Origin of the sequence: Streptomyces rubellomurinus (assembly GCF_000961885.1) — a bacterium.
Taxonomy (GTDB): domain Bacteria; phylum Actinomycetota; class Actinomycetes; order Streptomycetales; family Streptomycetaceae; genus Kitasatospora; species Kitasatospora rubellomurina.
In genome coordinates this window covers 1-53,454 of sequence record NZ_JZKH01000053.1, presented here as the reverse complement: position 1 = coordinate 53,454, position 53,454 = coordinate 1, and the positions used below count along the sequence as shown (strand labels likewise).

The window sequence follows — 53,454 nt, the reverse complement described above, 5'->3', positions numbered from 1 at the left end:
CCGGAGTTTCATTCATCGGATTCGCTTTCCGCCTTGTCGCCCCGGTCTCCCGCGGCGACTCCGGAACTGTACGGGGACGGGCACGCCACATGCAAATCGTCCCGCCCTGCTGGCGCAGGGCGGGACGATCCGTTGTTCCGGCGCCGTCAGGCGCGGCCCATCTCCTCGACGATCGCCGCCGCGAAGGCGTCGATGTCGGCCTCCGTGGTGTCGAAGGAACACACCCAGCGGACCTCACCGGTGTGCTCGTTCCAGAAGTAGAAGCGGTAGCGCTTCTGCAGTCGCTCGCTCACCTCGCGCGGGAGGATCGCGAACACCGCGTTCGCCTGGACCGGGCGGATCACCTCGACGCCGTCGATGTCGCGGACGGCCGCCTCCAGCCGGCTGGCCATGGCGTTGGCGTGGCCGGCGTTGCGCAGGTAGAGGTCACCGGTGAGCAGCGCCTCGAACTGGACGGAGAGGAAGCGCATCTTCGAGGCGAGCTGCATCGAGGTCTTGCGCAGGTACTTGATGTTGCGCACCCGCTCGGGGTTGAGCACCACCACGACCTCGCCGAACAGCAGGCCGTTCTTCGTCCCGCCGAAGGAGAGCACGTCGACGCCCACGTCCGTGGTGAAGGCGCGCATCGGCAGGCCGAGCGAGGCGGCCGCGTTGGCCAGCCGGGCGCCGTCCATGTGGACGAGCATCCCGAGCTGGTGGGCGTGCTCGGTGAGCGCGCGGATCTCCTCGACGGTGTAGAGGGTGCCGAGCTCCGTGCTCTGGGTGATCGAGACGGCGAGCGGCTGGGCGCGGTGTTCGTCGCCGAAGCCCCACGCCTGCTGGTCGAGCAGCTCCGGGGTGAGCTTGCCGTCCGGGGTGGGGACGGTGTGGAGCTTGATGCCGCCCATCTTCTCCGGCGCGCCGCCCTCGTCCACGTGGATGTGGGCGGACTCGGCGCAGACCACGGCGCCCCAGCGCGGGAGCAGGGCCTGCAGCGAGACCACGTTGGCGCCGGTGCCGTTGAAGACCGGGTAGGCCTCCGCCTTCTCGCCGAAGTGGCGGCGGAAGACGTCCTGCAGGTGGTTCGTGTAGTCGTCCTCGCCGTACGCGACCTGGTGCCCGTCGTTGGCGAGGGCGATCGCGGCGAGGATCTCCGGGTGCACGCCGGAGTAGTTGTCGCTCGCGAAGCCGCGGACGGCGGTGTCGTGCCGCCGTATCGCGTCCGTGCGGGCGGGGTCGATCATCGGGCTGTCAGCCACAGGTGCTGTCCGTTCAGTTCTGCTGCGGGGCGGTCCCAGAGGGCCGCGAGGTGTTCGGCGAGGTCGGCGGTCTCGGTGTACCCGGTGAACTTCGCCTCGGGCTTCTCGGCCCGCATCTCGGGGCTGAGCAGCGCCTTGATGACCAGGATCGTAGCCGCCGCGGTGGGCTCGCCGTCCGGGGACGTCGTCTCCTTCTTGAAGGAGTCGGCCATGGAGAGGGTCCAGGCCTCGGTGGCGGCCTTGGCGGCCGCGTAGGCGGCGCCGCCGGCGGTGGGCTTGTGCGCGCTCGACGCGGAGACGATCGCGTACCGGCCGGCCTGGCTGCGGACCAGGGCGGGCTGGAAGGCGAGCGAGGTGTGCTGGAGGGTGCGCACCACGGTGTCGTGCAGGAAGTCCCAGTCGTCGAGCCGGGTGTCGAAGAAGGTCTTGCTGCCGCGCCAGCCGCCGACCAGGTGGAAGACGCCGTCGACGTGGCCGTGCTCGGACTCCAGGTGGTCGGCCCAGTCGTGCACCTCCTGCGGGTCGAGCAGGTCGATCACCTGGCCGCTCACCTTGGCGCCGCGGACCGCGACCCGGGTCGCGTCGAGGGCGGACTCCAGGCGCTGGGCGTCGATGTCGGCACCGATCACGGTGGCGCCACCGGCGGCGAGGCGGCGCAGCACGGCGCGGCCGGCGGGGCCACTGGCTCCGGCGACGGCGACGACCTTGCCGGCCAGCGTGGTGTCGGGGGTGGTGGTCACGCAGCAACTCCCTGGATTCCGGCGCCGGTGATTCCGGCGGTGGCGGCGATGACGCCGCGCAGCTTCTTGGCGAGGGCCTCGTAGAACATGCTCAGCGGGAACTCGTCCGGGAGCACGGCGTCGCACAGCGCCTTGTTGAGGGCCTTGCCGTCGGTGAGGTCGAGCGGAAGCGCCTCCGGGCCCTTGGCCCAGGTGGAGGCCGGGTGCGGGGTGAGGTAGCGCGAGACCAGCTGGTAGGCGGCGATCCAGTGGGCCGGCTTGGGCCGGTCGATGCCGTCGCGGTACAGGGTCTCGATCTCGGCGCAGAGCGCGTTGGTGACCTGCGGGGCGCGCTCCCAGTCGATGCTGAGGCGGTTGTCGCGCCACTGCAGGGCGCCGTTCTTGTGCAGGTAGGCGAAGAGCAGCTGGCCGCCCATGCCGTCGTAGTTGCGCACGCGATCGCCGCTGACCGGGAAGCGGAACAGCCGGTCGAAGAGGATCGCGTACTGGACGTCGCGGGCGTGCTTGTTGCCCTCGGCCTCCAGTTTCACCGCCTCCTTGAAGGTGGTGAGGTCGCAGCGCAGCTCCTCCAGGCCGTACATCCAGAACGGGCTGCGCTGCTTGATCATGAAGGGGTCGAACGGCAGGTCGCCGTGGCTGTGGGTGCGGTCGTGCACGAGGTCCCACAGGACGAAGGTCTCCTGCGCGCGCTGCTGGTCCTGGAGCAGGCCCTCGGCGTCGGCGGGGATCTCCAGGCCGAGCTGCTCGACGGCGCTGGTGGAGACGGCGCGGAAGCGGGCGGCCTCGCGGTCGCAGAAGATGCCGCCCCAGGTGAAACGTTCCGGCGCCTTGCGCACGGCGACCGTCTCGGGGAAGAGGACGGCGGAGTTGGTGTCGTAGCCGGCCGTGAAGTCCGTGAAGGTGATCGGCACGAACATCGGGTTGTCGAAGCGGGTGCGCTCCAGCTCGGCCAGCCAGTCGGGCCACACGACGCGCAGCAGGACGGCTTCCAGGTTGCGGTCCGGGTTGCCGTTCTGGGTGTACATCGGGAAGACGACCAGGTGCTCCAGGCCGTCCTCGCGCTGGTCGGCGGGCTGGAAGGCAAGCAGCGAGTCGAGGAAGTCGGGCTCCCGGTAGCCGGTGTCGGCCCACTTGGCGAGGTCCGCGTCGACGGCGGCCAGGTAGGCGGCGTCGTGCGGGAAGTTCGGGGCCAGCTCCTGGACGGCGGCGCGGACGGTGTCCACCAGCGGGTCGACGGTGTGCCGCTGGACCGTGGACAGGTCGATGGAGCCGTCCTTGGACTGCAGCGGTCTGAGCGTCTCGACGGCCTCCTTCAGGCGCTGCCAGGCCGGGTGCGCGGCGAGGGGGGAGAGCGGAGCGTCGGCCGCCACAGCGAGCCTTGGCGAAAGATTCTGCATCGTGGACTCACTTCGACAGGAGTTATTTCGACGTGGACACCATAAGTACGAAAGGTTCTCTCGTTCAAGAGGGGCCCGGCCGACAAAGTTCCGGCCGGGTGCCGGTCGGGCCGTGAATCGTCCGGCGGGAGGCCCGTTCGTCCAACCGGGGGACGGCGGGTCGGGGCGGCGGGGCGGGACGCCGGGGAGCCGCGCGGCCGCCGTCGCCGGTCCGGCGCCGGGGCGCCGCGGACGCGGGCCCGTACGCCGACCATGCCGCGTGCGTCAGGCCGCCGCCACCGGGGCGGCGGACCGTGACCGGCGACACCGCCGACACCGACGACCCGCGCGCCGGCCCCCGGGCGCGCGCCGGCCGGGGCCTTCACCACGGCGGGCACCACCGTGCGCCCCCGTACGCGCCCTGGCACCGCCCGGGCCAGGGCGGTGATCGTGGACGGGACGACCGTCGCCCGGGAGGCCGCCGTTGCACGAACCCACCCTGGTCAACTGGCTCCTCGCCCTCCTCACCGCCACCTCGGGCGCCTACTGCCTCGCCCGGCTCCGGCACACCTCCGGTGCCACCTCCCCTTCCTGCACCGCTGCCGCCGCGCCCCCGCGCACCGCCCGCGCCTGCGCCGCACCCGGTGCGGCCACGCCCGGTTCCGGCGCCGCCGCCGGACTGCTCGCGCGGGAGTCCGACGCGGCCGACGCGCTGATGGGCCTCGGCATGGCCGCGATGGCCGTCGCCGGCGCCGCCGTCCCGGCCGCCGTCTGGGCCTGGCTGTTCGGCGTGCCCGCGGCCGCCTTCCTGCTCGCCGCCGTGCACGCCCCGGCCGGGCGGGCGCACCGGCTGCACCACGCGGTCGGCGCACTGGCCATGACGTACACGGCGCTCGCCATGACCGCGCCGTCCGCCGGGCACCACCACCACGCCGCCGCCCTCGGCGCGCCGCTGCTCACCGGCGCCCTGCTCCTCTACTTCGGCGGGTACACGCTGTGGGTAGGCTCCCGGCTGCTGCGCACGCCCGCCGGCACCCTCGCGCTCGGCACCGCCGGCCTGCCGCAGGCCTGCCGGCTCACCATGGGGATCGGCATGTTCGCCATGCTCCTGACCATGTGAGGACCGGACCGGCTCCGGACCGCCCCCGGCCCGGCCCGCGCCGCCCGGACGGCGTCGCCCGCACAATCCCCGCTCCAGCGCGTGGCGTTGGTCACTGGCCGGTTGAAAGCCGTTCCACCGGGCGTCGGCAGCGCATAGGTTGACGGGGAGCGCGTTGTCGCGTTCCGTGCGTACTCGGGGAGCCCCTGCGATGACTGCCCTGATCGGCCTGCTGCTGCTCGGACTGCTGCTCTCGACCGTCGCGCCCCGGCTGCTGGCCCGGGCCCGCTGGGCGGAGCGCGAACCGGTGCTGGCGCTGCTGGTGTGGCAGTGCCTCGTGGTGGCGGTGCTGCTGTGCTGCGCACTGGCCCTGGTCCTGGCCGCCTCGGCCGCCCTGCCCGAGCTGCGCGCCCTGGTGTTCACCGGCGCCCCGCACGGCGTGGAGGCCGCGTACGGTCTGCAGAACGCCGAGGGCTGGGGCCGGCTGTGTGCCGCGGTGCTGGCGGCCGGCGGGGTGCGGACGGTGTTCGCGCTCACCCGCGAGATCCGTGCGGCGAAGGCGCTGCGCGACCGCAGGCACGCGGAACTGTCCAGCTGGGCACCGGAGTTGCCGGAGTCGATCGCGACCGCCCGGAGCCGCAGGGAACGCCTGGTGGTGCTGGAGAACGTCCGGCCCGAGGCGTGGTCGCTGCCGGGCCCGGACTCCCGGCTGGTGGTCACCACCGGCGCCCTCCAGCAGCTGACCGACCGGGAGTTGGCCGCCGTGCTGAGCCACGAGCGCGGGCACGTCCGGGCGCGGCACCACTGGTTGAAGCAGTTCGCGCAGGCGCTCGCCTCGGGCTTCCCGGGGATCGGCGTGTTCCGCGCCTTCCTGGGCCAGGTGGAGGAACTGGTCGAGCTGGCGGCCGACGACCGCGCCGCGCGCCGCCACGGCCGGCACACCACCGCCCTCGCGCTGGCCGAACTCAACCTGGACCGCGGGGTGTTCGGCGCCTGCCCGCCCGGCCTGGCGCAGTCCCCGAAGCGGGTGGACCGGCTGCTCGCGGGCCGGCCGCGGCTGACCGTGGCGCACCGGCTGCGGCTGACCGCCCTCGCCCTCGCCGCACCGGCGGCGGTCGTCCTGCTGGCCTTCGCGCCGGGGCTCAACTCGCTGCACTGAGCCGGCGCACGGCGCCAACCGGCCGACGCGAGAGGGATGCTGACGACAGGTCAGCCCGTGCAGGCCCCGCCGACCGGACCGGCCGAGCCGACCGCGCCCTCCGAACCGCCGAGGTGACGCCCGAGGACGTCACGGTGCAGCGGCCTGGCCTGCTCGTACCGCTCGCGCCCGGCCTCGGTCAGGGCGATCACGACGCCCCGCCGGTCGAGCTCGCACATGGAGCGGGTGACCAGTCCGGCCTTCTCCAGCCGGGCGATCAGCCGGGAGAGGGCACTCTGGCTCAGGTGGACGGTGGGGGCGAGGTCGCTCACCCGCAAGGCCGGCCGGCCCTCCGAGACGCAGCCCTCCACCAGGTGTTCCAGCACCTCGAACTCGCTCATGCCGAGTCCGTGCCGCTCACCGAGCTCGCGGTCGAGCGCGCAGGCGGTGGTAGCGCGGAGGGCCAGCAGCTCGCGCCACTGCGCGACGAGGTCGGCCTGGGCCGGGGAGTCGAGTTCAGCCACGGCGCCACCCTAGCAGATGCACGTGAACCTAATGCGTTCACATCTAATTCATTTGCATTGAATGCACGTGCATGTAGTGTCCTCCCCATGACCACCGCGACCGCCACGTCATCCGACGCATCGTCAACCAGCGGGCTGAACTGGACTCCCCGCCTCTGGGGCACCCTGATCGTGCTCTGCGCCGCCATGTTCCTGGACGCCCTGGACGTCTCCATGGTCGGTGTCGCCCTGCCCTCCATCGGCTCCGAACTGCACCTGTCCACCTCCACCCTCCAGTGGGTGGTCTCCGGCTACGTGCTCGGCTACGGCGGCCTGCTCCTGCTCGGCGGCCGCGCGGCCGACCTGCTCGGCCGCCGCCGCGTCTTCCTCGTCGCCCTCGGCGTCTTCGCCGCCGCCTCGCTGGTCGGCGGCCTGGTCGACGACGGCGCCCTGCTGATCGGCGCCCGCTTCCTCAAGGGCGTCAGCGCCGCGTTCACCGCCCCGGCCGGCCTGTCGATCATCACCACGACCTTCGCCGAGGGCCCCGCCCGCAACCGCGCGCTGTCCATCTACACCACCTGCGGCGCCAGCGGCTTCTCGCTCGGCCTGGTGCTCAGCGGCCTGCTCACCTCGGTCGGCTGGCGCTGGACCTTCCTGATGCCCGTCCCGGTCGCGCTGCTGGCCCTGCTGGTCGCCGTCCGCCTGCTCCCCCGACCCGTCGAGGAGCGCGCCCAGGGCGGCTACGACGTGCTCGGTGCGATCACCGGCACCGCCACCGTGCTGCTGCTGGTGTTCACCGTGACCGAGGCGCAGGGCGCCGGCTGGCTGAGCCCGCGCACGCTCGGCTCGCTCGGTGTGGTCGCCGTCCTGGCCGCGGCCTTCCTGGCCATCGAGAGCCGCGCCGCGCACCCGCTCGTCCGGCTCGGCATCTTCCGCAACGGCTCGGTCGCCCGGGCCAACCTCGTCGCCTTCGCGATGGCCGGCGCGTACGGCGGGTTCCAGTTCGTCGTGACGCTCTTCCTGCAGCACCTGCTCGGCTGGTCCGCCCTGAAGATGGCGCTCGGGCTGCTCCCCGCCGGTGCGATGATCGCGCTCTCCGCCCCGTTCATGGGCAAGGTGGTGGACCGCTTCGGCACCGGACGGCTGCTGCCCCTCGGCCTGCTCTCGCTGACCGCCGCCTTCGCGCTCTTCCTGCGGCTGGACGAGCACAGCTCCTACCCGGTGCTGGTGCTGCCCTCGATGGCGCTGCTCGGCATCGGCTTCATGCTGGCCTTCCCCTCGGTGAACATCGCCGCCACCTCCGGCGTCGCCGACGAGGAGCAGGGTCTCGCCTCCGGACTGGTCAACACCGCGATCCAGGTCGGCACCGCCGTCGTACTGGCCGGCGCGACCGCGATGATCACCGCCGGCAGCGCGGGCGGCGACAGCCCGCAGGCCCAACTGGACGGCTACCGCCCGGCGTTGCTGTTCGTCACGGCGGTCTCGCTGGTCGGCCTGCTGATCGCCGCGACCGGCGCCCTGCTGGACCGTCGCCGCGGGTCCGCCGCCGTGCCGGTGCTCGACGCCCCGCCGGCCGGCTCCGACCGGCCGTCCGCCGACGAGGTCCGAACCGCCCCGGCCCCGGAGCACGTCCGGGACGCGGTCCTGACCAGGAGCTGAGTCACGGCCTGTGCCCGGGAACCGACCCCCGGCCTCCGGGCGAATGGCGCCGGCTCCACCAAACCCCCGTGTTGGTGGAGCCGGCCGTCTTCGTGGCGGCCGACCGCGCGGCGCCCCGAGAGGGCGCGGTCCACGGTGCGGCTGCCGGCTCGGCCAGTATATTGGCTCGGAGCCAACGAACGTTCGGAGCAGTCACGATGGCACCTCGCGGGGATTCGGTCAATGAGGAGATGCGGCAGCGCTCCCGCCGACGCATCATGCGGGCCACCGTCGAACTCGTTGACCAGCGCGGTTACGCGGGCACCACGCTCACCGACATCGCCGAACGCGCCGGGCTCGCACGGGGGTTGCTCTCCTACTACTTCGACGGCAAACGGCTCCTGATGCAGGCCGCCACGCACCGGCTGATGCACCAGGCGCTCACCGGCGCGCTCGCCGACCTGGCGCCGGACGCCTCCCCGCAGGCCCGGCTCGCCACCGCGATCGACGCCGTCCTCGCCCTGGCCCTGGACCACCCCCGGGTGATGCGCTCGCACCTGGCGCTGATCCTCGACCCGGACACCGGGGCCTTCGTCCAGGACCCGGAGCAGCAGCGGCTCAGCGCGATCCTGCAGGACCTGCTGCACGACTGGGGCGCACCGGACCCGGCCGCCGCGCACGCGGTGCTGCGCAGCGCGCTGATGGGCGGCTGCATCGGGGTGCTGCTGCCGGGCGCCGAGCTGTCGCTCGCGCCGATCCGGGCCGACCTGTTCGGCCGCTACGACCTGCCCTGGGAGCTGGGCCGCCCGCCGCAGCCGCTGCCGCCGGAACGCGAACGGCCGCCGGCCCGCGGTTGACGGCGGTCGGGCGGCCGCGGGGGCGGTGCCGCGAAGGCTCTGTCGCGAAGGGCGGTGTCACGAAGGGCGGTGCCGCGAAGGGCGGTGCCGCGAAGGGCGGTGCCGCGAAGGCACTGTGTCGCGAGGGAGGTCCGGCGACCCTCCGGCTCCACGGCCCTCCGGCTCCACGGCCCTCCGGCTCCACGGCCCTCCGGCTCGACGGCCCTTCGGTTCAGCGCTCCTTCAGTATCGAGGCGAGCAGGTCTATGGTCCGCTCCGGCGTGAGGCTGTCCACGCAGAGCCGTTCCATCACCTGGACGTAGGCGTCGACGTCGTCCCGCTTGTCCAGGTAGAGCGCGCTGGTCAGCTGCTCCAGGTAGACGACGTCGGCGAGGTCCTGTTCGGGGAAGCGCAGGATGCTGAACGCCCCGGACTCGCCCGCGTGCGCGCCGAACCGGAACGGCATGACCTGGATGACCACGTTGGCCTGCTCGGCGACGTCGATCAGGTACTGCACCTGACTGCGCATCACCTTCGGCCCGCCGACCGGGCGGCGCAGCGCCGCCTCGTCGATCACGGCCCACAGCCGCGGGCTGGCGCCCTCGGTCAGCAGCTTCTGGCGGCGCATCCGGAGGCTGACCCGCCGCTCGATCTCGTCGTCGCACAGGGCCGGCCGACTCTGGCCGAAAACCGCCCGCGCGTACTCCTCGCACTGCAGCAGCCCGGGGATGAACTGCACCTCGTAGGTGCGGATCAGCTGGGCGGCCTCCTCCAGACCGACGTAGGTCTGGAACCAGCCCGGCAGCACGTCGTTGAAGCTGTGCCACCAGCCGGACTTGTTGGCCTCGCGGACGAGGCCGAGCAGGGCCTCCCGCTCGCCGCCGTCGTCCACGCCGTAGAGGCTGAGCAGGTCGGCGACGTCGCGCTCCTTGAAGCTGACGCGGCCGAGTTCCATCCGGCTGATCTTGGACTCGGACGCGCGGATCGCGTAGCCCGCGTCCTCGCGGGTGATGCCGCGATTCTCGCGCAGCCTGCGCAACTGCGAGCCGAGGAGGATTCGGCGGACCATCGAGCCGCCGCCCGGCTGAACTGTGGTCATGCGGTCGAAACCTCCACCTAGGGCAAACAGCGCACAGTCTGCCATCAGTTGAGCGCTCACGGTGCCGATACTGACGGATGTTCCTATCAGTTCTGCACTCCGCACACCAGGATGCACGTGCATCCGGCGCTTGCATATGCCAATAGTGCGACTGCACGTGAATCGACTCTTGCATCTGCAGTGAGCGCACACCACCATGGTGCACGTGCACCTGCACATCCCTGGCAATCCCGCGGGCTCCGCGTCGACCCCACGCGCGACTCCGTGCACCCACCCGTCGGCGTCCCCCACGCAGGCGGGTGTCCGGGTGCGCGCGCGCCTGGTCGAGGGGCGGCCGTGCGGCCGAGCGAGTCGGAGGTGACCGGCATGACCCCGGCGGGTCCAGCCGTGTCCGCCCCCTTATGGGAGGAGCTCTTCATGAGCACCGGTACGGCTTTGGCGGTTGACCCCCATGTGGTCACCTGTACGCTCGCTCCTCGCTTCGAATCCGTCAGAACCGCACGCGACTTCGTCCGCACCGCGCTCGAGCGCTGGGACCTGACCGAGCTGTTCGACGACGTCGCGCTGGTCGCCTCGGAGCTGGTCACCAACGCGCTCCGGCATGCGATCGGCGCACGGCCCGACCCGGCGGGCGGCGCCCAGGGCGAGTACGACTTTCCCACACAGCCGACCCCGGAGGGCCGGCTGCCGATCCGAATAAGCCTCGTGCACCGCGCCCCGCAGGTGGTGTGCGCGGTCAGCGATCCGAGCTGTCTGGGGCCGGTGGCCCGGGAGGCCGACTTCGTCGCGGAGTCCGGCCGCGGGCTGCACCTGGTGGAGTCGTTCAGCCGCTCCTGGGGCTGGCACCCGCTGGGCAGCGGCAAGGTGGTCTGGGCGATGTTCGAAGCGGAGCCCGCGGTCGGCTCCGAAGCCGGCGGACGGCACCGACGCTCCGCCTAGTGCCGGGCGCCGCGCCGACGGCGTCGAGCGAGGCCCCGGGAGGACCACACCCCGGGAGCCGGCGGGCCCCTGCGCCCGGACGGCCGGCGGGAGCGCCCGCGCGGGGCGGTGCGGCACACCGGCCGGGCCCCTCCCACGCCCCGGCCGTGTTACCGGACCCCGCAGGACCCGCCCCCGGACGAGGGGGCGCCGGAGCACCGGCTCCGGACAAGACAAAGGCCGTCGTGGTGTCAGCACCCACGACGGCCCCCCGATGGCGAAGCGGCCCCCCGTCAGACCGCCAGGTGGTCGAACTCCCCGTCCTTGGCCCCCAGCAGCAGGGCGGCGATCTCGGCCCGGGTGTAGATGAGCGCCGGGCCGTCCGGGAAGCGCGAGTTGCGCATCGCCACGTCGCCGCCCGGCAGGGCCGCGAACTCGACGCAGTTGCCCTGGGAGTTGCTGTGCCGGCTCTTCTGCCAGACGACCCCCGTGAGGTCGGTGGCGGCGATCCCGTTGAAGGGACGGCACGAGCCGTGCGTGTGCTGCGAGTCCTGCGAGTCGTGCATAGAAATCTCCCGAAGAGATCCGGAGTTGTCGTCCGGCGCGGCACCCCCGGCACCCACCGAACGATCGGACCGGCCCCGTACCGGCCCGGTACAACGCCTCACTTGACGTGATGATAGCTGTAGTGCACGTGCATCAGCACGGGACGTTGCAGGTGCAGGACGCTTTCATCCGATGCCCCGAACTCTTCACGGACCCTTCTCCTGACGGTATGTAAACGGACAAACTCCACTGAATCGACAGCGCCCCGATGACCGGCCGTGAGCGGCCCTCCGCTGAATGTTGATCTTCGAATGCCGGGAGTCGCACCCCCGTGACCCTCCGTCAAACCCGTCCGGGCCTGTGAGACATCTCACTCGCCACGGCTGCAACGCCGGGCCCCTCGCGCCGCGTCATCACCCTCCGGCCGGCTACGACCCGGGGCCGGGGCGCTGGGGACGGTTTCGTCCGGATTGCCAGGAAAACTCCCGAACCCGCCGGGGGTGGCGCACGAGCTCGGCACCGGGCGCACGCGAAACCCGTCCGGCAGCCGACTGCAGGCCTGACGGGGCGATGTCCTACGATCTCCGGCATGAGCACCGCAGCCATTCCGGGCGCGCCACTGCCCGTCCGCACTCCAGGCTCCCGTGCGCGGGGGCGCCATCGCCGTCCCGAGCGCCCCGAGATTCCGACCGGAGCCCCGGCGCTGGTGCTGGCCGTGCCCGCGACCGCCGGGCCCGAGTCCCGCTCGGTCGTCGAGGAACTGCTGTCGATCGTCCGCAGCGAGCAGAACGGCGTCCAGGCCGCGGCCGGCTACCTCGCCGGTGACGGCGCCGAGGGCGAGGGCGGCGAGGACCGCACCCTCGCCGAACTCCTGGCCGCGACCGCCGAGGCCGGCCTGCCGGCGCCCGTCGTGGTGCCGCTGGTCTCCGGTCCGCACGACTTCCTGACCGGGCTTCACGCCCTCGCCGCCGAGTACGGCGCGACCGTCACGGACGCGCTCGGCCCGCACCCGCTGCTCGCCGAGGGCGTGCACGTGCGGCTGTCCGAGGCTGGACTGGCCCGCGCCGACCGCGCCCGGCTGTTCGCCATCGCCACCGCCGCGGACGGCGTCGTCCTCACCACCGCGGGCGGCGAGGACGCGGCCGCCGCGGCCGGCATCACCGGCGTGCTGCTCGCCGCCCGGCTGGCCGTCCCGGTCGTCGCCGCCGCGCTCGACGTGCCCGGCTCGGTGGCCGCGGCCGTCGACCACCTCAAGGAGACCGGCTCGCTGCGCCCGGCGCTGGCCCCGCTGGTGATCGGCCCCGAGGCCGACTCCGAGCTGCTCGCCACGGCCGCCGAGGAGACCGGCTGCCCGTCCGCGGCGCCGCTCGGCGCGTACCCGGCGGTGGCGCAGCTGATCGCGTCCACCTACCTGGCCGCGCTGCCCGCGCCGTCGCCGGAGGAGCTCGCCCGGGCCGAGGCCGCTGCCGCCGCCGAGGCCGGGGAGGGCTCCCGCGGCGCCCACGCGGCCGCCCAGGGGCCCGTGGAGGCCTGACGGGCCCCGCCCGTCCGCACCTGCCCGCACTGCCGGTAGAACCCGCACGACCGTCGTGCCCCGAGGGCCCGGAACGTTCGCGTTCCGGGCCCTTTCGGCTTCCCGCCGGCTTCCCGTGGGCTTCCCGTGGGCTTCCTGCCGGCTTCGTGCGGGCTTCCTTCGGCTTCCCGCGCGGGCGGCGAGTCATTCGGGCAATGAAGTGTTATGTCCGTTCTGAGCGCTTTATGGATGAATGCCTCGGCGCCCGGTTTTCGACCGCTCCCCCACGGCTTCCGCCGCACATCCGCGCGCGCCGGCGCATTCCGACGCCCCGTCACGCGCTTTCTGAGGCAGTGCCAATTATCGAAACCCGAGGCCGAATTGCCGGAGAACGATCATTTCGGATCTTGAATTACCGGCCATTCGGCGGTTTTCGCTAAACCGTGATGCGCATCACACTGTTTGCGGATTTCCCTTAATTCTGCTTAACGTGCTCCCCGTTCGTGACCACACGGACCCAGTTCATCCGCAACGCCGAGTCCTGCCGTCGGATGTCCTGGCAGCGCGAAAACGCACCACGGCAGGAGCGGGGGACCCACAGGTAAGTCGCCCCGGACCGTTCCCCGGAACGGTTCTGGGCTAGGGGTGAAGCCGCGCTCACCGCGCGGCCGGGCAACTCCAGCCCGAATCCGACAGCTCACCTCGCAGGCGTGGGAGAGGACCGCGTCTTCATGCTGCCCACCAACGGCACCCGCCTGTCCAGCCGCACCCGTCGCGTGATCGCCGCCCTCGGCGTCGCCGGCATCGGCCTCACCATCCCCTGCCTCACCACCGGCACCGCCTCCGCCGCGTCCGTCGCCACCTGGGACAAGGTCGCCCAGTGCGAGAGCAGCGGCGACTGGAGCATCAACACCGGCAACGGCTTCTACGGCGGCCTGCAGTTCACCTCCAGCACCTGGGCCGCCTTCGGCGGCACCGCCTACGCCCCGCAGGCCAACCAGGCCACCAAGGACCAGCAGATCGCCGTCGCCGAGAAGGTCCTCGCCTCGCAGGGCCCCGGCGCCTGGCCCGTCTGCTCCGTCCAGGCCGGCCTGACCAAGGGCGGCACCCCGGCCGCCGTCGACACCTCGGCCGGCACCGCCGCCAAGCCGGCTGCCAAGCCCGCCCCGGCCGCCCCGGCCGCCAAGCCGGCCGCGGCCGCGCAGGACCAGGCCGCCGCCGACTCCGCCAAGACCGGCTCCGCCAAGAGCGACTGGGCCAAGGGCGACTGGGCGCAGAAGGGCCAGACCCAGGCCCACGGCAGCGACTACACCGTCGTCGACGGCGACTGGCTGTCCTCGATCGCCGCCAAGCACAACGTCCAGGGCGGCTGGCAGCACCTGTACGACCTGAACCGCGCCACCCTGACCGCGGGCCCGGACACCATCTACCCGGGCCAGCACCTGACCTTCGGCGACGAGGCCGCCGCCCCGGCGGGCCAGTCCTCCACCGACAAGTCCGGCTCGGACTTCAGCTGGTTCAACCGCTCGCAGCAGTCCGGCCAGGCCGCCAACGGCGGTGCCGTGAACGCCAAGCCGACCGCTCAGGAGCAGACCGCGCCCAAGCAGACCGCCCAGGCCGCCAAGCCCGCCGCCCCGGCGCAGACCCAGGCCCCGGCCGCCACCGGCAGCATGGCCGCCGCGATCTCCTTCGCCAAGGCGCAGGTCGGCCAGGCCTACGTCTACGGCGGCACCGGCAACGGCGGCTGGGACTGCTCCGGCCTGACCCAGGCCGCGCTGCGCGCCGCGGGCATCTCCGTCCCGCGCGTCGCCGCCGACCAGGCCGCCGCCAGCACCCACGTCTCGCTGGACAGCCTGCAGCCGGGCGACCTGCTGTTCTGGTCCAACAACGGCCAGGACTCGGGCGTCTACCACGTCGCGATCTACATCGGCGGCGGCCAGTACGTCGAGGCCGCCAACCCGAGCGTGGGGGTGCGCCTGCAGACCGTCGCCAACTGGGCGCCGGACTTCGCCGGCCGCGTCTGAGGCTGACGGCCGACTGCCGACTGCCGACTGCCGACTGCCGACTGCCGACTGCCGGTCAGCTGACGACCGACCACCGACGGCGAACAGATAACAGATAACAGCTTTCAACTTTCATCATCTGTCAGCTGTTCGCCGCCACGGCCCCCGGGGAGAGCCTGCCCGCTCCTCCCCGGGGGTCGTGGCGCGTTCCGGTGCCGCGGTGATCACCGCTGTGGTGGATCGGAGCCCCAACGGGCATGCTGCTGCTCTGCACCCGAGGAGGAGGCACCATGGCCCAGGTCACCGTCACCATCGACGCGAACCTCGCGATCGACGTGATGATGCTCGCCGGAACGAAGAACCCGCAGGACGCCGTCGAGCTGGTCCTGCGCGACTACCTGGCCCGCGGCCGGCGCACCGAGTTGCGCACCGGCGACGCCGCGGACGGCCACCGGCTCACCATGGACCGTCCGCCCGCACAGGAGGGCTGAGCCGGGAGCGCTGAGCCGGCAGGGCTGGACCGGGAGGGCGCGAGCCGCCGCGCACGACGACGGGCCCCGGAGAGCAACCGCTCTCCGGGGCCCGTCAGTTGGACCTCGTCGCCGCCGTCAGCGTGTCCGGGCCCCGGTGGACCCGCGCATCACCAGCTCCGGCTGGAACATGAACTCCCCGCGCTGGCCCGTGTTCGAGCCGACCTCCTCCAGCAGAGCGTCCACCGCCGCCGTGGCCATCGCCTCGACCGGCTGGCGGATCGTGGTCAACGGCGGCTCGGTGAAGGCGATCAGCGGCGAGTCGTCGAAGCCGACCACCGACACGTCGTGCGGCACCGACAGCCCGCGCTGGCGCACCGCCCGGATCGCCCCGAGCGCCATCATGTCGCTGCCGCAGACGATCGCCGTGCAGCCCTTGTCGAGCAGCGCGCCGGCCGCCGCGTGCCCGCCCTCCACGCTGAACAGCGTGTGGTGGACGAGCCCTTCGGCCTCCTCCGGGGCGAGCCCCAGCACCTCGCGCAGCGCGGCCGTGAAGCCCTCGATCTTGCGCAGCACCGGCACGTACCGCTTCTGCCCGACCGCCAACCCGATCCGCTCGTGGCCGAGTTCGGCCAGGTGCTGGACGGCCATCCACATCGCGGCCCGGTCGTCCGGCGAGATGAACGGCGCGTCGATCCGCTCGCTGTAGCCGTTGATCAGCACGAACGGCACCCCGCGCCCGGCGAGGCGGGCGTAGCGGTCGTGGTCGGCGGTGGTGTCGGCGTGCAGTCCGGAGACGAACACGATGCCCGCCACGCCCCGGTCGACCAGCATCTCGACCAGTTCGTCCTCGGTGGAGCCGCCCGGCGTCTGGGTGCAGAGCACCGGCGTGTAGCCGTGCCGGCTCAGCACCTGCTCGATCACCTGCGCCAGCGCCGGGAAGATCGGGTTGCTGAGCTCCGGCGTGATCAGCCCGATCAGCCCGGCGCTGCGCTGGCGCAGCCGGGTCGGCCGCTCGTAGCCGAGCACGTCGAGCGCCGCCAGCACGGTCTGCCGGGTGGCGGCGGAGACGTTCGCCTTGCCGTTGAGCACGCGGGAGACGGTGGCTTCGCTGACCCCCGCCTGCGCCGCGATGTCTGAGAGTCGCGCCGTAGTCACGGGCCCAGAGCCTATTGCACCCACGTCAGACCGCCCACCAGCCGGTGCTGTCCGGGGCGAGCACCGTCTCGCCGCCGTCCACCACGAGGTCGGCCGAGCCGAGCAGCAGTCGGCCGGGGGCCGGTATCCGCACCGGCTGGCCGGTGGTGTTGACCGTGCAGACGAAGGATCCGCGGCGGAAGGCGAGGGTGCCCTCGGGGGCGTCGAGCCACTCGACGTCGGTGCCGGCGCCGAGGTCGGGCTGCGCGCGGCGCACGGCCAGCGCGCTGCGGTAGAGCTCCAGGGTGGAGGTCGGGTCGCCGGTCTGCGCCTCGACGCTGAGCTCGGCCCACTCGGCCGGCTGCGGCAGCCAGGACGGCCCGCCCGCGACCGGTCCGAAGCCGTACGGGGCCTCGGTGCCGGACCACGGGATCGGGACGCGGCAGCCGTCGCGGTAGCCGTCCTGCCCGGCCTGGCGGAAGAACGACGGGTCCTGGCGGACCTCGTCCGGCAGGTCGGTGACGTCCGGCAGGCCGAGCTCCTCGCCCTGGTAGACGTACGCGGAGCCGGGCAGCGCGAGCATCAGCAGGGTGGCGGCGCGCGCCCTGCGCAGACCCAGCGAACGGTCGCCGGGGGTGCGGATCTGGGTGCCGAGGCCGGGCTCGTTGGCGAAGCGGGTGGCGTGCCGGGTGACGTCGTGGTTGGACAGCACCCAGGTGGTGGGGGCGTCGACCGGGCGCATCGAGTCGAGCGACAGGTCGATCACCTCGCGCAGCGCGGCGGCGTCCCAGTCGGTGCCCAGGTACTGGAAGTTGAAGGCCTGGTGCAGTTCGTCGGGGCGGACGTAGTTGGCGGTGCGCTGGACGGTCGGGGTCCAGGCCTCGGCGACGCCGATCCGCTGGCCCGGGTACTCGTCGAGGATCGCGCGCCAGCTGCGGTAGATCTCGTGCACGCCGTCCTGGTCGAAGAAGGGCATGACGTCGTTGCCGAGCAGCTTGAGCTGGTCGGCGCCGCCGATGTCGGGCAGGCCGGGGGCCTTGACGAGGCCGTGGGCGACGTCGATGCGGAAGCCGTCCACGCCCATGTCGAGCCAGAACCGCAGGATCGAGCGGAACTCGTCGGCGACGGCCGGGCTGTCCCAGTTGAAGTCGGGCTGCTCGGGGGCGAACAGGTGCAGGTACCAGTCGCCGGGGGTGCCGTCCGGGTTCTCGGTGCGGGTCCAGGCCGGGCCGCCGAAGATGGACTCCCAGTCGTTGGGCGGGAGTTCACCGCTCACCCCCTTGCCGGGGCGGAAGTGGTAGCGCTCGCGCAGCGGGGAGTCGGGGCCCTCGCGCAGGGCGCGCTGGAACCACTCGTGCCGGTCGGAGGAGTGGTTGGGGACGAGGTCGACGATGACCCGCAGGCCGAGCCGGTGGGCGTCCCGGATGAGCGCGTCGGCGTCGGTCAGGTCGCCGAACATCGGGTCCACGGCGCGGTAGTCGGCGACGTCGTAGCCGGCGTCCGCCTGCGGCGAGGCGTAGAACGGCGAGAGCCAGACGGCGTCCACGCCGAGGTCGCGCAGGTAGGGCAGGCGGCTGCGGATGCCGGGCAGGTCGCCCATGCCGTCGCCGTTGGAGTCGGCGAAGCTGCGCGGGTACACCTGGTAGATGACCGCGTCCCGCCACCAGCCTCTGGACGCGCTGACGGTCGCCTCGTGAGCGGTGGCGTCGGCGGCGGGCCGGGAGGTGTCGGCCAGGTTCTGGGTCATGGACGGTATCCCTTGGGGACTAGTGGGGAGCGCTGGAAGTACGGCGGGAGCGTCAGGACTTGGAGGCACCGGCGGTCAGGCCGGTGACCAGGTGGCGCTGCACCAGGTAGAAGAAGGCCGCGGACGGGATGGCGATCAGCACGGCCGTGGCGGCCATCAGGTTCCACTGGGCGTCGTGCTCGCTGACGAAGGTCTGCAGGCCGACGGCCAGCGTGTACTTGTCGGAGCTGAGCATGAAGGTGGAGGCGAACGGCACCTCGGCCCAGTAGGTGAGGAAGGAGTAGAACGCGGCGACCGCCAGGCCCGGACGGGCGAGCGGCAGCACCAGCCGCCAGAAGGTGCCGAACGGGCTGAGCCCGTCGACCCGGCCGGCCTCGTCGATCTCCACCGGGATGGTGTCGAAGTAGCCCTTCAGCAGCCAGGCGCAGTACGGCACGGTGGTGGTCGAGTAGACCAGGATCAGGCCGGTGTAGCTGTCCAGCAGGTTGAGCTCGGAGAGCATGGTGTACATCGGCACGATGAGCACCGCGATCGGGAACATCTGGGTGACCAGCAGCGACCACATCAGCGGCTTGTGCCCGGGGAACTTCATCCGGGAGACGGCGTACCCGGTGGTGGCGGCGAGCAGCACGCCGAACACGGTGGTGATGCCGGAGACCAGCAGGGCGTTGCCGAACCAGGTGAAGAAGTCGGTGTCGCCGAGCACGTGCTGGTAGTTCGACAGCGTGAGCTTGTCGAGGATCTGGCCGGGGTGGAGGTAATCCGTCTTGTCCGGGCCGAGCGAGACGAAGAGGATCCACCCGATCGGGAACAGCGCGATCAGGCTGGCCAGGATCAGGACGCCGTGGGACAGCGCCTTCGACAGCGGGCTGCTCTCGCCGCGCGGGCGGAACTTGGCGGGCCGGGCGGCCGGCGCCGCGGCCGCCGCGGGGGCGGGGCGTTCGGTGGTGGTGGTCATCGGGGGTTACCTGCCTTCGGGGGTCGACTGGGTCCGGGGGCTGGGCCGTCGGCGCGTGGCCGAGGGCCTGCTAGCCGTTGGCCTGCTCGTTGCGGGCGAGCCAGCGCCGGTAGAAGGCGGTGAAGACGATCAGGATGGACAGCAGGATGACGCCGTACGCGGCGGACTGCGCGTAGTCCGCGGGGATCTGGCCGAAGCCGAGGCGGTAGGCCCAGGTGACCAGCAGCTGCGCGTCGGGGGCGCCCTTGCCGAACAGCAGGTAGATGACGTTGAACTGGTTGAACGTCCAGATCACGCCGAGCAGCACGACGGTCGAGGAGACGCTGCGCAGCCCGGGCAGGGTGATGTGGCGGAACTGCTGCCAGCGGGTGGCGCCGTCCATCTCGGCGGCCTCGTAGAGCTCGGCCGGGATCGACTGCAGGCCGCCGAGCAGCGAGATCATCATGAACGGCACGCCGGCCCAGGTGTTGACCAGGATCGCGGCCGCCTTCTGGGCCCACGGGTGGGTGAGCCAGCCGGGCTCGGGCAGGTGGAGGGCGCCGAGCGCGCTGTTGATCACGCCGCCGTCGGAGAGCATCAGGCGCCAGGAGAAGACGGTGACGAAGGTCGGGACGGCCCACGGGAGGATGAGCAGCATCCGGTAGCCGGCCCGCCCGCGCAGCTTCTTGTTGAGCAGGACGGCGAGGCCGAGGCCGAGGGTGTAGTGCAGGGCGACGCAGGTGCCCGTCCAGGCGATGGTCCACACGAAGTGGGACCAGAAGCGGTCGTACGAGCCGGGGCCCCAGAGGATGTCGGCGTAGTTGTGGAAGCCGATGTACTGGTAGCTGGCCGGGATCTCGTTGACGCCGATCTTGCGCGCGATGTTGAGGCTGTTGGCGTCGGTGAGGGTCAGCCAGATGCCCTCGGCGAGCGGGTAGAGCACCAGCACGCCGAGCACGAGCACGACCGGGGCGATCATCGCGTAGGCGTACCAGTGCTTGGCGTAGGAGCGCTTGAGGCGTTCCCACGGGCCCGGACGCTGGTCGCGCTCCCGGCTGCCCTTGCCGGTGGCGCCCTGCACGGCGACTGACATCGTTTGCACCTTCTCGGGGATTCTTGGGGAAGCAGGCGGCCTCGGGTGTGCCGACGGCCCGGCCCGCCGTTCGTCGGCGGGCCGGGCGCGGGGGACTACTTGGCGAAGCCCGGCAGGAGCTTGGCGTAGTCGGTGGAGACGGTGTTCAGCGCGTCCTGGGTGCTGGTGCCCTGGAGGGACTTGCCGAGGTTCTCGCCGAGCGAGGCGAACAGCGAGCTGTACTCGGGCAGTTCGGGGCGCGGCTTGGCGCTGGGGAGGATGGCCTGGAAGCCGGCGATGCCCGGGTCGGCCTTGACATCCGCGGTGTAGGCGTCGGAGCGGGTCGGCAGGGTGGAGTTCTTCTGCGCGATGAAGGCCTGGCTCTCGGCCGAGGTCATGAAGGCGGCGAACTTCTCGGCGGCGGCCTTGTGGGCCTTGTCGGAGCCGGCGTAGACGGAGATGTTGTGGCCGCCGGTGGGGGCGCCGGACTTGCCGGCGGAGCCGCCGGGGACGGCGGCGATGCCGAGGTTCTTCTTGTCGGCGAAGGCGGAGCCCTTGTAGACGTTGGTGATCTCCCAGGGGCCCTGGATGATCGCCGCGACCTTGCCGCTGTTGAAGGCGTCCATCATGTGCGCGTAGGCGTCGGTGGTGACGTCGGCCTTGGCGGTGCCGGGCGAGGTGAACATCGACTTGTACGTCTCGACGGCCTTGACGGCCTCCGGCGAGGTGACGGTGATCTTCTTGTTGGCGGCGTCGACGGTGTCGGTGCCCTCGCCGAACAGGAACGGCATCGCGTAGTAGCCGTCCGCGGCCTTCAGCCAGAAGCCGTCCACGCCGGCCTTGTCCTTGATGGCGGCGGCGTCGGTCTTGAGCTCGTCCCAGGTCTTCGGCGCCGCGGTGATGCCGGCCTTGGCGAAGAGCTCCTTGTTGTACATCAGGCCGAGGGTGTCGGTGACCAGCGGCACGCCGTACAGCTTGCCCGCGTACTGGGCCTGCTGGATCAGGCTGGGCTGGAAGGCGGAGGTGTCGGCGGCGGCCGGGGTGCCGTCCAGCGGCTCCAGGAAGCCGGCCTTGGCGAAGGCGGCGGTCCAGCCGACCTCGGAGCGGAACACGTCCGGAGCGCCCTTGGCCCCCATGGCGGTCTGGAGCTTGTTCTGCGCCTGGTCGAAGGGGACGTTGACGAAGTCCACCTTGATGTTCGGGTTGGCGGCCTCGAACTTCTTGACCAGTTCCTGGTAGTTCGGCGCCTCGTTGGTGGCGTTCGAGGTGTCCCAGTACGTGAGGGTGACCGGCCCGTCGGCCTTGCCGTCGGAGCTGGAGCCGCTGCTGCCACAGGCAGCCATCGAGACCGCGAGGGCCACAACGAGGGCAGAGGCCGCGATGCCACGCCGCATGAGAACTCCTTGGAGGGTGGGGGTGCCCGAGATGTAAGAAGACAGGCGCATAATGGCTGCCTCGTCCGACCGCACCGTTGCTGCCGTCGGGCTCGGGAAGGAAGTTAACAGCGGTGAAAGATCGACGGAAAGTCCTTGCAGCAAGTTTCTGCAAGAAACGGCGATCGTTACAGCCGCGTGTCCTGGACGTAGCCGCACGGTAGTTGACCGTCGCGCCGAACATCCCGATTCGTCCGATTCGCCCCGATCGCCCGTGGCCGACGGGACCACCGTGCGTGGCCGGAAGCCGCCTGCAGCAGACTGGACGCATGCGCATCAGAGCCGTCACCCGAGGCGAACTCCCCCTGCTGACCGCACTGGAACGGGCCGCCGGAGCGCCCTTCGCCGCCATCGGCATGCAGGAGATCGCCGACGACGAACCGCCCGCCCCGGACGAACTCGCCCACTACCTGGACCACGGCACCGCCCTGGCCGCCGAGGTGGACGGCACCGTCGCCGGCTACCTGCTCGCCGAGCCGGTGGACGGCGCGCTGCACGTCGAGCAGGTGTCCGTGCACCCCGCGTACGCCCGGCGGGGCATCGGCCGGGCACTGATCGAGCACCTCGCCGCGACCACCGACGCCCCGGCGCTCACCCTGACCACCTTCGCCGACGTCCCCTGGAACGCCCCCTACTACGCCCGGCTCGGCTTCCGCCCGCTGGCCGACCACGAGCTCACCCCCGGCCTGCGCGAGATCCGCCGGCAGGAGGCCGCGCACGGCCTGGACCGGTGGCCCCGGATCTGCATGCGCCGGGACCTGCCCGCTAGCTGATCCCGAACCGCAGCACCGTGGTCGAGCGGAACTCCTCGCCCGGCCGCAGCACGGTGCTCGGGAAGGAGGGGTGGTGCGGGGAGTCCGGGAAGTGCTGGGTCTCCAGCGCGATCCCGGCGAACGGCCCGTACGGGACGCCGCTCGCGCCGGTGACCGCGCCCTGGAACTTGTTCGCCGTGTAGACCTGGATGCCCGGCTCGGTGGTCAGCACCTCGAGGGTGCGGCCGCTGACCGGGTCCTCCAGCAGCGCCGCCCGCGCCGGGGCGCCGTCCGCCGGCCGGGGCCGCAGCACCCAGTTGTGGTCGTAGCCGCCCGGCCCGGCCAGCTGCGGGTGGTCGTCGTGCACCGACTTGCCGATCGGGGTGGCCGTGGTGAAGTCGAACGGCGTGCCGGCCACCGGCTCGATCCGCCCGTACGGGACCTGTCGCTCGTCGGCCGGGGTGTAGCCGTCCGCGTCCAGGGTGAGCAGGTGGCCGAGGACGTCGCCCGAACCCTCACCCGAGAGGTTGACGTAGGCGTGGTTGGTCAGGTTGACGACGGTCGGCCGGCTGGTCGCGGCGCGGTAGGCGATCACCAGTTCGCCGTCCGCGTCCAGGGTGTAGGTGACGGTGACGTCCAGCGCGCCCGGGAAGCCCTGGTCGCCGTCCGGGCTGTGCAGCCGCAGCCGCACCCCGCCCTCGACCTCCTCGGCCGTCCAGATCCGGCTCGCGAAGCCGTCCGGGCCGCCGTGGATGGTGAGCCCGCCGCCGGTGGGCGCCAGCGGGTGCTCCTCGCCGTCGATGGTGACGGTGGAGCCGTCGATCCGGTTGGCGTACCGGCCGACCACCGTGCCGTAGTGCCGGGCCGGGCCGAGGATCTGGGCCAACTCGTCCGTCGCCAGCAGCACTTGGGCGCTGCGGCCGGCCCGGTCCGGCGCCTCCAGGGTGTGCAGGGTGGCGCCGAGGGTGAGCACGCCGGCCCGGTACCGGCCGGCGGTGAGCGTCCAGCGCCCGATCGCCGCGCCCGCGCCGGAGGGGGCGAGCGGTTCGTGCCGCACGCTGGTGGCCATGGCCTGCTCCTCACTGCGGCCGCGGCGCGGCCACCCGATTCCGGTCCGGCCGGGGGCGCAGCGGCCGCCCGGCCCCGTCAGCCTAGCGACGGCGGGGGTGCCGGGGGCGCTTGTGCGCCCGTGCGCGCCGCCCGGTCACCACCGGCCGCCCCGCCGCCCCGCCCGTCCGCCCCCGCCCGTCCGTCAGTGCTCCGCGTCCGCGTCCGCGCCCTCGCCCGCGCCCGGACCCGGCTCCTGCGGCCGCGTCGGCAGCCCGAGCGCGGTGGCCAGCCCGTCCGGCCCGCTGCCGGCCTTGCGGTAGACCGCCGCCAGCCGCCGGTTGACCAGGCTCAGCTGCAGCCCCAGCTCCTCGGCGATCCGCTGCGGCGGCACGCCCCGCGCCGCCCGCCGGGCGACCTCCCACTCGGGCCCGCTGAGCGTGTCCAGGGTGTCGCGGAAGTCGCGCAGCCCCAGCCGGTTGGGCCGCAGGCCGTAGTTGGCCAGCTCCTGCCGGGCGCGCTCGACCAGCCGCTCCGCCGAGCAGTGCTGGGCCAGTTCGATGCCCTGGTACAGGTACTCCTGGGCGTCCTCCAGCCGTCCGACCCGGCGCAGCGCGGCGCCGAGGTCGACCAGGGCGACGGCGTGCTCGTACCCGGCCGGGGACTGCCCCAGGTGCTCCACGGCCTGCTCCAGCAGCTCGACGGCCTGCTGGCCGTCCTCGATCCGCGCCTGCAGCCGCAGCGCGCTGCCGATCGCCGAGGCGGTGCCGAAGGTGCGGGCGTCCTCGACGGCCTTCTGGGCGTACTCGCGGGAGCGCTCGGGCTCGTCGGCGGCGATCGCGATGGCGAGGTGGCCGGCCCAGGGCGCCCAGACGGTGTTGTGCCAGCCGCGGATCTCCAGCTGGGCGCCGGCCTCGGTGAGCGCGGCGGCCGCGCCGGCGTAGCGCTTCTTGGCGATGAGCAGCTTGCCGTACAGCGAGGCGGCGTCCGGCAGCACCATGGCGGTGGCGTGGTACGGCGGGTGGAAGCCGAACTCGTCGGCCAGCTCCAGGCCTCGTCGACCCGGCCGCGGGCCAGCAGGGTGTCCACCAGCACGCCGACCGCGTCCCAGGCGAGCGGCAGCCGGGGCCCGATCCGCTCGGAGATCCGGTACGCGCGGCGCAGGAAGTCCTCGGCCTCGGCGAGCAGGCCGCGGCGGAACCGGGCCAGGCCCATCAGGAAGTAGGCGAAGCCCCGGTGGGCGCCGCTCCAGCCGGCCACCTCGAACTGGATGATGGCGTCCGCGAACAGCCGCTCGGCCTGCGCGATGCGGTCGTTGTAGATGTAGGTGAGGCCGAGCATCGAGGGCAGTTCGAAGCCCCACATGGTGTCGGTCCAGCCGAGGCCCTTGGGCAGCCGCCCGCCGTCCAGGACCTCGTCGGCGAGCGCGAGGGCGTCGGCGGAGGGCTTGCCGCGCAGGGTCAGGTCCCAGGCGCGCATGGCGAGCACCGCCCGGTCGGCGGCCTCGCGGCCGGCCAGGCCGGCGGACATCTCCTCCAGCCGGGCGGAGCGGCCGGGGCCGTCCTCCTCGGACTTGCGGAAGGCGTGCCACATGAAGGAGGCGGCCTGCAGCCGCTGCCGCCCGGCCGGGTCGGCGGTGCGCCGTGCCTCCTCCTGGCAGACCAGGGCGGCCTGGCCGAGTTCGCCGCTGTGCGCGAGCACTTCGGAGAGCCGGAAGGTCGCGTCGACGCGCAGTTCGGGGCGCAGCGGTCCCTCGTCCGGGTCGAGGGCGAGCCTCAGCTGGTTGACGGTGGCGACGGGGTCGGTGAGCAGCGCGGAGCAGCCGAGTTCGTACAGCACCTCGGTGCGGATGTCGTCGGCGGGCGGCTCGTCGAGCGCGCGGTGCAGGCAGCGCTGGGCGGCCTCGGGGGCGCCGATCAGCTGGTGTTCGACGGCGGCGCGGCGCAGCTTCTTGACGATCCGGTCGTCGCCCTCGCCGGCGTGGGTCTCGACCAGGTGGCGGGAGGCGGCGAGCAGGCCGAGCCCGGCGTTCTCGATCTCGACGGCGGCGATGCCGTGCATGCCGAGCCGGGTGGCGTCCGGCATGGTGTTGTAGATGGAGCTGCCGATCAGCGGGTGGACGAACTCCAGGTTCCCGTTGGGGGCCTGGGTGAGCACGCGCTGCTTGCGCAGCTGCTTGATGGACTCGCGGGCGCCCTCGGCGCTCTGGGTGGAGATCCGGGTGGCGAGGTCGATCCGGATGTCGGTGCCCAGCATGGCGCAGGCCCAGGCGAAGCGCAGGGTGGTGGCGCCGAGCCGGTCGAGCCAGCTCTTGAGGGTCATCCCGGTGGCGTCGACGGCGAGTTCGCGCAGCTGCCGGGAGTTCTCCTCGACGGGTTCGAGCTCCTGGTCGCGGACCTGGTCGAGGAGGGCGACGACCTCGAAGGGGTTGCCGTTGACGACGTTCCAGAACTCGTAGCAGAAGGCGTCCTCGGCGCGGTCGCCGAGTTCGGCCCGGATCATGTCGGTGACGGACGTCAGGTTGAGCCGGTTGAGTTCGTGCTTGCGGCCCTTGAGGCCGAGGACGCTGCGGCGGAACTCCTGGCCCTCGGGCCAGTCGCTCTCGTCCTCGCGGTAGGCGAACACGAGCAGGACGGGCAGTTCGCCGGAGCGGACGGCGAACTTGGTGAGCCAGGCGAGGGACTCGGCGTCCGCCCAGTGCAGGTCGTCGACGATCATCACCATCGGGGCGCGGCGGGGCGCGAGCTGGGTGAGGACGTAGTCGAGGCCGTCGCGCACGCCCTGGGGGTCGAGGCGGCGGGCGCCGGGCTTGGGCTGCTTGAGGCCGATGGCCGGTCCGACGACCTCCTCCCAGGTGCCCATGACCTGGCGGAACTCGTCGGGCCTGAGGTCGCTGAGCACGGGCTGGAGGAGCTGGCGGAGCACGTGGTACGGCTCCTTGAGCTGGCGTTCGCCGCCGCGGGCGAACAGCACGGTGGCGCCCTCGCGGAGCTTGGCGATCCGGCGGACCTCGTGCAGCAGGCTGGTCTTGCCGATGCCGGGGCGGCCGGAGAAGGCGAGCAGGTCGCCGATCTCGGTGCCGCCGGCGGCGAATTCGCGGCAGAGCCGGTCGACGGCCGCTTCCACGGAGCGCAGTTCGGAGTCGCGGTCGCGCAGCCTGATCCGTGGGGCGTCGCCGCCCTGGCCGGTGCCCGTCCGAAGTTCGTTGCCCTGCTCGGTCACCGTCGCGCCTCCGCCTCGCCGATCCCGTCACTGCCCGATCACTGCTCGTGCAGCCGAGGTTAGCGCCGCGTCGGGTCCGCCGTGTGACATTCGCGCAGGCTGGGGCGGGCGGTGAGGGTTCGGACGGCTTGCCGGGGGCAATTGCCCTATATCCCTAACGTCCGATCATTCCATCAGATACCCTACGGCCCTCAAGACGCAGATGATCTTGCGTCACCACCCTCACCCCCGGGGCCCCGCCGCGTCAACCCCCCGACGATCTCCCACGATCCCCCACGATCATTACCAGAACCAAAAGCGCCCCCACCATCCGCCGCACCGGGAGTCCGATGTCTGACGACACCTCACTTCAGATCCCGTTCCCGCACCGCCGCAGTCCGCACGGCCCGTACGCCAGGGCGCTGCACCGCGACTGGCTGGTCCGCCACCCGCTGCTGCCCGACGCCGACCACCCGGGATACGCGCACTGGGACGTGGCCGACCTGGCGGCCCTCGGGTACCCGGACGCCGAACCGGACGAGATCGCGCTGGCCGCCGACCTGATGGGCTTCTACTTCCTCTTCGACGACCAGTTCGACGGCCCGCTCGGCCGCCGCCCCACCGAAGTCGCCCCGATCTGCGAGCGACTGATCGCCGTCCTGCACGGCACCGCCCCGAACACCCGGTCGGCCGTCGAGACCGCTTTCGCCGATCTCTGGGAGCGCAGCGTGCGCGGCATGTCCGCCCGCTGGCAGGCCCGGGCCGCCTACAACTGGGAGTGGTACCTGGCCAGCCACCCGGCCGAGGCGGCCGGCCGGATCTCCAGCCGCCCGCCCGACCGGGACGGCTACCTGGTGCTGCGGCGCGGCACCGCCGCGATGGAGACCGTCTTCGACATGATCGAGCGCCTCGGCCAGTTCGAGGTCCCGGCCGCCGTGCTGCACCACCCCGTCCTCCGGCAGCTGCGCCAACTGGCCGCCGACATACCGTCGTTGAGCAACGACGTGCGCTCCTTCCCGCTGGAGGCCCCGCGCGGCGACGTCTACAACCTGGTGATGATCGTCCAGCGCGAGCGCCGCTGCTCGGCCGAGGAGGCCTGCGCGGTGGTCCTGGACGAGGCCCGGCTGATGATCGAGCGCTGCCAGGAGCTGAGCGACCGACTCCCGGACGTCTACCGCGAGTTGGGCCTGTCCCGGATCGAGCGGACGATCGCCCAGCGGTACGCGGACGGGCTGCTCACCTGGCTGGCCGGCTACCTCAGCTGGGAGGCCCGCACCGGCCGGTACCACGTGGTCTGACGCGACCGGGCGCGACCGGGCGCCTGCCTGACGTACCGTCAACTCCCATCGCGGGCAGCGACAGCGGGCCGCCGCACCCTCCGTACCGGCGCCACGTACGGACCGTAGCCGAACCGGCGCGCGGCGGCTATCGTGCTCGACGGCGGCCGCCCCCGGCGGGCGGCCGCCCGTACGCGTGTCCGCACCCTCCCGCCGGGCCGCCCCGACCGGGCGGTCCGGCGCGCGGCCCGGCCACCGCCCGGCCGCGCCCGACGTCGCGAGGAGACACCAGAGCATGACGGTCTACCAGCCCCCCGGCTCCCCCGGCAGCATCGTCGCCTACCGCCCGCGCTACGAGCACTGGATCGGCGGCGAGTGGCGCCCGCCGGTGCGCGGCGAGTACTTCGGCGACCCGAGCCCGGTCAACGGCGAGGTGTTCACCGAGGTCGCCCGCGGCACCGCCGAGGACATCGAGGCCGCCCTGGACGCCGCCCACGCCGCCGCGCCCGCCTGGGGCCGCACGGCGCCCGCCGAACGGGCCCAGGTGCTGCTGCGGCTGGCCGACCGGATGGAGGCCAACCTGGAGCAGCTGGCCGTCGCGGAGAGCTGGGAGAACGGCAAGGCGGTGCGCGAGACGCTGGCCGCCGATCTGCCGCTCGCCGTCGACCACCTGCGCTACTTCGCCGGCGCGCTGCGGGCCCAGGAGGGCGGCCTGTCCCAGCTGGACGAGGACACCGTGGCCTACCACTTCCACGAGCCGCTGGGCGTGGTCGGCCAGATCATCCCGTGGAACTTCCCGCTCCTGATGGCGGTCTGGAAGCTCGCCCCGGCACTCGCCGCGGGCAACGCGGTGGTGCTCAAGCCGGCCGAGCAGACCCCGGCCTCGGTGCTGCTGCTGGCCGAGCTCACCGCCGACCTGCTGCCGCCCGGCGTGGTCAACATCGTCACCGGCTTCGGCGAGGAGGCCGGCGCGCCGCTGGCCGCCAGCCCCCGGGTCCGCAAGCTCGCCTTCACCGGCGAGACCAGCACCGGCCGGCTGATCGCCCGCGCCGCCGCCGAGAACCTGATCCCGGCCACCCTGGAGCTGGGCGGCAAGAGCCCCAACCTGTTCTTCGCGGACGTCGCCGCCGCCCAGGACGCCTTCTACGACAAGGCCGTCGAGGGCTTCGCGATGTTCGCCCTCAACCAGGGCGAGGTCTGCACCTGCCCGAGCCGGGCGCTGATCGAGTCCTCGGTCTACGAGCGGCTGCTGGGCGACGGCCTGGAGCGGGTGCGCGGCCTGCGCCAGGGCAACCCGCTGGACACCGACACCCAGATCGGCGCCCAGGCCAGCGCCGAGCAGCTGAAGAAGATCCTCTCCTACTTCGAGATCGGCCAGGCCGAGGGCGCCAAGGTGCTGCTCGGCGGCGAGCGCGCGGACCTCGGCGGCGCCCTGGCCGGCGGGTACTACGTGACGCCGACGGTCTTCGAGGGCGTCAACAGCATGCGGGTCTTCCAGGAGGAGATCTTCGGCCCGGTCGTCTCGGTGACCCGCTTCGACGGCTTCGACGAGGCGGTCGCGCTGGCCAACGACACCCAGTACGGGCTCGGCGCCGGCGTGTGGACCCGGGACGTCAACACCGCGCACCGGGCCGGCCGGGCCATCCAGGCCGGCCGGGTCTGGACGAACTGCTACCACGCCTACCCGGCCCACGCGGCCTTCGGCGGCTACAAGAACTCCGGCATCGGCCGGGAGGGCCACAAGGCGCTGCTGGAGCACTACCAGCAGACCAAGAACCTGCTGGTCAGCTACTCCCCCGACGCGACCGGGCTGTTCTAGCGGCCGCCGGCGGACGGAACGGAGTGGAGCGGGAGGCCCGAACGGACCTCCCGCTCCACCGCCACTCCCCGTGGCGGGCCCGCAGGGCGAAATCACCCGATTCGGGATCCAAGCACATCAATCCGGTGATTTTGCCGACGCGCCGCCGACATGCCCGGACGGCCCCCGCGAACGCCCTAAACAGGGACTCCCGTCCCCTCCGCACCCAGGGAGTCCCGATGACCATCGCCCCCGCCAAGCTCTCCGACCCGACCGTCCGCGCCCTGGTCACCGCGATCAACGCGAACGACCGCGACGCCTTCCTCGCCCTGCTCGCCCCGGACGCGACCATGTCCGACGACGGCTCCGACCGCGACCTGCTGCCCTGGATCGACCGGGAGATCTTCGGCTCCCACGGCCACATGGAGGTCCAGACCGAGGCGGACGGCGGCCGCGCGCTGGTCGCGAACTTCCGCAACGAGACCTGGGGCGAGATGCGCACCGCCTGGCGCTTCACGGTCACCAGCGGCGGAAGGATCAGCCGCTTCGAGACCGGCCAGGCCTGACTCCCCGGCCGCAGGGCCCTCCAGGACCGTTCAGGACCTTCAGGACCGTTCAGGTCGGTTCAGGACGGCTCAGGTCGGTTCAGGACGGCTCAGGTCGGTTCAGGACGGCTCAGGTCGGTTCAGGACGGCTCAGGACAGCCCCAGGCACCCCCGCACCGCGCGGATCAGGTTGCGCGAGCGCACGTCCCCGGTGACGCCCGGCTGCATGCCGTTGGTGACGTAGCCGAACCCCAGCCCGAGGTCCGGGTCGGCGAAGCCCAGGCAGCCGCCCCGGCCCGGGTGGCCGAAGCTCGCCGGGGAGGCCATCGGCGCGGTCGGGCCGTGCCGCCAGAAACCCAGGCCGAAGGTGGAGTTGACGATCAGCACCCGGTCCGGGCCGCTCACCGCCGGGCCGAGCGCGCGGCTCAGCACCTCGGGCCCGAGCAGCGGCGGCAGCAGCGCGCCGGAGCCGTCCGCCCGGTCGGCCGCGCCGATCAGCGCCGCGTAGAAGCGGGCCAGCGAGCGGGCGGTGCCGATGCCGTTCCCCCCGGGGATCTCGGCGGCGTGCACCGCCGGGTCGTTGAGGTCCACCGTGGGGCCGACCGAGGCGAAGGAGCGGGCGGTCAGCGAGGTCGGGTCCTGATAGGCGTCCCGGACGGACTGCTTGGGGCGCAGCCGCAGCCCGCTCGGGCCGCTGCGGGCCGCCTCGGGCGCGGGCAGGTCGACCAGCCGGCCGACCCGGGCCTCGGCGGCGGCCGGCAGGCCGATCCACAGGTCCAGTCCGAGCGGGCGGGCGATCTCCTCGGCGAAGTACCGTCCGACGCTGCGGCCGCTCGCCCGCCGCACCACCTCGCCGACCAGCCAGCCGAAGGTGTACGGGTGGTAGCCGTGCGCGGTGCCGGGCTCCCAGGCGGGCGCCTGCGCGGCGACGGCGGCCGCGGCGCGCTCCCAGGTCAGCACGTCCTCCAGCCGCAGCGGCTCGTCCAGCGCGGGCAGGCCGGCCTGGTGCGAGAGCAGCCAGCGCACCGGCATCTCGCCCTTGCCCTCCGCCTTGAACTCCGGCCAGTACGAGGCCACCGGCGCGTCCAGGTCCAGCTGGCCGCGCTCGGCCAGCAGCAGCGCGACGGTCGCGGTCAGGCCCTTGGTGACCGAGCGCAGCACCTGTGCGGTGTCCGCCGTCCAGGGGACGGCCGGCGCGGGCCGCCCGCCGACCTCGGGCCGGGCGTCGCCGCCCCACAGGTCGACCACCTTGCGGCCGCGCACGTACAGCGCGAAGGCCGCGCCCAGCTCGCCGTACTCGGCGAAGTTGCGCGCGAAGGCCGCCCGTACCGGCTCGAAGCCCTCGGCCGTCCCGCCCCAGATCTGCACCACAGCGCGCCGCCCTCAGCTCGTTTTCCTGACCAGGTCATGGTTTCCCGATCGTCCTACGAATCGGGCCCGGAAACCTTAACGTGTCGATCATGAGCAACCCTTCCGAAGAACTGCTGGACGTCGTCGACGAACAGGACCGGGTGGTCGGGACCGCCCTGCGCGGGGAGGTGTACCGGCAGGGTCTGACCCACCGGTGCGTCTTCGTCCTGGTCCGCGACCCGCACGGCCGGATCTTCGTCCACCGCCGCACCGACACCAAGCTGTTCGCCCCGGGCGCCTACGACATGTTCGTCGGCGGAGTCGTCGGCTCCGGCGAGACCTACGCCGACGCCGCCGTCCGCGAGGCCCAGGAGGAGCTGGGCGTGACGGGCATCGCCCCGCGCCCGCTCTTCAAGTTCCTCTACCGGGACGACGCGGCCGGCCTGTCCTGGTGGTGCGACACGTATGAGGCCGAGTGGGACGGCCCGGTCTCCCCGCAGGTGTCCGAAGTCGCCTGGCACGACTGGATCACCCACGCCGAGCTCGCCGAGCGACTCGCCCGGGACGCCTTCGTCCCGGACGGCGTGGAGGCCTACCGCCGCTACCTGGAGCTGCGGGCCGGCTGACCGGGCGCCGGGCCCGCGGCCGCATGGGCGTTCGAGCGCCCGCCTTATAGGGTGGCGCGCATGGCCTCCCGTACGCCGTCGCCGACGGCCGACCGCGTCGAACGGACCTCCGCAGCCGACCGGGGCGCGACCGGCGAGCGGCCGCGCCGGCGCCTCAGCGTGGACGAGCGGCGCGAACAGCTGATCGCCGTCGCCCTGGAGCTGTTCAGCCGGCGCCCGCCGGAGGAGGTGTCGATCGACGACATCGCCGCCGCCGCGGGCGCCTCCCGGCCGCTGGTCTACCACTACTTCCCCGGCAAGCAGGCGATCTACGAGGAGTCCCTGCGGCGGGCCGGGCAGGAGCTGTCGGCCCGCTTCGAGGAACCGATGGAGGGGCCTCTGTCCGAGCGGCTGTACCGGGTGATGGGCCGCTACCTGGACTTCGTGCACAGCCACGGGCCCGGCTTCGCGGCGCTGCTGCGCGGCGGCTCGGTGGCGGCCAGCGCGGGCACCTCGGCGGTGATCGACGAGGTCCGCCGGGCCGCGCACGACCAGATCCTCGCCCACCTGGCGCTCCCCGCGCCGAGCCCCGGCCTGCGGCTGGCCGTCCGGGCCTGGATCGCCAACGCGGAGATCACCTCGCTGGAGTGGCTGTCCGAGCGCTCGGTGCCGCTGGAGGACCTGCAGCTGCACCTGGTGCAGGAGTTCGTCGCGGCGCTCACCCTCACGGCCGCCCGGGAGCCGGAACTCGCCGCCGAACTCGCCGGGTTCTTCGCCGACGAGCGGCCGGACGGCCCGACCGGGCGCCTGGTGCGGGACCTCGCCGGCCTGTTCGCCGTCCCCGGCCTCCCGGAGGCGGTCACCGCGCTGGCCACCGCCACCGGGGCCGAGGCAGGCCCGCGGGCCACCGAGGGCGGCGCCGGGACCGCCGTCGAATGATCATCGGGTGATCCTGCGGTTCAACCCGGGTGGCGGCCTCTGATAGGAATGGGCGGGGATCCGACGGCACGCCACCCCGGGCGCGACCGCTCCGACCCGAACCACCGACGACAGACGCAGCAGAGCGGGGGGCTCACCAGGTGACCCAGGACGTCCAGTTCAGCCCGGAGGCCAACCCCTTCGCGGCCGCGGAACAGGTCTGCGCGACCCTCGGCACGCTCACCGACGCCCTGTTCGACCACCGCACCACCCGCCACCCGGCGGCCTCGCTGACCGCCCTGCGCGAGGCCCACCACCCCGCCGCCGAGGCCCTGTTCGGGCTCCCGCTGGCCCCCAACGGGCCGGTGCACACCGCCCTCGACCGGCTCGGCACGGTGATCACCGCCGGGACGGCCCGCCCCGGCAGCGGCGCCCGCCTCGCCGACCGGGCCACCACCGACCTGCACGAGCGCTACGGCGGCGGGGCGGTGCGCGGGGCCATCGCCGACCGGGGCACCACCTCGGCCGCGCTGTTCCAGCTGCCGGTCACCGGCGAGTTCGCCGACGCCAAGCTGCGCCCGCCGTTCACCCCGGCGCTGGCCGCGCTGGCGGCCGGGCAGCAGACCCGGCAGCCCGTCGAACTGCCCACCGGCGCGGGCGCCGAGGTCCGGCTGGTCGTCCCGCCGGGCTTCCACGCGCTGACCTCCCCGGGCGGGCCCGCCGGGGCCACCGCCCGGACCGTCCCGGCCCGGCGGCCCGGCACGGCCGCAGCCGACCCGGCCGCGCTCGCGGCGGCCGAGGAGCTGACCGGACACCTGGGCGAGGTCGCCGACGAGCTGTTCGGCGGCGCCGGCCCGGAGCCGCGCCGCGACTTCGCGGTGATCACCGCCACCCTCGCCGACCTGTTCCAGGACTCCGGGACGGCCTACGCGGGCGTCTGCGCCCTGGAGTCGGACGGGCGCGCCACGGACGCCGCGCTGGTCGTCTCGCTCGCCCGGCACCCGCTGCCGATCACCGGGCTCGCCACCGAACTGGCCACCGTACGGCGGCACGCCGAGGTGTGGACGGTCCTGCTGCCGGCCGGGCCGGCGGCCGTCCTGGTCGAGGCGCGGACCGTCCCGGTGCCCGCGCCGCTCGCCGCGGACGGGCAGCGGCGCTGGGTCGTCACCTCGGTGGTCGAGGCCTTCGTGCCGCTGCCGGACGGCGGCACCGTGCTCTGCGTCCAGCTGTCCACGGCGCGGCCGGAGGACTGGGAGCTGTACACCGGGGCGTTCGCGGAACTGCTGAAGAGCATCCAGTTCGGCTGGGACGGGGAGGCGGTACGGCCGGCGGCCGGGCCCGCTCCCGCCGCCGTTCCCGCGCCGGCGACCGACCCGGTGATCGACCCGGTGATCGACCCGGTGCCGGCCGCCCCGGTCGGTGCCCCGCCCGTGGACTTCAACCCCTTCGCCCCGGTCGCCGAACCCGAGCCGGCCCCGCGGCCCACCCCCGCGCCGAGCCCGGAGCCCGCCGCCGAGGCGGTCGCAGCGGTCGCCGAGGAGGCCGTCGCCGAAGCCGTCGAGGTCGTCGAGGAGGAGCCGAAGCCACGCAAGGGCACCCCCGTCCTGATCCCCCCGCCGGACTTCGACCCCTTCGCCCCGCCCACCATGCCCCTCACCCCGGCCGCCGAGCCCGCGGCGGCCGCCGGAGCGGGCGCGGCCCCCGACCCGTTCGGCACGACGGTCGCGGCCGAGCAGCCGCGCGACCCGTTCGGCACCACCGTCGCCTCGGACGGCCCGGCCGTCCCGCCGCCGCCCAGCACCCCGCCGCGCATCCCGGCACCGGCCGAGGCCGTGGCGGAGGCCGCCGAGGACGAGGAGCCGAAGCCGCGCAAGGGCACGCCCGTGATGATCCCGCCGCCGGACTTCGACCCCTTCGCTCCGCCGACGATGCCCCTCACCCCGCCGGACGAGCCCACGGCCGAGGCCGAGGCGGACCGGACGCCGGAGCACCGCCCCTTCGGCTGAGCCCGGCTCCCCCGGGGGCCAGGGAACAAGAAACAACAAACAGCGAACAGATAACAGATTTCAACATCTGTTATCTGTTCGCTGAAAGTTGTCGGCTGAACTCTGTTCGCCGTTCGCCGCTCTCCGTTCGCGCGCGACCGACACCCGTACCGCCGAGGAGGGCCGACGACTCGCCAACTCCCCCCGGCAGCAGCCGGGTTCAGCTCAGTCGGCGACCCTCCGGGCCAGGTGGACCACGTCCGGCACGCCCCGGCTGACCGGGATCTCGTGCGTCACCACGTCGGCGAAGCCCGCCGCGCGCAGCGCCTCCTCGAAGGCGCTCGAAGGCTGCGCGCTCCACACCGCCAGCACCCCGCCCGGCCGCAGCCGCCGCCAGAGCGCGGCGAGCCCGTCGGCGCCGTACAGCCCGTCGTTGGAGTCGGTGACGGTCCAGTCCGGCCCGTTGTCGATGTCGAGGCAGAGCGCGTCGAAGCGCTCGCCGTCCTCCGCCGCCAAGTACTCCAGCAGGTCGGTGTGGAGCACCGCGACCCGCTCGTCCCCCAGCGCGCCGCCGGAGAAGGCGCCGAGCGGCCCGCCGCGGTGCCAGTCGATGATCGCGCTCTCCCGCTCGACGACAGCGATCCGCCCCCAGCGCGGTTCGGCCGCCGCGTAGGCGAGCGAGAATCCGACGCCGAGGCCGCCGATCAGCACCGAGGGCCGCTCGGCACCGCCGCCGGTGCGCTCCAGCTCGTCCAGCGCCGCCTGGATCAGCAGCCGCTCGGAGCGGCCGTCCACGGTGTCCATCAGGAAGCAGCCGTTGACGATGATCTCGTAGTGCTGCCCGCGCTGCCGCAGGACCGCCTCGCCGTACGGGCCCTCCCGGCGGTCGAGGGTCACGACGGCGTCGTCGCCGTTGCGTTCGGGCAGTGCGGTCGTCATCCGGCTTCCTCGGCGAACTCGGGTGCAGGGGCTCCCGGTCGGGCGGGTACGCCCGACCGGGTACCCGCCCGACAATAGCGGAGCCGCCCGTACGCCCCGGTCAGGTCGTGACCAGCACTCCCGCGTACGAAACGCCCGCGACGACCACCCAGGAGGCCAGCCCGAGCAGGGCGATCCGCCCGCCGGTGCGGATCATGGTCGGCAGGTGCACGGCGCTGCCGAGCCCGAACAGCGCGGCGGCCAGCAGCAGTTCCTGGGCGTCCCCGGCCAGGCCCAGCGCCCGCTCGGGCAGCACCCCGGTGGTGCGCAGCACGATCATCGCCAGGAATCCGGCCACGAACAGCGGGACGATCGGCGGCCGCGCACCCGCCTTCGCCGACCCGGCTCCGCCCTCGGCCCCGCCCTCGGCCTCGGTCCCGGCGTCGGCGGCCCGGCCCTTCACCCACCGGGCCTGCCGCCGCACCGCGACGGCCACCCCGGCGACCAGCGGCGCCAGCAGCACGACCCGCATCAGCTTGACCAGGACGGCCTCCCGCAGCGCCCCCGCCCCGCCGCTCTGCGCGGTGGCGACGACCTGCCCGACGTCGTGCACGCTCGCGCCGACCCACCGCCCGAACTCCACGTCGCCGAGCCCCAACGGCTGCTGGAGCAGCGGCAGTACGGCGATCGCCAGCGTCCCGCACAGGGTGACCAGCGCGACCGACGACGCCACGTCCTCCTCGTCGCTGCCGGCCGCCTGGCTGACCGCGCCGATCGCCGAGGCGCCGCAGATCGAGTACCCGGTGGCGACCAGCAGCGGCTGGTCGCCGGGCAGGCCGAGCCGGCGCCCGAGCCACAGCGTCCCGGTGAAGGTCGCGGCGACCACCGCGAGCACCATGGCGACGGTGGCCCAGCCGAGGCCGAGCACGTCGCCGAGGCTCAGCTTGAGCCCGAGCAGCACGATGCCCAGGCGCATCAGCCGCTTCCCGGCCAGGGACAGCCCCGGGCGGGCGACCCCGCGCACCACCGGACGCAGCCCGGGCAGGTGGGCGGCCGCCATGCCGAGCACGACGGCCGCGGTGAGCTTGGGCACGGCCGGCACGGCCGCGTGGACGCCGATCGCGGCGGCCACCCCGGCCGCCGCGAGCAGCAGGCCGGGGGCGTCCCCGCCGAGCGGGGGCAGCGAGCGGGTGCGGACGGCGCGCTGCTTGAGGGTGAGTGCCACGCCGCCGCTCACTGCTCCTGGTCGGCGGGCAGCCGGTAGACCCGGCGGATGCTGGTGCCGAGCCGGGAGACGTCCGCGCCGTACACGTGGATGGAGATGGCGGTGGTGCTGCACGCGTTGCGCACCAGGTGGATGTCGCCGGGCGGGGCGAAGGCGGCGACGCTGCCGGCCGGGCCGGCGACGTGCTCGGTCTCGACGAGCCGGGCGGTGCGGCCGTCCGAGACGAGCCGGTAGCGGGTCTCGCTCTCCTGGCCCTGGTGGACGCCGGCCACGCACCAGGAGACGTGGTCGTGGATGCAGGTCTGCTGCCCGGGCAGCCAGACCAGGGCGACGACGGAGAAGCTGCCGTCCTCCTCGGCGTGCACGACGTGCTGGCGGTAGCGCTGCGGGTCGCCCTCCTGCTGGGCGGGGGTGAGCAGGGCGTCCGGCCCGTCCGTCGCCGCCAGCAGGTGCGGGGCGAGGCGTTCGCCGACCAGGTAGGCGGTGAGTTCCGGGGGCAGTCCGCGGTCCACCACGGCCCGGATCTCGCTGATCAGCGCGGTCATCCGCTCGGTGAGTCGGTCACTGCCGACGGTGGAGGGGGGTGTCATGGGAGCAGGTTCGGACGAACCGACCCATCACGTCCAACGAGGGTTCCTAAGCGATACCCCCACTACTGCTTATGTGTCAGCATCCGACCCGGCTCGCCGCCGCCCGCCGCAGGTGGTCCAGCACCAGCCCGGTGGCGGGGATGCGCCGGTGCTCGCGCAGCACGTAGGCGCTGACCTGCCGCCGCAGGTGCGGCTCGACGGCCCGCCCGGTGACCTTGCGGTGGCACATGAAGGAGAGCACCAGCGCGGGCATCAGCGCGATCCCGACCCCGGCGGCGACCAGGCTCTGGACCGCGAGGTTGTCGTCGGTGGAGAACACGATGTCCGGCGCGAAGCCCTCCTCCGCGCAGACCTGCAGCAGGTTGGCCCGGCAGCGCGGGCAGCCGGCGATCCACCGCTCGCCGTCGAGGTCGGCGAGCCGGACGGCGTGCCGGCGGCCGAGCGGGTGCCCGACCGGCAGCAGCACGGTGAGCAGGTCCTCCATCAGCGGGATCTCGTCGAGCCCGTCCGGCACCTCGGTGGGCGCGCCCGGGTAACGGAACGCCAGCGCGATGTCGCACTCCCCGCGCAGCAGCCGCTGGACGGAGTCCGGCGGCTCGGCCTCCAGCAGTTCGACCCGCACGCCGGGGTGCTCGGCGAGGAGGCGGGCCATCGCCTCGGGTATCAGGGTGGCGTTGGCGCTAGGGAAGGCGCACACCCGCACCCGCCCGGCGCGCAGCCGGGCGAGCGCGGCGAGCTGCTGCTGGGCGGCGGAGAGGCTGCCGAGGATGAGTTCGGCGTGCCGGGAGAGCGTCTCGCCGGCCTCGGTGAGCCGCAGCCCGCGCCCGGCGCGGGTGAACAGCGGCACGCCCACGGTGCGTTCGAGGGCCTTCATCTGCTGGGTGATGGCGGGTTGGGTGTAGCCGAGCTCGCGCGCGGCGGCGGAGTACGAGCCGGCCCTGACCACCTCGTGGAACGTCCTGATGTGCCGCGAGTCGAACACCGGCTCCATGGCCCCTCCGCCCGGTCGTCTGCCGTCGATCCCCGCAATCATAAGAGGAAATTGGAGATACCGGCCCGGACCTCATCCGCACCTATGGTTCAAGCCCGAACCGGCCTGCTCACTGCTGCGCCGACGGCGGCAGCCCCATCGCCACCCCGGCCTTGGCGACCGGCACCCCGCCCTTCACGCTCGGGCTGCGCCGGCTGCGCCGCTCGACCCAGCGGGCCAGCCAGGACAGCAGCAGGCACATGCCGATGTAGATCGGCGCGATCACGATCACCACCGGGATGAACGGCAGGTCGTAGTCCAGGTTGGTGGCGATCAGCTTGCCCGCGTGCAGGAACTCCTCGTAGGTGATCAGGAAGCCGAGCGAGGTGTCCTTGAGCGCGACCACCAGCTGGCTGATGATCGCCGGCAGCATCGCCCGGTTGGCCTGCGGCACCAGGACGTACGCCATCACCTGGGTCTTGCGCATGCCGAGCGCGTACGCCGCCTCCCGCTGCCCCTTGGGCACCGCGAGGACGCCGGCCCGGAACACCTCGGCCAGCACCGAGCCGTTGTACAGCACCAGCCCGGCGACCAGCGCCCACAGCGGCTGCACCTTGAGGGCGACGAACACGAAGAAGATCATCACCAGCAGCGGCATGGCCCGGAAGAACTCCACCACCAGGGTGGAGAGCCAGCGCACCACCCGGTGGTCGGACAGCCGCCCGGCCGCGAACAGCGCGCCGAAGGGCAGCGCGAACAGCACCGTCCAGGCGAAGGCCCGCAGGGTGTTGCCGAGCCCGCGCAGCAGCAGGTCCTGCACGCCCCGGTACTCGAAGGGCTCCCACTTGGCGTAGGTGAACTGGTGGGTGTGGAACAGCATGTAGACCACCCAGCCGACCAGCGCCGCGATCAGCAGCAGCGCGATCCCGCCGTACAGCCGGTGCCGGGCCAGCGCCTTCGGGCCGGGGATGTCGTACAGCGCCGAGGATTCAACGGTCATCGGGACACCGCCACTCGTCGTTCCAGCAGGTTGAAGACGGCGCTGACGGCCAGGGTGATGATCAGGTAGCCGACCGCGATCCAGACGAAGGTCCAGATGATGCTGTAGCCGAGCTCGTTGATGGTCCGGTAGGTGCCCAGCAGCTCGGTCACGCTGAACGAGCCGGCGATCGCCGTGTTCTTCGCCAGCGCGATCATCACGCTGCCGATCGGCGCCACCACCGAGCGGTACGCCTGCGGCATCACCACCAGGCCCATCGTCTGCCCGAAGCTCATGCCCAGGCTGCGGGCCGCCTCGCCCTGCCCGGTCGGCACCGTGTTGATGCCCGAGCGCATCGCCTCGCAGACGAACGCCGAGGTGTAGCAGCCGAGCGCGAGCACCGCGAAGGTGTAGAAGGGCAGCGTGATGTCGAAGCGCGGCAGGCCCAGCACCACGATGAAGAACAGCAGGGTGAGCGGCGTGTTGCGCAGCACCGTCACCCACACCGTGCCGAACACCCGCAGCGGACGCACGGGCGAGACCCGGAAGCCCGCGATCAGCACCCCCAGTACCAGGGACAGCACGCCGCTCACCGCGAACAGCGAGAGCGTGCCGAGGAAGCCGTCCCAGTAGGTCGACCAGTTGTCGGTCAGCGTCTTCACAGCGCGGCCCTCCTCAGTACCGGTCGATCGGCGGCGGGGTCGGCGCGGGCTCCCCGGACAGGCCGAGGGTCGCGTCGAAGGCCCTCTTCCAGTCGCCGTTCTGCTCGTGGCTCGCCAGCGCGTCGTTCAGCGCCGCGCGCAGCGCGGTGTCGTTCTTCGGGGTCCCGATCCCGTACGGCTCCTTGGAGAACAGCGGCCCGACGACCTTGAGCTCGTCCGGCACCTTGGCGGCGTAGCCGAGCAGGATCGCGTTGTCCGTGGTGACGGCGTCGACCTGGTCGGTGATCAGGTTGTCCACGCAGGCCGAGTAGGTGTCGTAGCCGATCAGGTGCGCCTTCGGGTACTGCGACTGGATGCGCTGGTACGGCGTCGAGCCGGCCGCCGAGCAGACCTTCCGGCCGTCCAGGTCCTGCGGCCCGTGGATGCGGTCGTCGTTCTTGCGCACCAGCAGCGACTGCCCGGCGACGAAGTACGGGCCGGCGAAGCCGACCAGCTTCTTGCGGTTGTCGTTGATGGTGTAGGTGCCGACGTAGTAGTCCACCTGGCCGTTCTGCAGGGCGGTCTCGCGGTTGGCCGAGGCGATGGTCTTGAACTGGATCCGCTCGGGCGGGAAGCCGAGCGAGGCGCCGACCATCTTGGCGATCTCGATGTCGAAGCCGGAGTACACGCCGGTGGCCGGGTTCTTCTGGCCCAGGTACGGCTGGTCCTCCTTGGCGCCGACGACCAGGTGGCCCCGGCCGCGGGCGGCGTCCAGGGTCGGCGAGCCGGTGATCGACGCGGCGTCCCGCACCTGGTAGCTCGGCAGGGAGCTGGGCTGCGGGCCCTTGGGCGGCGGGGTGCCGGCCTTGCCGCAGCCGGCCGCGAGGACGGCGAGCAGGAGCGCGACGGCCAGCGGACGGGTGCGCGGACGGAATCGCGGGCGGGTGCGCGGGCGCGCGGCGCGCGTCGTCGTACGGTTCACGGCGCCGCCTCAGTGCTTCAGGATCTTGGACAGGAAGTCCCGGGCGCGTTCGCTCTCGGGGGCGCTGAAGAAGTCCTCCGGGGCGCGGTCCTCGACGATCCGGCCGTCCGCCATGAAGACCACCCGGTTCGCGGAGGCCCGGGCGAAGCCCATCTCGTGGGTGACCACGATCATGGTCATGCCCTCGTGGGCGAGCTGGCGCATGACGTCCAGCACCTCGTTGATCATCTCGGGGTCGAGCGCCGAGGTCGGCTCGTCGAACAGCAGCGCCTTCGGCTCCATGGCCAGGGCCCGGGCGATCGCCACCCGCTGCTGCTGCCCGCCGGACAGCTGCGCCGGGTACTTGCCGGCGTGCGCTTCGAGGCCGACCCGCTCCAGCAGGGCCCGGGACTTGGCGTCCGCCTCGGCCTTGGCCCGGCCGCGGACCTTGATCTGGGCGAGCGAGACGTTCTGCAGCACGGTCTTGTGCGCGAACAGGTTGAAGGACTGGAACACCATGCCGACCTCGGCGCGCAGCCGGGCCAGCCCCTTGCCCTCCTCGGGCAGCGGCTCGCCGTCGATCAGGATGGTGCCGCGCTCGATCGGCTCCAGCCGGTTGATCGCCCGGCAGAGCGTCGACTTGCCGGAGCCGGACGGACCGATGACCACGACCACCTCGCCGCGGCCGACCGTCAGCTCGATGTCCTGCAGCACGTGCAGGTCCCCGAAGTGCTTGTTGACGCCGCGCAGTTCGATCAGCGGGGTGAAGGACGAGGCGCCGGCCGGGGCCGGCTCGGGGGCGGCGCTCACCGGCCGCGCCGTCCCTTCAGCAGCCAGCCCAGCACGGCGCCCGCGACCAGGGTGGCCAGCAGCGCGATCCACAGCGGCGCGGTCACGGTGAACACCCAGAACTGGATCTTCACCTTGTCGAGGTTGGCGAACAGGAACCACACGGCGAGGATCACGATGACGCCGATCCCGATGTACCGGGTGGGAATCCCACCGATCTCGCTGCGCTGTGGGCGGGCCGAGCCGTCTGAAATCTTGGTCACCGGAGCAGTCTGCGGGCGGCGGCACCGATTTGCCCGGTTACGCGCCCTTCCGGGCGAGGGAGTAACCCGCACGGGGCAATCCGGCCCCGTGCGGGTTTGAGCCCGGCCGACGAGGCGTCAGCGCTCGTCGCGCCAGGAGCGCCACAGTGCCGCGTACGGGCCGCCCGCCGCGACCAGCTCGGGGTGGCTGCCGTACTCGCTGATCCGACCGCCCTCGACCACCGCGATCACGTCCGCGTCGTGCGCGGTGTGCAGCCGGTGCGCGATCGCGATGACGGTGCGGCCCTCCAGCACCCGGGAGAGCGAGCGCTCCAGGTGCCGGGCGGCGCGCGGGTCCAGCAGCGAGGTGGCCTCGTCCAGCACCAGGGTGTGCGGATCGGCCAGCACCAGCCGGGCCAGGGCGAGTTGCTGGGCCTGCGGCGGGGTCAGCGCGGTGCCGCCGGAGCCGACCTCGGTGTCCAGGCCCTCGGGCAGCGCGGCCGCCCAGCCCCCGGCGTCCACCGCGTCCAGCGCCGCCCGCAGCTCGGTGTCGTCCGCCGCGGGCGCGGCCAGGCGCAGGTTGTCCCGCAGCGTGCCGACGAAGACGTGGTGCTCCTGGTTCACCAGGGCGACCTCGGCCCGCACCCGCTCGGCCGGCATCCGGGAGAGCGCCGCCCCGCCCAGGGTGACGCTGCCCCGGCCGGGGGCGTAGATCCCGGCCAGCAGCCGCCCCAGGGTCGACTTGCCCGCCCCGGACGGCCCGACCAGCGCGACCCGGCTGCCCGGGGCGACGTCCAGGCTGATCCCGTGCAGCACGTCGGCGCCCTCGCGGTAGCCGAAGCGGACGTCCCGGGCCTCGACCCGGCGGCCGTCCGGACGGGCCGACTCGTCCCCCTCGTGCTCCGGCACCTCGCGCACGCCCACCAGCCGGGCCAGCGAGGCCTGGCCGATCTGCAGCTCGTCGTACCAGCGCAGGATCAGGTCCACCGGGGCGGTCAGCTGCTGCGCGTACAGCACGCCGGCCGTCAACTGGCCGACCGTGATCCAGCCCCGGAGCGTGAACAGCCCGCCCAGCACCAGCGTGCCGAGCACCGCCGCGGTGTACGCCGTGTCGATGGTCGGGAACCAGACCGAGCGCAGCCACAGCGTGTACCGCTCCCAGGCCAGCCACTCGCCGAGCTTGCGGTCCGTCAGCCGGACCCGCTGCTCGCCCAGGCGCAGCGCCTCGACCGTCCGCCCGGCGTCCACCGTCTCGGCCAGCACGTTGCTCACCGCCGCGTACCCGGCCGCCTCGTTGCGGTACGACGTCGGCGCCCGCCGGAAGTACCAGCGGGAGCTGACCAGCAGCAGCGGCAGCCCGACCAGCGAAGTGAGCGCGAGCAGCGGCGAGGTGACCAGCAGCGCGCCGAGCACCAGCAGCAACGACACGACGGCGACGGCGAGTTCGGGCACCGCCTCGCGGATCGACTTGTCCAGCCGGTCGACGTCGGTGGTGCCCCGGGACACCAGGTCGCCGGTGCCGGCCCGCTCCAGCACGCCGGTGGGCAGCGCCACCGAGCGGACCAGGAAGTCCTCGCGCAGGTCGGCCAGCACCCGCTCGCCGAGCACGGCCCCGCGCAACCGGGACCAGCCGGTGAACGCGGACTGCACCGCCAGGGCCAGCAGGTACCAGCCGACCGCCACCGCGATGGTGCCCTCGGCGGTGCCGGTGGCCAGCGACTCGACCAGGCTGCCGAGCACCCAGGGGCCGACCAGGCCGGCCACGGTGGCCACCGAGTGCAGCGCGACCACCGCCGAGAAGCCACCGCGGTGGCGTCTGGCGAGCAGCCGCAGGTAGGCGCGCACGGCGGCCGGGGAGCCGACCGGCAGGGTGGTGGCCGGCCCCTGCTCCCGATGGACGGGGGGCTTCATGACGTGCTCCTCGGATGCGTGGGGGAATGGACGGCGGGAGGGCGGCGGGGCGGGAGCGCCCGGCCCCTCGGGAGATTCGCCCGGGTCCGGCTCACACCGCCTCCCCGAGCGGCTGCGCCTCGTCGCGGGTGACGGCGGCCCGGTAGGCGGGCTCCTCCCGCATCAGCTCGCGGTGCCGGCCGGCCGCGACGGCCCGGCCGTCGCGCAGCAGCACCACCCGGTCGGCCCGGTCGAGCAGCAGCGGGCTGGTCGCGAACACCACGGTGGTGCGCCCGGCCCGCAGGCCGTGCAGCCCGGCGGCGATCCGCTCCTCGGTGTGCGCGTCCACCGCGCTGGTGGGCTCGTCCAGGACGAGCACCGGCGGGTCGGCCAGCAGCGCGCGGGCCAGCGCGAGCCGCTGGCGCTGCCCGCCGGACAACGAGCGCCCGCGCTCGGCGACCCGGGCCCGCATGGCGTCGCCGCCGCAGTCCGGCGTGCCGTCGACCAGGGCCTCCAGGACGTCCTCGCAGCGGGCGGCGGCCAGCGCCTCGGCCGCCGGCACCCGCCCGGCGCCGGGGACGTCGAACAGCTCGGCCAGGGTGCCCGAGAGCAGCACCGGGTCCTTGTCGTGGACCAGCACCGCCGCCCTGGCCTCGGCCAGCGGCACCGCGTCCAGCTCCGTCCCGCCGAGCCGGACGGAGGGCTGCTCCGACTCGCCCTCGGCGAGCGGGACGTGCCCGCCCAGGCGCTCGGCGAGCGCCCCGGCGAAGTCCGGGTCGCCGCACACCACGGCGGTCAACTCGCCCGCCCGCGCGGTGAGTCCGGTCGCCGGGTCGTGCAGGTCGGCCTTGCCGGGGCGGGTCAACGCGGCCTCGGCCGCCCCGCTGGTCCGGCTGAGCGAGAGCACCCGGACGGCCCGCCCGGCGGAGACCCGGGCGACGCTCCAGGCGTGCGCGGCCTCGCCCAGGATGCGCAGCGGCGACGCCAGGAAGGCGGTGGCGCCGTACACCGCGATCAGGGTGCCCACGGCCAGCTCCCCGGAGGCGGCCAGCCGGGCGCCGTACCAGGTGACGCCGACCACGAACAGGCCGGGCAGCAGCACTTCCTGAGTCTGCATCAGGGCGGAGATCCGGGCCGAGCGGACGGCGGCGGCGCGGACCTTCTGGGAGGCGGCCCGGTAGCGGTCCAGGAACAGCTCCTCGCCGCCGATGCCGCGCAGCACCCGCAGCCCGGCCACCGTGTCGGCGGCCAGCTCGGCGGCCTTGCCGCCGAGCTCGCGCTGGCGCGCGTAGCGCCGCTCGAACGGGCCGATCAGCGGCCACATCGAGGCCGCCAGCACCGGCACGCCGAGCAGCACGCCGATCCCGAGCGCCGGCTCGGTGAGCAGCACCACCGAGCTGACGGCGAGCCAGACCAGCACCGAGGCCCGCACCCGGGCGTTCAGCTCGACGTACCAGCCGATCCGCTCGACGTCCCCGCTGCCGACCGCGACCACCTCGCCGGTGGCGATCCGGCGGGACAGCCCGGACCCCAGGTGCGAGGCCTGCCGGGCCACCAACTGCCTTACGTGGGTGGCCGCGTGGATCCAGTTCCAGACCGCCTGACGGTGCAGCAGCACGGCGCCGGCCGCCGCGGCGGCGGCCAGCAGCGCGGCGAGGCCGCCGGCCCGCCAGATCCCGGCCGGGTCGCCGTCGACGGCGGCCTGCACGCCGTGGCCGAGCGCCACCGGCAGGGCGGCCTGGCCGCCCATCTCCACCAGGGCCCACAGGGTGGCGAGCACCTGCCCGCGCCGCTGGGCGCGGCCGAGCCAGCGCAGGAAGGCGGTGGGCGAGGTCAGATCGGGCCGGCCGGGGTCGGCCAGCGGCAGGGGGGTGAGCGGCATGACACTCCGATGCGGAAGGGCGCGGGGGAACGCGGCGGTGCGGGGGTGCGCGAGCCCGGGGACAGGGCGCGGGGGCGCAGGGGCAGGGGCGGACGGCGGCGCGGGGCCCGGCTTCGGGAGGCGGGCCGGCCGCCCGACCGCGCGGCGGCGTCGGAGGCGACGCCGGAACGACGGCGTCGACCCGCCGGGGGCGGGGCGCCGTGCGACGACGGACGACGGGAAGGGCACGAAGGGCCCTGATCTCAGGAGGTCATGGCCGCGAGCCTGCCAACCGGAATGTGATCCGCGCAACAGGTTTTTCCCGCCCCGGCCGGCCGCCCCCCGCCCCCAACCCGCTCACAACCCGGCCAGGCCCCGGACGGGCCCCGCCCGGGCCCCGGCCGGGCCCCGGCCGGGCCCCGGCCGGGCCGCCGCGAGATTCGCCCGAACGGCGGGAACAATCCCGCCCGGGCACCGGTTGCCCCGAGTGAAACCACCCGCACCACCGGAAGGCACCGCGTCCCCGTGAGCACCATCCCCAGCGTCACCCTCAACGACGGCTCCCGGATCCCGCAGCTCGGTTTCGGCGTCTGGCAGGTCCCGGACGCCGAGGCCACCACCGCCGTCCGCGCCGCGATCGAGGCGGGCTACCGCTCCATCGACACCGCGGCCGTGTACGAGAACGAGGCCGGCACCGGCCGGGCGATCACCGAGGCGCTGGCGAGCGGCGCCGTCGCCCGCGAGGACCTGTACGTCACCACCAAGCTGTGGAACTCGGGCACCCGTGACTGGTCCGGCGAGCAGGGCCGCGACGCGGTGCTGCGCGAGTTCGACGCCTCGCTGGCCAAGCTGGGCCTCGACTACGTCGACCTCTACCTGATCCACTGGCCGCGCCCGATGCACGGCAGCTTCCCGAACATCTGGAAGGCCTTCGAGCAGCTGAAGGCGGACGGCCGGGTCAAGTCGGTCGGCGTCTCCAACTTCGGCCCGGAGCAGCTGACCCGCCTGCTGGCCGAGTCCTCCGTCACCCCGGTGCTGAACCAGGTCGAGCTGCACCCGTACTTCCCGCAGACGGAGCTGCGCGCCTTCCACGCCGAGCACGGCATCGCCACCGAGGCGTGGAGCCCGCTGGGCCAGGGCGGCGAGCTGCTGGCCGAGCCGGCGCTGGTGAAGATCGCCGAGAAGCACGGCCGCACGGTGGCCCAGGTGGTGCTGCGCTGGCACCTGCAGAGCGGTGTGATCGCCATCCCGAAGTCCGTCACCCCGTCCCGCATCCGGGAGAACCTGGACGTGGCCGGCTTCGAGCTGGACGCCGAGGACCTCGCGGCGGTCGCCGGCGTCGCCACCGGCAAGCGGATCGGTCCGGACCCGCAGGGCTTCGACTGGAACTGACGGAGCACCGGGCGGCGGCCTCGAACGCCCCGCGGCGGCGCCCGTCCTGACGCCCCGCCACCCCCGGAACGACCGAAGGACCGCCGGCCCCCACACGGGGGCCGGCGGTCCTTCACGCGTCACGGGCACCGCACGGCACCCGGCGACACCACCTCACCGCACGCGACGCGCGCCGGAGCCTTCCGACCGTTGGCGAATCGTTTTGGCGGTGATGTGTGCGACGTCGGCTACAGCCTGGCCGCCTTGCCGATGAGCGCGAGCGCAGCCTCGTGCTCCTCCTCGGCCAGCGGGGCGAGCAGCAGCCGCTGGACCTCGGCCACGCCGGCCGCCGACCGGTGCAGCAGGTCCTGCCCCGCCGGCGAGAGCGAGAGCAGGTTGCGCCGCCCGTCCGAGGGGTCGCGCCGGCGCTGCACCAGACCGCGGCGCACCAGCCGGCTGACCATCTCGGCCATGGTGGCCTTGTCCAGCGAGGCCAGCTCGCCGACCGTGCGCTGGTCCGCGCCCGGTTCCAGCTCCAGCGCGTCCAGCACCGCGTACTGCGGCGCCGTCAGCTCCGAGCCGACGTGCTCGGACCAGAGCTTGGTGTGCACCTGCTGGCCGACCCTGATCAGGTAGCCGATCGCCCGCTGGGCGTCCAGTATCGGCCGCGCGTCCGTCATGACGGCGACGGCCGCGGGCTCCAGCCTGGCTATCTTGGCCATCACCCGGACGATCTCGACCTGCTCCTCCGCCGTCAGCGGCTCGAACAGGACGCGCTGCACGCGGACCACCCCGCCGGTGGCCTCGCGCACCGCCTGGGCCCCGCTCTGCGAGAGAGCGAGCAACTTGCGCCGGCCGTCGGCCGGGTCGCGCCTGCGCAGCACCAGGCCACGGCGGACCAGCCGCGCGACCATCTCGGCCATCGTCGCCTTGTCCAGCGAGGCACGCTCGCCGACCGTCCGCTGGTCCGCGCCCGGTTCCAGGGCGAGCACCAGCAGAACGGCGAACTGCGGAGCCGTGAGATCGGCTCCGACGTGTTCGGACCACAGACGGGTGTGAACCTGCTGCGCAACGCGAATGAGGTGTCCGGGCGACTGCTGCAGTCGCGCGGACACGCGGGTTGTCGGGATCTCCCCCAGCACCATGTATCCGTCCCGATGTCACACCCGGTGTGTGTGGGACACCCGGGTGGGGCAGTTACGGCGAGTGGGCGTCCAGCTATGAGGGAGGGCGCTCCAGCCGTGCAGCCGGTGGCTGCTGGCGGACACTATACAAACGGCGGGCCCTTGCTGGCAGGCAGGGGCGGATAGTAGACGCAGGTTCGGCAACATTGGCATATTTACGCGCTGCGACCCGCTTGCAGTAACCCGGATTCAGCAGAAAGCCGACCGGTCGGTCCTTACCGACCGTCACCTGCGGCTCTCCGCCCTGGCCGCGCCCCCTACCCGCCGGTAGGGTGTGGCCACCCTCTCCGGGGGCGCTCCCCCGGAGGCAGACCCCCGAGAGAGACGAGTTGTGGGCATGACCGAGCAGAGCACCGCCACCCGGGTCGCCGTCGTCACCGGCGCCGCCCGCGGCCTGGGCGCCGCGACCGCCGTCCGGCTGGCCGAGGACGGCTACGCGGTGGCCGTCCTGGACCTGGACGAGGCCGCCGGCAAGGACACCGTCGACCGGATCACCGCCGCCGGCGGCCGGGCCCTGGCGGTCGGCGCCGACGTCTCGGACGCCGAGCAGGTGCAGGCCGCCGTCGACCGCGTCGCCGCCGAACTGGGAGCCCCGGTCGTCCTGGTCAACAACGCCGGCGTCCTGCGCGACAACCTCCTCTTCAAGATGTCGGAGTCGGACTGGGACACGGTCATGAACGTGCACCTGCGCGGCGCCTTCCTGATGACCCGCGCGGTGCAGAAGCACATGGTGGACGCCGGTTTCGGCCGGATCGTCAACCTGTCCTCCTCATCGGCCCAGGGCAACCGCGGCCAGGCCAACTACTCGGCCGCCAAGGCCGGCCTGCAGGGCTTCACCAAGACTTTGGCCATCGAGCTCGGCAAGTTCGGCATCACCGCCAACGCGGTCGCCCCGGGCTTCATCGCCACGGACATGACGGCGGCCACCGCGGCCCGGGTCGGCATGGACTTCGAGGCCTTCCAGCACGCCGCAGCCTCTCAGATCCCGGTCCAGCGGGTCGGTCAGCCTGAGGATGTCGCCCACACCATCTCGTTCCTCGCCAGCGAGGGCGCCGGCTTCGTGTCCGGTCAGGTGATCTACGTGGCGGGCGGCCCCCTCGACTGAGCCCTTCCCGAGCACGGAACCTACACAGGGTGACCACGGAGCGGGGAGCCGGCCGAGCCGGCTCCCCGCTCCTATTCCTTTACCGGGACTTTTGCGAAATCATTCGAAGACAACACTGGTCCTCGCTCGAATAATCGAGAAAACCGACCGCCCGACCGCACCCGATCGACCTGTTTGTCGATTTCCCGGGAAAATGACAATTCCCCTCGGAATGACCCTTCCCGAATGGGTATGGTCACCTCCGTGCCAGTCAGAATTACCCCCGCCGTCCCGATTCAGCGGCGCGGGCCGGAACACCGCACCTCCGCCCGGCCCGGCCCCCGAGCCGCCGACCACGCCCACCGTGCCCACCGCGCCCACCGGCCGCCCGGCCCCGGCCGCCCCGAGCCCGCCTGGCCGCCGCTGAGCCGCCGCCACACCGCCCTGCTCCTCGCCACCTGCGCCGCCTACCTGCTGGTGCTCGCCGGGGTGCTGCTCAACACCGAACTGGTCGACCTCGACTGGTCGGTCCGGCTGCTGCGCCCGTACGAGCGCTGGCCCCGGCTGGAGCCGCTGCTCGACACCTGGGTGGTGGCCGGCCAGCGCGGCCCCTCGGCGATCGCCGCCTTCGCCTGGCTCGCCTGGCGCGCCCACCGGCTCGGCCGGCTGCGGCCGCTGCTGGTGATGGCGGTCGCGCTGCTGCTGCTGAACGTCACGGTCGGCGCGGTCAAGATCGTCACCGGGCGGCTCGGCCCGCACTACGCCCAGTACGTCGGCTCGCCCGAGCTGTTCTCCGGCGGCACCATCTTCCCCTCCGGCCACACCGCCAACGCCGTGGTCACCTGGGGCGTGCTCGCCTACCTGGCCGCCCGCTGGCGGCGCACCGGCGCCGTGATCGCCGCCGCGACGGCCTGCTCGATCGGCCTCACCACGGTCTACCTCGGCACCCACTGGGTCACCGACGTGCTGGCCGGCTGGGCCGCCGGCCTGCTGGTGCTGCTGTCGCTGCCGCTGCTGGAGCCGCTGGTCGCCGCAGCCGAACGGCGGCTGGCCCGACGCTTCGGCCGCTGACGCCCGCGCCGCGCCGACACCCGCGCCGACCCCGTCCCGACACCCGCGCCGCGGAGCGCGTCACCCCTCCCAGCCGCGCTCGACCACCCCGTCACGCACCACCAGGTTGAGCCGCCCCTCCCGGTGGTCCATGGTCATCATCGCCCCCGGCTCCAGCACCCGGACCGACGCCCAGCCGTGCCGCTCGGCCAGCTCCCGGGCCCGCTCGACGCCCAGCCCCGTGTAACGCCCGGCGTCCGCCGCCTCCGCCATCGCCCCTCCCCGGACTCGCCCCGCCGCCGCACCGGCCCGTACCGGCACCGATCCCGGACGTACGCTGGAAGGGTAGCCCCACCCGCCGCGGCCCGGAGGTGACCGGCATGCGCACCACCACCCCGCGACGGCGGTGGCGCAGCGGCACCGAGCCCGCCACCGCCCGCAGCGACCTCAAGCTGCGCTTCCTGCTCTCGCTCGCCTTCACGCCGCTGTTCGCGCTGGCGACGCTCGGCTTCGCGCTCTGGGCGGCCGCCTCCCCCGCGTTCGGCGCCCCGAGCCGGGGCACCCTGATCGGCTTCGCGGTGGCCTGCGGCGTGCTCACCCTGTTCGCCGCCGTGGACCTCGCGGTGGTCGTCCGCCGCCGCCGGACCGAGCTCTGACGCGGTGTCTCCCCGGAGCGGGAAGTCGGCCCGGCCGACTTCCCGCTCCGCGCACACCCCGACCGCTCCGCACACCCCGACCGCTCAGCGGTTGCCGAGCGACTGCTTCACCAATGTCCGCCCGAAGTCCCACATCAACCCGCTGCCCCGGTGGGCATCGTCCATGATGTCGGTGAAGGCGTCCACGAACCGGTCCACGTCCCGCTCGGTGATGATCAGCGGCGGAATCAGCTTGATCACCTCCAGGTGGTCCCCGGACACCTGGGTGAGGATGCGGTGGCGCTGCAGCAGCGGCACGACGACCATCTGCGCGAACAGCCCCTTGCGCGCCGCCTGCAGCGCCGTCCAGCCGGTGCGCAGCTTGAGCGACTTGGGCCGGCCGAACTCGATGCCGATCATCAGTCCGCGCCCGCGCACCTCGGCCAGCAGCTCGTAGCGGTCGACCAGCGCGGCCAGCCGCTCGCGGAGCTGGTCGCCGACCTTCCGGGCGTTGTCCACCACCCGCTCGTCCTCCAGCACCCGCAGCGTCGCCAGCCCGGCCGCCATCGCCTGGTTGTTCGAGCCGAAGCTACTTGAGTGGACCAGCACCCGGTCCATCGAGGAGTACACCTTCTCGAAGATCCAGCCCTTGCCGAGCGTCGCCCCGATCGGCACGTACCCGCCGGAGAGCGCCTTGGCGGCGCACACCAGGTCGGGCAGCACGCCGTCCTCGTGCTGGTAGGCGAAGAACTCGCCGGTGCGCCCGATCCCGGTCTGCACCTCGTCGCAGATCAGCAGCGCCTTGTGCTCGTGCAGCAGCGCCTGGGCGGCGCGCAGCCAGCCGGGCGGCGGCGCGAGGACGCCCTTGCCCTGGATCGGCTCGACGATCAGGGCCGCGACGTCGCCGCGCTTGAGCTCCTTGGCCAGCGCCCCGATGTCGCCGAGCGGGATGGCGGTGTCCGGCAGCAGCGGGTCGAAGCCCTTGCGGAAGCCGCTCTCCCCGTTGACGGACAGCGAGCCGGTGGTCAGCCCGTGGAAGGCGTGGTCGGCGTACAGGATCCGCTTGCGGCCGGTGGCGTACCGGGCGAACTTGAGCGCCGTCTCGACGGCCTCGGTGCCGCTGTTGCCGAAGAACACCCGGTCGAGCCCGGGCGCGTACGACAGCAGCCGCTCGGCGAGCAGCCCGGCCAGCGGCGAGCAGTCGAAGCGGACGAGGTCCGGCAGGTCCAGGTCCATCACCTGCTGGACGGCCGAGCGCACCACCGGGTGGTGGCGGCCGAGCGCGAAGATGCCGAAGCCGGCCAGCATGTCCAGGTACTCGTGGCCCTCGGCGTCGTAGAAGTACGGGCCCTCGGCGCGCTCGTAGTACTTGTCGAAACCGATGGTGTGCAGCATCCGCGACAGCTGCGGGTTGACGTAGCGGCTGTTCAACTCGTAGCGCTCCCCGCCGCGTTCGGCGAGCAGCTGGGCGAGGTCGAAGGCGGGGCGGTCGGGGTCAGCCGGCATGGCGCGGGTTCGCTCCTCGGGTCGGTAGCAGGTTCTTGGCGAAGACGGCGGTCTGGGCCGCGACCCCGGTGCCGGTCAGGCCGGCCTCCTCCAGGATCTCGCCGCGCGAGGCGTGCGCCAGGAACTCCTGCGGCAGGCCGAGCACCCGCGCGGGCACGTCCACGTCGGCGTCGCGCAGCGCCTGGGCGACGGCCGAACCGACGCCGCCCACCCGGCCGTTGTCCTCGACGGTGACCACCAGCCGGTGGGCGGCGGCGAGTTCGGCCAGCCCCGGGTCGACGGGCTTGACCCAGCGCGGGTCGACGACGGTCGCGGTGAAGCCCTCGGCGAGCAGCAGCCGGGCGGCGTCCAGGCAGGCCGGTGCGGTGGTGCCGACCGAGACCAGCAGGATCTCCGGCAGCGGGCCGGTGCGCAGCAGCACGTCGACGCCGCCGATCCGCTCGACGGCGGGGACGGCGGGGCCGACGGTCCCCTTGGGGAAGCGGATCACGGTGGGCGCGTGGTCGACGGCGACGGCCTCGCGCAGCTGGGCGCGCAGCTGGTCGGCGTCGCGCGGGGCGGCGAGCCGCAGGCCGGGGACGACCTGGAGGATCGACATGTCCCACATGCCGTGGTGCGAGGCGCCGTCCGGCCCGGT

The 53,454-nt window shown here is 73.3% G+C and carries 49 protein-coding genes and 1 riboswitch; of the genes, 19 read left to right on the top strand and 30 right to left on the bottom strand.

The genetic code is table 11. The features are described 5' to 3' along the window. Positions 1–146: 146 nt before the first annotated feature. From VM95_RS23795 to VM95_RS23785, 3 genes are read right to left on the bottom strand one after another with little or no spacing between them, the layout of a single operon-like run. Positions 147–1,223, bottom strand: coding sequence for a threonine aldolase family protein (locus VM95_RS23795; RefSeq protein WP_063773550.1), 1,077 nt, complete (start codon positions 1,221–1,223; stop codon positions 147–149). Next, complete coding sequence (locus VM95_RS23790; protein WP_208615522.1) at positions 1,220–1,978, bottom strand: SDR family NAD(P)-dependent oxidoreductase; 759 nt, start codon at positions 1,976–1,978, stop codon at positions 1,220–1,222. The genes VM95_RS23795 and VM95_RS23790 overlap by 4 nt, the downstream gene beginning before the upstream one ends. Next, a complete protein-coding gene (locus VM95_RS23785) occupies positions 1,975–3,375 on the bottom strand; it encodes a DUF6421 family protein (protein WP_045700094.1) in 1,401 nt (466 codons plus the stop codon). The genes VM95_RS23790 and VM95_RS23785 overlap by 4 nt, the downstream gene beginning before the upstream one ends. 463 nt (positions 3,376–3,838) lie before the next feature. Here VM95_RS23785 and VM95_RS23780 point away from each other — a divergent pair, with 463 nt between their 5' ends. Next, complete coding sequence (locus VM95_RS23780; RefSeq protein ID WP_045700093.1) at positions 3,839–4,474, top strand: DUF5134 domain-containing protein; 636 nt, start codon at positions 3,839–3,841, stop codon at positions 4,472–4,474. Between the two features lie 190 nt (positions 4,475–4,664). After that, a complete protein-coding gene (locus VM95_RS23775; protein WP_045700092.1) occupies positions 4,665–5,612 on the top strand; it encodes a M56 family metallopeptidase in 948 nt (315 codons plus the stop codon). Between the two features lie 50 nt (positions 5,613–5,662). Here VM95_RS23775 and VM95_RS23770 read toward each other — a convergent pair whose 3' ends face one another. Further along, on the bottom strand, positions 5,663–6,115 hold the full coding sequence (locus VM95_RS23770) for a MarR family winged helix-turn-helix transcriptional regulator (RefSeq protein ID WP_045700091.1): 453 nt from the start codon (positions 6,113–6,115) through the stop codon (positions 5,663–5,665). An 87-nt stretch (positions 6,116–6,202) separates the two neighbouring features. Here VM95_RS23770 and VM95_RS23765 point away from each other — a divergent pair, with 87 nt between their 5' ends. Continuing rightward, a complete protein-coding gene (locus VM95_RS23765; RefSeq protein WP_045700090.1) occupies positions 6,203–7,753 on the top strand; it encodes an MFS transporter in 1,551 nt (516 codons plus the stop codon). A gap of 230 nt (positions 7,754–7,983) precedes the next feature. Continuing rightward, positions 7,984–8,589, top strand: coding sequence for a TetR/AcrR family transcriptional regulator (locus tag VM95_RS23760; protein WP_244178918.1), 606 nt, complete (start codon positions 7,984–7,986; stop codon positions 8,587–8,589). Positions 8,590–8,800: 211 nt separating this feature from the next. Here the strand turns inward: VM95_RS23760 and VM95_RS23755 are convergent, their stop codons facing one another. Next, positions 8,801–9,667 (bottom strand): helix-turn-helix domain-containing protein, encoded by an 867-nt coding sequence (locus VM95_RS23755; protein WP_045700088.1) that lies wholly within the window; start codon positions 9,665–9,667, stop codon positions 8,801–8,803. A 417-nt stretch (positions 9,668–10,084) separates the two neighbouring features. Between VM95_RS23755 and VM95_RS23750 the strand changes: the two genes are divergently transcribed. Further along, positions 10,085–10,606, top strand: a complete 522-nt coding sequence (locus tag VM95_RS23750; protein WP_045700087.1) for an ATP-binding protein — start codon at positions 10,085–10,087, stop codon at positions 10,604–10,606. A gap of 272 nt (positions 10,607–10,878) precedes the next feature. Here the strand turns inward: VM95_RS23750 and VM95_RS23745 are convergent, their stop codons facing one another. Beyond that, on the bottom strand, positions 10,879–11,151 hold the full coding sequence (locus VM95_RS23745) for a DUF397 domain-containing protein (protein WP_045700086.1): 273 nt from the start codon (positions 11,149–11,151) through the stop codon (positions 10,879–10,881). A 569-nt stretch (positions 11,152–11,720) separates the two neighbouring features. On the opposite strand from VM95_RS23745, the gene VM95_RS23740 reads away from it, so the two are divergent. From VM95_RS23740 to VM95_RS23730, 3 genes are all read left to right on the top strand, one after another. Next, the gene (locus VM95_RS23740) at positions 11,721–12,665 is read left to right on the top strand and encodes a hypothetical protein (protein WP_244178917.1); all 945 of its coding nucleotides are present in this window, start codon (positions 11,721–11,723) and stop codon (positions 12,663–12,665) included. Positions 12,666–13,205: 540 nt separating this feature from the next. Beyond that, a riboswitch (cyclic di-AMP (ydaO/yuaA leader) is annotated at positions 13,206–13,368 on the top strand. Then, the gene (locus tag VM95_RS44600) at positions 13,355–14,668 is read left to right on the top strand and encodes a transglycosylase family protein (RefSeq protein ID WP_157882176.1); all 1,314 of its coding nucleotides are present in this window, start codon (positions 13,355–13,357) and stop codon (positions 14,666–14,668) included. It overlaps the preceding riboswitch by 14 nt. A 269-nt stretch (positions 14,669–14,937) precedes the next feature. Continuing rightward, positions 14,938–15,138 (top strand): type II toxin-antitoxin system VapB family antitoxin, encoded by a 201-nt coding sequence (locus VM95_RS23730; protein ID WP_045700085.1) that lies wholly within the window; start codon positions 14,938–14,940, stop codon positions 15,136–15,138. Positions 15,139–15,255: 117 nt separating this feature from the next. Here VM95_RS23730 and VM95_RS23725 read toward each other — a convergent pair whose 3' ends face one another. The 5 genes from VM95_RS23725 to VM95_RS23705 all read right to left on the bottom strand — a co-directional run bounded on the left by VM95_RS23725 (position 15,256) and on the right by VM95_RS23705 (position 21,404). Beyond that, positions 15,256–16,275 carry a LacI family DNA-binding transcriptional regulator gene (locus VM95_RS23725; RefSeq protein ID WP_208615520.1) on the bottom strand — a complete coding sequence of 340 codons (1,020 nt, stop codon included), beginning with the start codon at positions 16,273–16,275 and terminating at the stop codon, positions 15,256–15,258. Between the two features lie 25 nt (positions 16,276–16,300). Continuing rightward, positions 16,301–18,001, bottom strand: coding sequence for a glycoside hydrolase family 13 protein (locus VM95_RS23720; RefSeq protein ID WP_045700083.1), 1,701 nt, complete (start codon positions 17,999–18,001; stop codon positions 16,301–16,303). Positions 18,002–18,053: 52 nt separating this feature from the next. Further along, positions 18,054–18,959, bottom strand: a complete 906-nt coding sequence (locus tag VM95_RS23715) for a sugar ABC transporter permease (RefSeq protein WP_045700082.1) — start codon at positions 18,957–18,959, stop codon at positions 18,054–18,056. 70 nt (positions 18,960–19,029) lie between these two features. Beyond that, complete coding sequence (locus VM95_RS23710; protein ID WP_045700081.1) at positions 19,030–20,031, bottom strand: carbohydrate ABC transporter permease; 1,002 nt, start codon at positions 20,029–20,031, stop codon at positions 19,030–19,032. 95 nt (positions 20,032–20,126) lie between these two features. Further along, on the bottom strand, positions 20,127–21,404 hold the full coding sequence (locus VM95_RS23705; protein WP_045700080.1) for an extracellular solute-binding protein: 1,278 nt from the start codon (positions 21,402–21,404) through the stop codon (positions 20,127–20,129). 308 nt (positions 21,405–21,712) lie between these two features. Here VM95_RS23705 and VM95_RS23700 point away from each other — a divergent pair, with 308 nt between their 5' ends. Then, positions 21,713–22,216: a GNAT family N-acetyltransferase gene (locus VM95_RS23700; RefSeq protein WP_045700079.1), complete on the top strand. Its 504-nt coding sequence runs from the start codon at positions 21,713–21,715 to the stop codon at positions 22,214–22,216. Here VM95_RS23700 and VM95_RS23695 read toward each other — a convergent pair. From VM95_RS23695 to VM95_RS23690, 3 genes are all read right to left on the bottom strand, one after another. Continuing rightward, positions 22,209–23,264 carry an aldose epimerase family protein gene (locus tag VM95_RS23695; protein ID WP_045700078.1) on the bottom strand — a complete coding sequence of 352 codons (1,056 nt, stop codon included), beginning with the start codon at positions 23,262–23,264 and terminating at the stop codon, positions 22,209–22,211. The two genes, VM95_RS23700 and VM95_RS23695, sit on opposite strands and share 8 nt — an antisense overlap. 183 nt (positions 23,265–23,447) lie before the next feature. Continuing rightward, a complete protein-coding gene (locus VM95_RS44595) occupies positions 23,448–23,636 on the bottom strand; it encodes a hypothetical protein (RefSeq protein ID WP_052707527.1) in 189 nt (62 codons plus the stop codon). Further along, positions 23,594–26,464 carry an AAA family ATPase gene (locus VM95_RS23690; protein ID WP_052707526.1) on the bottom strand — a complete coding sequence of 957 codons (2,871 nt, stop codon included), beginning with the start codon at positions 26,462–26,464 and terminating at the stop codon, positions 23,594–23,596. The genes VM95_RS44595 and VM95_RS23690 overlap by 43 nt, the downstream gene beginning before the upstream one ends. Before the next feature lie 329 nt (positions 26,465–26,793). On the opposite strand from VM95_RS23690, the gene VM95_RS23685 reads away from it, so the two are divergent. From VM95_RS23685 to VM95_RS23675, 3 genes are all read left to right on the top strand, one after another. Then, the gene (locus VM95_RS23685) at positions 26,794–27,741 is read left to right on the top strand and encodes a terpene synthase family protein (protein ID WP_052706541.1); all 948 of its coding nucleotides are present in this window, start codon (positions 26,794–26,796) and stop codon (positions 27,739–27,741) included. A 274-nt stretch (positions 27,742–28,015) separates the two neighbouring features. Further along, a complete protein-coding gene (exaC, locus tag VM95_RS23680) occupies positions 28,016–29,539 on the top strand; it encodes an acetaldehyde dehydrogenase ExaC (protein WP_045700077.1) in 1,524 nt (507 codons plus the stop codon). Between the two features lie 218 nt (positions 29,540–29,757). Beyond that, the gene (locus VM95_RS23675; RefSeq protein ID WP_045700076.1) at positions 29,758–30,084 is read left to right on the top strand and encodes a nuclear transport factor 2-like protein; all 327 of its coding nucleotides are present in this window, start codon (positions 29,758–29,760) and stop codon (positions 30,082–30,084) included. Between the two features lie 129 nt (positions 30,085–30,213). Here the strand turns inward: VM95_RS23675 and VM95_RS23670 are convergent, their stop codons facing one another. Further along, on the bottom strand, positions 30,214–31,434 hold the full coding sequence (locus tag VM95_RS23670) for a serine hydrolase domain-containing protein (protein WP_045700075.1): 1,221 nt from the start codon (positions 31,432–31,434) through the stop codon (positions 30,214–30,216). An 89-nt stretch (positions 31,435–31,523) separates the two neighbouring features. Here VM95_RS23670 and VM95_RS23665 point away from each other — a divergent pair, with 89 nt between their 5' ends. The 3 genes from VM95_RS23665 to VM95_RS23655 all read left to right on the top strand — a co-directional run bounded on the left by VM95_RS23665 (position 31,524) and on the right by VM95_RS23655 (position 34,942). After that, positions 31,524–32,039 (top strand): NUDIX hydrolase, encoded by a 516-nt coding sequence (locus VM95_RS23665; RefSeq protein ID WP_045700102.1) that lies wholly within the window; start codon positions 31,524–31,526, stop codon positions 32,037–32,039. Between the two features lie 60 nt (positions 32,040–32,099). After that, positions 32,100–32,957 (top strand): TetR/AcrR family transcriptional regulator, encoded by an 858-nt coding sequence (locus tag VM95_RS23660; protein ID WP_078860436.1) that lies wholly within the window; start codon positions 32,100–32,102, stop codon positions 32,955–32,957. Between the two features lie 140 nt (positions 32,958–33,097). Then, complete coding sequence (locus VM95_RS23655) at positions 33,098–34,942, top strand: hypothetical protein (protein WP_045700074.1); 1,845 nt, start codon at positions 33,098–33,100, stop codon at positions 34,940–34,942. A gap of 204 nt (positions 34,943–35,146) precedes the next feature. Here the strand turns inward: VM95_RS23655 and VM95_RS23650 are convergent, their stop codons facing one another. From VM95_RS23650 to VM95_RS23600, 11 genes are all read right to left on the bottom strand, one after another. Further along, positions 35,147–35,860 carry a spermidine synthase family protein gene (locus tag VM95_RS23650; RefSeq protein WP_045700073.1) on the bottom strand — a complete coding sequence of 238 codons (714 nt, stop codon included), beginning with the start codon at positions 35,858–35,860 and terminating at the stop codon, positions 35,147–35,149. A gap of 100 nt (positions 35,861–35,960) precedes the next feature. Beyond that, on the bottom strand, positions 35,961–37,064 hold the full coding sequence (locus tag VM95_RS23645) for a YeiH family protein (RefSeq protein WP_078860438.1): 1,104 nt from the start codon (positions 37,062–37,064) through the stop codon (positions 35,961–35,963). Between the two features lie 8 nt (positions 37,065–37,072). Further along, positions 37,073–37,654, bottom strand: a complete 582-nt coding sequence (locus VM95_RS23640; protein ID WP_045700072.1) for a cysteine dioxygenase family protein — start codon at positions 37,652–37,654, stop codon at positions 37,073–37,075. A 76-nt stretch (positions 37,655–37,730) separates the two neighbouring features. Beyond that, the gene (locus VM95_RS23635; RefSeq protein WP_045700099.1) at positions 37,731–38,636 is read right to left on the bottom strand and encodes a LysR family transcriptional regulator; all 906 of its coding nucleotides are present in this window, start codon (positions 38,634–38,636) and stop codon (positions 37,731–37,733) included. A gap of 118 nt (positions 38,637–38,754) precedes the next feature. Beyond that, positions 38,755–39,624 (bottom strand): amino acid ABC transporter permease, encoded by an 870-nt coding sequence (locus tag VM95_RS23630; protein WP_045700071.1) that lies wholly within the window; start codon positions 39,622–39,624, stop codon positions 38,755–38,757. Then, positions 39,621–40,265 (bottom strand): amino acid ABC transporter permease, encoded by a 645-nt coding sequence (locus VM95_RS23625; protein ID WP_045700070.1) that lies wholly within the window; start codon positions 40,263–40,265, stop codon positions 39,621–39,623. Before VM95_RS23625 ends, VM95_RS23630 begins: the two co-directional genes overlap by 4 nt. A 13-nt stretch (positions 40,266–40,278) precedes the next feature. Beyond that, positions 40,279–41,226: a glutamate ABC transporter substrate-binding protein gene (locus VM95_RS23620; protein WP_425265347.1), complete on the bottom strand. Its 948-nt coding sequence runs from the start codon at positions 41,224–41,226 to the stop codon at positions 40,279–40,281. A gap of 9 nt (positions 41,227–41,235) precedes the next feature. Further along, positions 41,236–41,964 carry an amino acid ABC transporter ATP-binding protein gene (locus VM95_RS23615; RefSeq protein WP_045700097.1) on the bottom strand — a complete coding sequence of 243 codons (729 nt, stop codon included), beginning with the start codon at positions 41,962–41,964 and terminating at the stop codon, positions 41,236–41,238. A 47-nt stretch (positions 41,965–42,011) separates the two neighbouring features. Next, positions 42,012–42,257: a lipopolysaccharide assembly protein LapA domain-containing protein gene (locus VM95_RS23610; RefSeq protein ID WP_045700069.1), complete on the bottom strand. Its 246-nt coding sequence runs from the start codon at positions 42,255–42,257 to the stop codon at positions 42,012–42,014. Between the two features lie 117 nt (positions 42,258–42,374). Next, positions 42,375–44,147, bottom strand: a complete 1,773-nt coding sequence (locus tag VM95_RS23605; protein ID WP_045700068.1) for an ABC transporter ATP-binding protein — start codon at positions 44,145–44,147, stop codon at positions 42,375–42,377. 91 nt (positions 44,148–44,238) lie between these two features. Continuing rightward, positions 44,239–46,008 carry an ABC transporter transmembrane domain-containing protein gene (locus tag VM95_RS23600; RefSeq protein ID WP_045700067.1) on the bottom strand — a complete coding sequence of 590 codons (1,770 nt, stop codon included), beginning with the start codon at positions 46,006–46,008 and terminating at the stop codon, positions 44,239–44,241. Positions 46,009–46,512: 504 nt separating this feature from the next. Between VM95_RS23600 and VM95_RS23595 the strand changes: the two genes are divergently transcribed. Beyond that, a complete protein-coding gene (locus VM95_RS23595; protein WP_045700066.1) occupies positions 46,513–47,379 on the top strand; it encodes an aldo/keto reductase in 867 nt (288 codons plus the stop codon). A gap of 227 nt (positions 47,380–47,606) precedes the next feature. Here the strand turns inward: VM95_RS23595 and VM95_RS44590 are convergent, their stop codons facing one another. Continuing rightward, entirely contained in the window at positions 47,607–48,503 is an 897-nt protein-coding gene (locus tag VM95_RS44590; RefSeq protein ID WP_279616849.1) for a MarR family winged helix-turn-helix transcriptional regulator, read from the bottom strand. A gap of 376 nt (positions 48,504–48,879) precedes the next feature. Here VM95_RS44590 and fabG point away from each other — a divergent pair, with 376 nt between their 5' ends. Then, on the top strand, positions 48,880–49,647 hold the full coding sequence (gene fabG, locus VM95_RS23585) for a 3-oxoacyl-ACP reductase FabG (protein WP_045700065.1): 768 nt from the start codon (positions 48,880–48,882) through the stop codon (positions 49,645–49,647). Between the two features lie 243 nt (positions 49,648–49,890). Then, complete coding sequence (locus VM95_RS23580) at positions 49,891–50,697, top strand: phosphatase PAP2 family protein (protein WP_341846027.1); 807 nt, start codon at positions 49,891–49,893, stop codon at positions 50,695–50,697. 60 nt (positions 50,698–50,757) lie between these two features. On the opposite strand, the gene VM95_RS23575 is transcribed toward VM95_RS23580, so the two are convergent. After that, a complete protein-coding gene (locus VM95_RS23575) occupies positions 50,758–50,949 on the bottom strand; it encodes an I78 family peptidase inhibitor (protein WP_045700064.1) in 192 nt (63 codons plus the stop codon). A 107-nt stretch (positions 50,950–51,056) separates the two neighbouring features. Between VM95_RS23575 and VM95_RS23570 the strand changes: the two genes are divergently transcribed. Beyond that, complete coding sequence (locus VM95_RS23570) at positions 51,057–51,332, top strand: DUF6343 family protein (protein ID WP_045700063.1); 276 nt, start codon at positions 51,057–51,059, stop codon at positions 51,330–51,332. Between the two features lie 84 nt (positions 51,333–51,416). On the opposite strand, the gene VM95_RS23565 is transcribed toward VM95_RS23570, so the two are convergent. Together VM95_RS23565 and VM95_RS23560 are read right to left on the bottom strand one after the other, a co-directional pair. Beyond that, positions 51,417–52,817, bottom strand: a complete 1,401-nt coding sequence (locus VM95_RS23565) for an aspartate aminotransferase family protein (RefSeq protein WP_045700062.1) — start codon at positions 52,815–52,817, stop codon at positions 51,417–51,419. Further along, positions 52,807–53,454 (bottom strand): transketolase C-terminal domain-containing protein (locus tag VM95_RS23560; protein WP_045700061.1); only part of this gene is annotated, 648 nt, incomplete at its 5' end. The genes VM95_RS23565 and VM95_RS23560, both read right to left, overlap by 11 nt.

What these genes read in the sequence shown, in the direction of transcription:
- VM95_RS23795 (WP_063773550.1), bottom strand. Translation starts at nt 1,223, where the DNA reads ATGATCGACCCCGCCCGCACGGACGCGATACGGCGGCACGACACCGCC.
- VM95_RS23785 (WP_045700094.1), bottom strand. Translation starts at nt 3,375, where the DNA reads ATGCAGAATCTTTCGCCAAGGCTCGCTGTGGCGGCCGACGCTCCGCTC.
- VM95_RS23775 (WP_045700092.1), top strand. Translation starts at nt 4,665, where the DNA reads ATGACTGCCCTGATCGGCCTGCTGCTGCTCGGACTGCTGCTCTCGACC.
- VM95_RS23765 (WP_045700090.1), top strand. Translation starts at nt 6,203, where the DNA reads ATGACCACCGCGACCGCCACGTCATCCGACGCATCGTCAACCAGCGGG.
- VM95_RS23760 (WP_244178918.1), top strand. Translation starts at nt 7,984, where the DNA reads ATGCGGCAGCGCTCCCGCCGACGCATCATGCGGGCCACCGTCGAACTC.
- VM95_RS23755 (WP_045700088.1), bottom strand. Translation starts at nt 9,667, where the DNA reads ATGACCACAGTTCAGCCGGGCGGCGGCTCGATGGTCCGCCGAATCCTC.
- VM95_RS23750 (WP_045700087.1), top strand. Translation starts at nt 10,085, where the DNA reads ATGAGCACCGGTACGGCTTTGGCGGTTGACCCCCATGTGGTCACCTGT.
- VM95_RS23745 (WP_045700086.1), bottom strand. Translation starts at nt 11,151, where the DNA reads ATGCACGACTCGCAGGACTCGCAGCACACGCACGGCTCGTGCCGTCCC.
- VM95_RS23740 (WP_244178917.1), top strand. Translation starts at nt 11,721, where the DNA reads ATGAGCACCGCAGCCATTCCGGGCGCGCCACTGCCCGTCCGCACTCCA.
- VM95_RS23730 (WP_045700085.1), top strand. Translation starts at nt 14,938, where the DNA reads ATGGCCCAGGTCACCGTCACCATCGACGCGAACCTCGCGATCGACGTG.
- VM95_RS23720 (WP_045700083.1), bottom strand. Translation starts at nt 18,001, where the DNA reads ATGACCCAGAACCTGGCCGACACCTCCCGGCCCGCCGCCGACGCCACC.
- VM95_RS23715 (WP_045700082.1), bottom strand. Translation starts at nt 18,959, where the DNA reads ATGACCACCACCACCGAACGCCCCGCCCCCGCGGCGGCCGCGGCGCCG.
- VM95_RS23710 (WP_045700081.1), bottom strand. Translation starts at nt 20,031, where the DNA reads ATGTCAGTCGCCGTGCAGGGCGCCACCGGCAAGGGCAGCCGGGAGCGC.
- VM95_RS23705 (WP_045700080.1), bottom strand. Translation starts at nt 21,404, where the DNA reads ATGCGGCGTGGCATCGCGGCCTCTGCCCTCGTTGTGGCCCTCGCGGTC.
- VM95_RS23700 (WP_045700079.1), top strand. Translation starts at nt 21,713, where the DNA reads ATGCGCATCAGAGCCGTCACCCGAGGCGAACTCCCCCTGCTGACCGCA.
- VM95_RS23695 (WP_045700078.1), bottom strand. Translation starts at nt 23,264, where the DNA reads ATGGCCACCAGCGTGCGGCACGAACCGCTCGCCCCCTCCGGCGCGGGC.
- VM95_RS23685 (WP_052706541.1), top strand. Translation starts at nt 26,794, where the DNA reads ATGTCTGACGACACCTCACTTCAGATCCCGTTCCCGCACCGCCGCAGT.
- exaC (WP_045700077.1), top strand. Translation starts at nt 28,016, where the DNA reads ATGACGGTCTACCAGCCCCCCGGCTCCCCCGGCAGCATCGTCGCCTAC.
- VM95_RS23675 (WP_045700076.1), top strand. Translation starts at nt 29,758, where the DNA reads ATGACCATCGCCCCCGCCAAGCTCTCCGACCCGACCGTCCGCGCCCTG.
- VM95_RS23665 (WP_045700102.1), top strand. Translation starts at nt 31,524, where the DNA reads ATGAGCAACCCTTCCGAAGAACTGCTGGACGTCGTCGACGAACAGGAC.
- VM95_RS23660 (WP_078860436.1), top strand. Translation starts at nt 32,100, where the DNA reads ATGGCCTCCCGTACGCCGTCGCCGACGGCCGACCGCGTCGAACGGACC.
- VM95_RS23650 (WP_045700073.1), bottom strand. Translation starts at nt 35,860, where the DNA reads ATGACGACCGCACTGCCCGAACGCAACGGCGACGACGCCGTCGTGACC.
- VM95_RS23640 (WP_045700072.1), bottom strand. Translation starts at nt 37,654, where the DNA reads ATGACACCCCCCTCCACCGTCGGCAGTGACCGACTCACCGAGCGGATG.
- VM95_RS23630 (WP_045700071.1), bottom strand. Translation starts at nt 39,624, where the DNA reads ATGACCGTTGAATCCTCGGCGCTGTACGACATCCCCGGCCCGAAGGCG.
- VM95_RS23605 (WP_045700068.1), bottom strand. Translation starts at nt 44,147, where the DNA reads ATGAAGCCCCCCGTCCATCGGGAGCAGGGGCCGGCCACCACCCTGCCG.
- VM95_RS23600 (WP_045700067.1), bottom strand. Translation starts at nt 46,008, where the DNA reads ATGCCGCTCACCCCCCTGCCGCTGGCCGACCCCGGCCGGCCCGATCTG.
- VM95_RS44590 (WP_279616849.1), bottom strand. Translation starts at nt 48,503, where the DNA reads ATGGTGCTGGGGGAGATCCCGACAACCCGCGTGTCCGCGCGACTGCAG.
- fabG (WP_045700065.1), top strand. Translation starts at nt 48,880, where the DNA reads ATGACCGAGCAGAGCACCGCCACCCGGGTCGCCGTCGTCACCGGCGCC.
- VM95_RS23575 (WP_045700064.1), bottom strand. Translation starts at nt 50,949, where the DNA reads ATGGCGGAGGCGGCGGACGCCGGGCGTTACACGGGGCTGGGCGTCGAG.
- VM95_RS23570 (WP_045700063.1), top strand. Translation starts at nt 51,057, where the DNA reads ATGCGCACCACCACCCCGCGACGGCGGTGGCGCAGCGGCACCGAGCCC.
- VM95_RS23565 (WP_045700062.1), bottom strand. Translation starts at nt 52,817, where the DNA reads ATGCCGGCTGACCCCGACCGCCCCGCCTTCGACCTCGCCCAGCTGCTC.